At 64.4% G+C, this 55,678-nt stretch carries 56 protein-coding genes (2 of these 56 only partly in view); 32 read left to right on the top strand and 24 right to left on the bottom strand.

All coding sequences use genetic code 11. From position 1 onward, the window contains the following. Together polX and FDY95_RS12900 are read left to right on the top strand one after the other, a co-directional pair. Positions 1–953 carry the 3' portion of a DNA polymerase/3'-5' exonuclease PolX gene (polX, locus tag FDY95_RS12895; RefSeq protein WP_138078179.1) on the top strand. The gene continues 817 nt to the left of window position 1, outside the view, so 953 of the gene's 1,770 nt are visible here — the last part of the coding sequence; the start codon falls outside the window, past its left edge; the stop codon is at positions 951–953. 198 nt (positions 954–1,151) lie between these two features. Continuing rightward, positions 1,152–2,222 (top strand): glycosyltransferase family 9 protein, encoded by a 1,071-nt coding sequence (locus FDY95_RS12900; protein WP_138078180.1) that lies wholly within the window; start codon positions 1,152–1,154, stop codon positions 2,220–2,222. Positions 2,223–2,233: 11 nt separating this feature from the next. Here FDY95_RS12900 and FDY95_RS12905 read toward each other — a convergent pair whose 3' ends face one another. Continuing rightward, complete coding sequence (locus tag FDY95_RS12905) at positions 2,234–2,533, bottom strand: DUF2695 domain-containing protein (RefSeq protein ID WP_138078181.1); 300 nt, start codon at positions 2,531–2,533, stop codon at positions 2,234–2,236. Between the two features lie 153 nt (positions 2,534–2,686). On the opposite strand from FDY95_RS12905, the gene FDY95_RS12910 reads away from it, so the two are divergent. Together FDY95_RS12910 and FDY95_RS12915 are read left to right on the top strand one after the other, a co-directional pair. Beyond that, on the top strand, positions 2,687–3,160 hold the full coding sequence (locus tag FDY95_RS12910) for an OsmC family protein (RefSeq protein ID WP_138078182.1): 474 nt from the start codon (positions 2,687–2,689) through the stop codon (positions 3,158–3,160). Positions 3,161–3,180: 20 nt separating this feature from the next. After that, positions 3,181–3,450 carry a UBP-type zinc finger domain-containing protein gene (locus FDY95_RS12915; protein ID WP_138078183.1) on the top strand — a complete coding sequence of 90 codons (270 nt, stop codon included), beginning with the start codon at positions 3,181–3,183 and terminating at the stop codon, positions 3,448–3,450. A gap of 256 nt (positions 3,451–3,706) precedes the next feature. Here FDY95_RS12915 and serS read toward each other — a convergent pair whose 3' ends face one another. Continuing rightward, complete coding sequence (gene serS / locus FDY95_RS12920) at positions 3,707–4,984, bottom strand: serine--tRNA ligase (RefSeq protein WP_138078184.1); 1,278 nt, start codon at positions 4,982–4,984, stop codon at positions 3,707–3,709. A gap of 523 nt (positions 4,985–5,507) precedes the next feature. Between serS and rho the strand changes: the two genes are divergently transcribed. Further along, positions 5,508–7,769 (top strand): transcription termination factor Rho, encoded by a 2,262-nt coding sequence (gene rho, locus FDY95_RS12925; RefSeq protein WP_138078185.1) that lies wholly within the window; start codon positions 5,508–5,510, stop codon positions 7,767–7,769. Positions 7,770–7,851: 82 nt separating this feature from the next. Here the strand turns inward: rho and FDY95_RS12930 are convergent, their stop codons facing one another. Further along, on the bottom strand, positions 7,852–9,183 hold the full coding sequence (locus FDY95_RS12930) for a T9SS type A sorting domain-containing protein (RefSeq protein ID WP_138078186.1): 1,332 nt from the start codon (positions 9,181–9,183) through the stop codon (positions 7,852–7,854). 240 nt (positions 9,184–9,423) lie between these two features. Between FDY95_RS12930 and FDY95_RS12935 the strand changes: the two genes are divergently transcribed. Next, positions 9,424–10,095, top strand: coding sequence for a DsbA family protein (locus FDY95_RS12935; RefSeq protein ID WP_138078187.1), 672 nt, complete (start codon positions 9,424–9,426; stop codon positions 10,093–10,095). A 33-nt stretch (positions 10,096–10,128) separates the two neighbouring features. Here the strand turns inward: FDY95_RS12935 and FDY95_RS12940 are convergent, their stop codons facing one another. The 3 genes from FDY95_RS12940 to FDY95_RS12950 form a co-directional block, all read right to left on the bottom strand. Further along, positions 10,129–10,779 (bottom strand): hypothetical protein, encoded by a 651-nt coding sequence (locus tag FDY95_RS12940; RefSeq protein WP_138078188.1) that lies wholly within the window; start codon positions 10,777–10,779, stop codon positions 10,129–10,131. Positions 10,780–10,833: 54 nt separating this feature from the next. Continuing rightward, complete coding sequence (locus tag FDY95_RS12945; RefSeq protein WP_246074024.1) at positions 10,834–11,748, bottom strand: UbiA family prenyltransferase; 915 nt, start codon at positions 11,746–11,748, stop codon at positions 10,834–10,836. 187 nt (positions 11,749–11,935) lie between these two features. Beyond that, positions 11,936–12,730, bottom strand: a complete 795-nt coding sequence (locus FDY95_RS12950; protein WP_138078190.1) for a class I SAM-dependent methyltransferase — start codon at positions 12,728–12,730, stop codon at positions 11,936–11,938. Positions 12,731–12,894: 164 nt separating this feature from the next. On the opposite strand from FDY95_RS12950, the gene FDY95_RS12955 reads away from it, so the two are divergent. The 14 genes from FDY95_RS12955 (at position 12,895) to FDY95_RS13020 (ending at position 23,708) form a co-directional block, all read left to right on the top strand. Continuing rightward, positions 12,895–13,614: a hypothetical protein gene (locus FDY95_RS12955; RefSeq protein ID WP_138078191.1), complete on the top strand. Its 720-nt coding sequence runs from the start codon at positions 12,895–12,897 to the stop codon at positions 13,612–13,614. Between the two features lie 92 nt (positions 13,615–13,706). Next, positions 13,707–14,006 (top strand): winged helix-turn-helix domain-containing protein, encoded by a 300-nt coding sequence (locus FDY95_RS12960; RefSeq protein WP_126693283.1) that lies wholly within the window; start codon positions 13,707–13,709, stop codon positions 14,004–14,006. 42 nt (positions 14,007–14,048) lie between these two features. After that, positions 14,049–14,435, top strand: coding sequence for a hypothetical protein (locus FDY95_RS12965; RefSeq protein ID WP_138078192.1), 387 nt, complete (start codon positions 14,049–14,051; stop codon positions 14,433–14,435). A 78-nt stretch (positions 14,436–14,513) separates the two neighbouring features. After that, entirely contained in the window at positions 14,514–16,184 is a 1,671-nt protein-coding gene (locus FDY95_RS12970) for a DUF4153 domain-containing protein (protein ID WP_138078193.1), read from the top strand. A 12-nt stretch (positions 16,185–16,196) separates the two neighbouring features. Next, a complete protein-coding gene (locus tag FDY95_RS12975) occupies positions 16,197–16,526 on the top strand; it encodes a hypothetical protein (RefSeq protein WP_138078194.1) in 330 nt (109 codons plus the stop codon). 11 nt (positions 16,527–16,537) lie between these two features. Continuing rightward, complete coding sequence (locus FDY95_RS12980; protein WP_138078195.1) at positions 16,538–16,981, top strand: hypothetical protein; 444 nt, start codon at positions 16,538–16,540, stop codon at positions 16,979–16,981. Between the two features lie 85 nt (positions 16,982–17,066). Further along, on the top strand, positions 17,067–17,486 hold the full coding sequence (locus tag FDY95_RS12985; protein WP_138078196.1) for a hypothetical protein: 420 nt from the start codon (positions 17,067–17,069) through the stop codon (positions 17,484–17,486). Positions 17,487–17,517: 31 nt separating this feature from the next. Beyond that, a complete protein-coding gene (locus FDY95_RS12990; RefSeq protein ID WP_138078197.1) occupies positions 17,518–18,294 on the top strand; it encodes a hypothetical protein in 777 nt (258 codons plus the stop codon). A 13-nt stretch (positions 18,295–18,307) separates the two neighbouring features. Continuing rightward, entirely contained in the window at positions 18,308–18,727 is a 420-nt protein-coding gene (locus tag FDY95_RS12995; protein WP_138078198.1) for a hypothetical protein, read from the top strand. Further along, positions 18,714–19,070, top strand: coding sequence for a hypothetical protein (locus FDY95_RS13000; RefSeq protein ID WP_138078199.1), 357 nt, complete (start codon positions 18,714–18,716; stop codon positions 19,068–19,070). The genes FDY95_RS12995 and FDY95_RS13000 overlap by 14 nt, the downstream gene beginning before the upstream one ends. A 48-nt stretch (positions 19,071–19,118) precedes the next feature. Continuing rightward, positions 19,119–19,658 (top strand): hypothetical protein, encoded by a 540-nt coding sequence (locus FDY95_RS13005; RefSeq protein ID WP_246074025.1) that lies wholly within the window; start codon positions 19,119–19,121, stop codon positions 19,656–19,658. Then, positions 19,658–20,206: a hypothetical protein gene (locus tag FDY95_RS26595; protein WP_212744899.1), complete on the top strand. Its 549-nt coding sequence runs from the start codon at positions 19,658–19,660 to the stop codon at positions 20,204–20,206. Before FDY95_RS13005 ends, FDY95_RS26595 begins: the two co-directional genes overlap by 1 nt. Before the next feature lie 300 nt (positions 20,207–20,506). Then, positions 20,507–21,211, top strand: a complete 705-nt coding sequence (locus tag FDY95_RS13015; RefSeq protein WP_138078200.1) for a metallophosphoesterase — start codon at positions 20,507–20,509, stop codon at positions 21,209–21,211. 100 nt (positions 21,212–21,311) lie between these two features. Then, positions 21,312–23,708 carry a transglycosylase domain-containing protein gene (locus FDY95_RS13020; RefSeq protein WP_138078201.1) on the top strand — a complete coding sequence of 799 codons (2,397 nt, stop codon included), beginning with the start codon at positions 21,312–21,314 and terminating at the stop codon, positions 23,706–23,708. Between the two features lie 98 nt (positions 23,709–23,806). Here the strand turns inward: FDY95_RS13020 and FDY95_RS13025 are convergent, their stop codons facing one another. From FDY95_RS13025 to FDY95_RS13035, 3 genes are all read right to left on the bottom strand, one after another. Next, positions 23,807–24,736, bottom strand: coding sequence for a TIGR01777 family oxidoreductase (locus FDY95_RS13025; protein WP_138078202.1), 930 nt, complete (start codon positions 24,734–24,736; stop codon positions 23,807–23,809). A gap of 94 nt (positions 24,737–24,830) precedes the next feature. After that, positions 24,831–25,496, bottom strand: coding sequence for a GTP cyclohydrolase I FolE (gene folE, locus FDY95_RS13030; RefSeq protein WP_138078203.1), 666 nt, complete (start codon positions 25,494–25,496; stop codon positions 24,831–24,833). Further along, positions 25,489–25,896 carry a 6-pyruvoyl trahydropterin synthase family protein gene (locus FDY95_RS13035; protein WP_138078204.1) on the bottom strand — a complete coding sequence of 136 codons (408 nt, stop codon included), beginning with the start codon at positions 25,894–25,896 and terminating at the stop codon, positions 25,489–25,491. Before FDY95_RS13035 ends, folE begins: the two co-directional genes overlap by 8 nt. 266 nt (positions 25,897–26,162) lie before the next feature. Between FDY95_RS13035 and FDY95_RS13040 the strand changes: the two genes are divergently transcribed. Then, positions 26,163–26,867, top strand: a complete 705-nt coding sequence (locus FDY95_RS13040; RefSeq protein ID WP_133257039.1) for a hypothetical protein — start codon at positions 26,163–26,165, stop codon at positions 26,865–26,867. Positions 26,868–26,943: 76 nt separating this feature from the next. Here the strand turns inward: FDY95_RS13040 and FDY95_RS13045 are convergent, their stop codons facing one another. Both FDY95_RS13045 and FDY95_RS26330 read right to left on the bottom strand, forming a co-directional pair. Then, the gene (locus FDY95_RS13045; protein ID WP_171025666.1) at positions 26,944–27,528 is read right to left on the bottom strand and encodes an inorganic diphosphatase; all 585 of its coding nucleotides are present in this window, start codon (positions 27,526–27,528) and stop codon (positions 26,944–26,946) included. Between the two features lie 22 nt (positions 27,529–27,550). After that, positions 27,551–30,544 (bottom strand): M1 family metallopeptidase, encoded by a 2,994-nt coding sequence (locus tag FDY95_RS26330; protein ID WP_171025667.1) that lies wholly within the window; start codon positions 30,542–30,544, stop codon positions 27,551–27,553. 136 nt (positions 30,545–30,680) lie between these two features. Here FDY95_RS26330 and FDY95_RS13050 point away from each other — a divergent pair, with 136 nt between their 5' ends. Beyond that, a complete protein-coding gene (locus FDY95_RS13050; RefSeq protein WP_138078206.1) occupies positions 30,681–31,085 on the top strand; it encodes a hypothetical protein in 405 nt (134 codons plus the stop codon). 81 nt (positions 31,086–31,166) lie between these two features. On the opposite strand, the gene rplS is transcribed toward FDY95_RS13050, so the two are convergent. From rplS to FDY95_RS13090, 8 genes are all read right to left on the bottom strand, one after another. Next, positions 31,167–31,523, bottom strand: a complete 357-nt coding sequence (gene rplS / locus FDY95_RS13055; RefSeq protein WP_138078207.1) for a 50S ribosomal protein L19 — start codon at positions 31,521–31,523, stop codon at positions 31,167–31,169. A 92-nt stretch (positions 31,524–31,615) separates the two neighbouring features. Beyond that, positions 31,616–32,353, bottom strand: coding sequence for a tRNA (guanosine(37)-N1)-methyltransferase TrmD (trmD, locus tag FDY95_RS13060; RefSeq protein WP_138078208.1), 738 nt, complete (start codon positions 32,351–32,353; stop codon positions 31,616–31,618). A gap of 88 nt (positions 32,354–32,441) precedes the next feature. Beyond that, entirely contained in the window at positions 32,442–33,038 is a 597-nt protein-coding gene (gene rimM / locus FDY95_RS13065) for a ribosome maturation factor RimM (protein WP_138078209.1), read from the bottom strand. Positions 33,039–33,177: 139 nt separating this feature from the next. Beyond that, the gene (locus FDY95_RS13070; protein ID WP_138078210.1) at positions 33,178–33,720 is read right to left on the bottom strand and encodes a 30S ribosomal protein S16; all 543 of its coding nucleotides are present in this window, start codon (positions 33,718–33,720) and stop codon (positions 33,178–33,180) included. Between the two features lie 386 nt (positions 33,721–34,106). Beyond that, positions 34,107–34,874 (bottom strand): acyl-CoA desaturase, encoded by a 768-nt coding sequence (locus FDY95_RS13075; RefSeq protein WP_138078211.1) that lies wholly within the window; start codon positions 34,872–34,874, stop codon positions 34,107–34,109. Between the two features lie 200 nt (positions 34,875–35,074). Beyond that, on the bottom strand, positions 35,075–35,791 hold the full coding sequence (locus tag FDY95_RS13080; protein ID WP_138078212.1) for an RluA family pseudouridine synthase: 717 nt from the start codon (positions 35,789–35,791) through the stop codon (positions 35,075–35,077). Positions 35,792–36,052: 261 nt separating this feature from the next. Beyond that, positions 36,053–36,868, bottom strand: coding sequence for a 3-methyl-2-oxobutanoate hydroxymethyltransferase (gene panB, locus FDY95_RS13085; protein ID WP_138078213.1), 816 nt, complete (start codon positions 36,866–36,868; stop codon positions 36,053–36,055). A gap of 176 nt (positions 36,869–37,044) precedes the next feature. Continuing rightward, positions 37,045–39,792: a putative LPS assembly protein LptD gene (locus tag FDY95_RS13090; RefSeq protein ID WP_138078214.1), complete on the bottom strand. Its 2,748-nt coding sequence runs from the start codon at positions 39,790–39,792 to the stop codon at positions 37,045–37,047. Positions 39,793–40,033: 241 nt separating this feature from the next. On the opposite strand from FDY95_RS13090, the gene FDY95_RS13095 reads away from it, so the two are divergent. The 5 genes from FDY95_RS13095 to FDY95_RS13115 all read left to right on the top strand — a co-directional run bounded on the left by FDY95_RS13095 (position 40,034) and on the right by FDY95_RS13115 (position 45,729). Beyond that, on the top strand, positions 40,034–40,804 hold the full coding sequence (locus FDY95_RS13095; protein ID WP_246074035.1) for an N-acetylmuramoyl-L-alanine amidase family protein: 771 nt from the start codon (positions 40,034–40,036) through the stop codon (positions 40,802–40,804). Positions 40,805–40,893: 89 nt separating this feature from the next. Then, complete coding sequence (locus FDY95_RS13100; RefSeq protein WP_171025668.1) at positions 40,894–41,925, top strand: MlaD family protein; 1,032 nt, start codon at positions 40,894–40,896, stop codon at positions 41,923–41,925. Between the two features lie 206 nt (positions 41,926–42,131). Beyond that, complete coding sequence (locus FDY95_RS13105) at positions 42,132–43,787, top strand: acyl-CoA carboxylase subunit beta (RefSeq protein ID WP_138078216.1); 1,656 nt, start codon at positions 42,132–42,134, stop codon at positions 43,785–43,787. 51 nt (positions 43,788–43,838) lie between these two features. Next, positions 43,839–44,354, top strand: coding sequence for a hypothetical protein (locus tag FDY95_RS13110; RefSeq protein WP_138078217.1), 516 nt, complete (start codon positions 43,839–43,841; stop codon positions 44,352–44,354). Between the two features lie 175 nt (positions 44,355–44,529). After that, a complete protein-coding gene (locus FDY95_RS13115) occupies positions 44,530–45,729 on the top strand; it encodes a hypothetical protein (RefSeq protein WP_138078218.1) in 1,200 nt (399 codons plus the stop codon). Between the two features lie 470 nt (positions 45,730–46,199). Here the strand turns inward: FDY95_RS13115 and FDY95_RS13120 are convergent, their stop codons facing one another. The 3 genes from FDY95_RS13120 to FDY95_RS13130 all read right to left on the bottom strand — a co-directional run bounded on the left by FDY95_RS13120 (position 46,200) and on the right by FDY95_RS13130 (position 48,587). Continuing rightward, complete coding sequence (locus tag FDY95_RS13120; RefSeq protein WP_138078219.1) at positions 46,200–46,475, bottom strand: tetratricopeptide repeat protein; 276 nt, start codon at positions 46,473–46,475, stop codon at positions 46,200–46,202. Between the two features lie 299 nt (positions 46,476–46,774). Continuing rightward, the gene (locus FDY95_RS13125) at positions 46,775–47,833 is read right to left on the bottom strand and encodes a UDP-glucose--hexose-1-phosphate uridylyltransferase (protein ID WP_138078220.1); all 1,059 of its coding nucleotides are present in this window, start codon (positions 47,831–47,833) and stop codon (positions 46,775–46,777) included. A 253-nt stretch (positions 47,834–48,086) separates the two neighbouring features. Further along, positions 48,087–48,587, bottom strand: a complete 501-nt coding sequence (locus FDY95_RS13130) for a helix-turn-helix domain-containing protein (protein WP_138078221.1) — start codon at positions 48,585–48,587, stop codon at positions 48,087–48,089. Positions 48,588–49,042: 455 nt separating this feature from the next. Here FDY95_RS13130 and FDY95_RS13135 point away from each other — a divergent pair, with 455 nt between their 5' ends. The 4 genes from FDY95_RS13135 (at position 49,043) to FDY95_RS13150 (ending at position 53,595) form a co-directional block, all read left to right on the top strand. Continuing rightward, complete coding sequence (locus tag FDY95_RS13135; protein ID WP_138078222.1) at positions 49,043–50,077, top strand: LacI family DNA-binding transcriptional regulator; 1,035 nt, start codon at positions 49,043–49,045, stop codon at positions 50,075–50,077. Between the two features lie 49 nt (positions 50,078–50,126). Further along, positions 50,127–50,495, top strand: coding sequence for a low molecular weight protein tyrosine phosphatase family protein (locus FDY95_RS13140; protein ID WP_246074026.1), 369 nt, complete (start codon positions 50,127–50,129; stop codon positions 50,493–50,495). 148 nt (positions 50,496–50,643) lie between these two features. After that, a complete protein-coding gene (gene poxB / locus FDY95_RS13145) occupies positions 50,644–52,371 on the top strand; it encodes a ubiquinone-dependent pyruvate dehydrogenase (RefSeq protein ID WP_138078223.1) in 1,728 nt (575 codons plus the stop codon). Between the two features lie 336 nt (positions 52,372–52,707). After that, on the top strand, positions 52,708–53,595 hold the full coding sequence (locus tag FDY95_RS13150) for a transglutaminase-like domain-containing protein (protein ID WP_138078224.1): 888 nt from the start codon (positions 52,708–52,710) through the stop codon (positions 53,593–53,595). A 109-nt stretch (positions 53,596–53,704) separates the two neighbouring features. On the opposite strand, the gene FDY95_RS13155 is transcribed toward FDY95_RS13150, so the two are convergent. Then, positions 53,705–54,316 carry a redoxin domain-containing protein gene (locus tag FDY95_RS13155; protein WP_138078225.1) on the bottom strand — a complete coding sequence of 204 codons (612 nt, stop codon included), beginning with the start codon at positions 54,314–54,316 and terminating at the stop codon, positions 53,705–53,707. 15 nt (positions 54,317–54,331) lie between these two features. After that, positions 54,332–55,003, bottom strand: a complete 672-nt coding sequence (locus FDY95_RS13160; protein ID WP_138078226.1) for a 4'-phosphopantetheinyl transferase family protein — start codon at positions 55,001–55,003, stop codon at positions 54,332–54,334. Between the two features lie 126 nt (positions 55,004–55,129). On the opposite strand from FDY95_RS13160, the gene FDY95_RS13165 reads away from it, so the two are divergent. Then, positions 55,130–55,678, top strand: partial view of a WD40 repeat domain-containing protein gene (locus tag FDY95_RS13165; protein WP_138078227.1) — the 5' portion only. Its footprint extends 399 nt past the window's final position; 549 of the gene's 948 nt are visible here — the first part of the coding sequence; its start codon is at positions 55,130–55,132; its stop codon lies off the right edge, out of view.

The raw sequence follows: 55,678 nt of genomic DNA on the forward strand, positions 1-55,678 counted from the left end.
CGCCGGCGCCCACGCTGCGGCGGCTGGTGAAAAGCACCCGTTTTTTCACCGAGCAGGCCATCTACGAAACCGCCGGCCTGCAGTACGTGGAGCCCGAAATGCGCGAGGGCCAGGGCGAAATCGAGGAAGCGGCGGCCCACAAGCTGCCCGCCCTGCTCACCGACGCCGACCTGCGCGGCTCCCTGCACAACCACAGCACCTACTCCGACGGCGCCCATTCCCTGCGCCAGATGGCCGAGTTTCTGCGCGACAACGGCTACCAGTACCTCGGCATCTGCGACCATTCGCGGGCCGCGCACTACGCCGGTGGCCTGAGCATCGAGCGGGTGCGCGAGCAGCACCGCGAAATCGAGCAGCTCAATAAGGAGCTGGGCCCGTTCCGCATCTTCAAGGGCATTGAGTCCGACATCCTGGCCGACGGCTCGCTGGACTACCCCGACGAAGTGCTGGCCGAATTCGACTTCATCGTGGCCTCGGTGCACTCGGGGCTGAAAATGGACCAGGAGCGCGCCACCGAGCGGCTACTGCGGGCCATTCAGAACCCCTTTTGCACCATGCTGGGCCACCCCACCGGCCGCCTGCTCCTGCGCCGCGAAGGCTACCCCCTCGACTACGAAGCCGTCATCGATGCCTGCGCCGAGCACGGCGTGGCCATCGAAATCAACGCCAACCCCTGGCGCCTCGACCTCGACTGGCACTGGGTGCGCCGCTGCCTGGAAAAGGGCGTGCGCATGAGCATCAACCCCGACGCCCACCACACCGACGGCTACGCCGACATGCGCTACGGCGTGCTGCAGGGCCGCAAAGGCGGCCTGACGGCGGCCATGACCCTGAACGCGCTGCCCGTGGACGAGCTGGCTGAGTACTTCCGCCAGCGCCGCGAAAAAGCCGTGAAATTCGGCAGCCCGGCCCCGGCCAAGAAACCGGTGGACTACGGCCCGCTGTTCGGCTAACAGATATAGCAGACGGAGGAGGAAGGCCGTCACGACAATGCGACCAAAGCAGCCGGTCATGTCGAGCTTGTCGAGACATCTCGCTCGATAGTATTCTGCTCGTTGAACTGAGTTTACTGTACGGCATCAGCACGCGAGATGTCTCGACAAGCTCGACATGACGTTCTTCTTGCCTCGTCGCCCGACCTTTATTTCCGCATGAAAATCCTCGTCCTGCGCTTCTCTTCCATCGGCGACATCGTGCTGACCACGCCCGTGGTGCGGGCCTTGAAGCAGCAGGTGCCCGGCGCCGTGGTGCACTACTGCACCAAGCCCGGCTACCGCGGGCTGCTCGAGGCCAACCCCTACGTGGACCGGGTGCACACGCTCAGCGGCACCCTCAGCGAGCTAGTGAAGGAGCTGCGGGCCGAGCGGTTCGATTTCATCGTCGACCTGCACCACAACCTGCGCACCCTGCTTATCAAGCTGCGGCTGGGCGTGCCCGGCGCCTCGTTCGACAAGCTGAACTGGCGCAAGTGGCTGATGGTAAACTGGAAGTGGGACGTGCTGCCGCGCGTGCACATCGTGCAGCGCTACCTGCAGGCCGCCGCCCCTTTGGGCGTGCGCGACGATGGCCGCGGCCTCGACTACTTCATCCCGCCCGGACAGGAGGTGGACGTGGCCGCCGGGCTGCCGCCGGCGTTTCAGCGCGGCTACGTGGCCTTTGCCATCGGGGCGCAGCACGCCACCAAGCGCCTGCCGGTGGAGCGCATTATTGAGCTGTGCGCGCAGCTGCGGCGGCCCGTGGTGCTGCTCGGCGGCCCCGAGGACGAAAGCACCGGCCACGTGGTGGAGCTGCACTTCGAGCACGCCCCGGCCACGACCGAGCCGGCGGGCATCACGCCGGAAGGGTTGTCGCCCCGGGCGCACTACTTCGACAAGAACGCCCTGCCGGCTACCCAAACGCAGATTTACAACGCCTGCGGGCGGTTTTCGCTGCACCAGTCGGCTTCGCTGGTGCGGCAGGCCCAGTTGGTCATCAGCCACGACACCGGGCTGATGCACATTGCGGCGGCCTTCCGCAAGGAAATCTTCAGCGTGTGGGGCAATACCATTCCGGAGTTTGGCATGTACCCTTACCGCACCGAGTTCCGGGTGCTGGAGGTGCCGGGGCTGGACTGCCGGCCCTGCTCGAAAATCGGCTACGACAAGTGCCCGCAGGGGCACTTCCGCTGCATGCGCGACATCCGTTTCGACCTGGACCTGCCGCCCTGGCGCGACGCGCGCTAGGGCAGGAGGGGCTACAGAATGGTGGCGTAGCGGGCCTCCACGCGCGCCAGCACGGCGCAGTCGCAGGTGCCGTCGTGCTGACCCAGAAACTGCCGCAGCGGCTCGAAGCGCAGCCCCTGTGCCGCGGCAAAGCAGCGGGTGTGGCCCAGGGAATGGTCGCAGCCCTGCATGGCCAGGCGCGGGGCCAGGTAGCCAAACAACTCGGCCAGCTGCTCGGTGGTCAAGGGCAGATTGGTCAACAGGGCAGCGCGCTGCTGCAACAGGAACGGGGCAGGCTGCGGGCGGCGGGCCGGATCGGTAACGGTAAGCATAGGCAGGCGAAGTTGGTGTGGTATCAAGATAGGCAACATAGGCGTAACAGCCCAGCTTGGCCGGGGCTGGCCGCAGAACTTTCGGCCGGGATACCGCCGTAGCTGGGCAATTGCTACCTTTTGGGCGTCAACTTTTTCTGACTGTCGCCGCCCATGGAAACCCCTAACCCCACTGCCGAGCCGCACACCGTCGTGGTGCGCGTCGGCGCCGAAGCCCTGCTGGCCGACGTGCAGGCCGGCCGCCACACCTTCGTCCTCGACGAGCCCGAAAACGTGGGCGGGCAGGACCGCGGCCCCACGCCCTACGATTTGCTGCTCTCGGCCCTGGGCGCCTGCACCGCCATTACCCTGCGCCTCTACGCCACCCAGAAAAAGTGGCCGCTCCAGGGCATCGAAGTGCGCCTGCGCCACCGCCGCGTGCACGTAGTCGATTGCGAAGCCTGCGAATCCGGCGACGCCCGCATGGACGAAATCCACAAGGAGCTGCGCCTGATTGGGGAACTGAGCGAGGAGCAGCGCCAGCGTCTGGAGCAGATTTCGCAGAAGTGCCCGGTGCAGAAAACCCTGCTGGCCGGGGTGCGCATCAATACCACCCTGCTGCCCGCCGAATCCACTTTTTCCGCCTGATTTCCAGCCCAGCCAATGTTATGGAACCCAAACTCTGCGCCCACCTCGCCGCCCTCGACCACGTTACGCCCGCCAGCACCCACGCCTGCGCCGAGTGCCTGGCCCTGGGCGACACCTGGGTACACCTGCGCGTGTGTCAGCAGTGCGGCCACGTCGGCTGCTGCGACGACTCCAAGAACAAGCACGCCACCAAGCACTACCACGCCACCCAGCACCCCGTCGTGGCCTCCGCCGAGCCCGGGGAGCGGTGGCTCTGGTGCTTCGTCGACCAGTCGTTTGCGGAGTATTGAGCGGTATAGCACCAGTCATGCTGAGCGCAGTCGAAGCATCTCTACCGCTTCGTTGAGCTCGATTCAGGTCGTCATTCCAAGCGAAGTCGAGGAATATCGCGTGCTGATGGCAGGTAGTGACTTTACTATCTGGCGAAGCGGTAGAGATGCTTCGACTCCGCTCAGCATGACGTTCTGATATGGTCGTTCTACAAACCATCAACAAAAAAAGGCCCGCCGGATAGTCCGGCGGGCCTTTTTAGTCTATGCGGGATGATTACCCCAGCTGCTGGAATCCGCAGTAGCGGTGCAGCACTTCCGGCAGCTTGATGGTGCCATCGGCCTGCTGGTTGTTTTCCAGCAGCGCGGCCACGATGCGCGGCAGGGCCAGGGCCGAGCCGTTGAGCGTGTGCAGCAGCTGGGTTTTGTTGTTTTCGTCGCGGTAGCGCAGCTTCAGGCGGTTGGCCTGGTAGGTCTCGAAGTTCGAGGCCGAGCTGACTTCCAGCCAGCGCTGCTGGGCGGCCGACCACACTTCCAGATCGAAGGTCAGGGCCGAGGTGAAGCCCATGTCGCCGCCGCAGAGGCGCAGCACGCGGTAGGGGAGGTTTAGCTGTTGCAGCAGGCCCTCGATGTGGGCCACCATGCCGTCGAGGGCCGCGTAGCTGTCCTCGGGCCGGGCAATCTGCACGATTTCCACCTTGTCGAACTGGTGCAGGCGGTTCAGGCCCCGCACGTGGGCACCCCAGCTGCCGGCTTCGCGGCGGAAGCAGGGCGTGTAGCCGGTGTTGCGGATGGGCAGGCGTTCGGCCGGGATGATTTCGTCGCGGTAGAGGTTGGTGATGGGCACCTCGGCGGTCGGAATCAGGTACAGGTCGTCGGCGGTGGCGTGGTACATCTGGCCCTCCTTGTCGGGCAGCTGGCCGGTGCCGTAGCCCGAGGCCTCGTTGATGAGGATGGGCGGCTGAATTTCGGTGTAGCCCGCGTCAAGGGCCTGCTCCAGGAAGAAGTTGATGAGCGCGCGCTGCAGGCGGGCGCCCTGGCCCTTGTACACGGGGAAGCCCGCGCCGGTAATCTTGTTGCCTAGCTCAAAATCGATGATATCGAGCTTCTTGATCAGCTCCCAGTGCGGCTGGGCGTCGGCGGGCAGCTCGGGCTTCGCGCCCCATTCGCGCACCACCTCGTTTTCCTCCGGCGTACGGCCGTTGGGCACGCTCTCGTGCGGCACGTTGGGGATGCGGTAGAGGGCGTCCTGCAGGTCTTTTTCCACCTGCGTCAGCTCCTCGGCGGCGGCTTTGGTCTGGCCTTTCAGCTCGGCGGTGCGGGCTTTCAGGGTTTCGGCGCCGGCTTTGTCGCCGCTTTTCATCAGCCCCCCGATCTGCTGAGCGAGCTTGTTGGCTTCGGCCTGGGCCGAGTCGTGCTCGGTTTGCAGTTGGCGGCGGCGCTGGTCGAGGCCCAGGATGCGCTGCACCTCGGCGTCGGCGTTGGGAAAATTCCTTTTCGCTAAGCCGGCCAGCACGCGGTCGGTTTGCTCCTTCAGAACGGAAACTTGCAGCATAACGCAGTCAAAACACAATGAGTCGGCGGCAAAAGTAGCGGTTTTCGCTTGGGTCGGCCCGCAGTGGCTGCGCATCGCCGAATAGCGTTATTTCACTCGGAAAGCTTGGTTTAGGTCGTTTGGCTGCCTCCGCAGGCCATTCCACTGCCGACGGATGGCAGCTCGTTCGGCCTTGTTAATCAGCCTGCTAAGCCCGGCTGAACTTTACCCGGCGGCCCGGAGTTGAATTTCTGCCAGTCGCTCAGAAAAATCCTGCATCCTGTTGGGGCATTTGGGCGTATTGCGTAACATTGCAGAAGCAAGCCGGCGCCAGCTGCCGGGCCGCTCCTGTCTGGGAGCCGCGCCCCGAACCCGCTTTGCTGTTGTTCCGGCGCCCGCAAACTCCCGCTGTTTCCTGCCACATCTGCCCGCGCGTTGGCGCTGCTGTTCCGTTGGGTTGTGTGCCGTGGCAATTCGTGTCAGCTAGTTCCGCGGCCGTTGCCGGGCTTCTCCACCCCGATTTTCCCTCTCCCCGTACCGTTATATGTACACTATTGACGAGCTCAAGGACCGGTTGTTGTCCGAGCTGAAGGAAATTGCCGAATCCCTGAACGTGGGCAATTTCCGCCGCCTGAGCAAACAGGACCTGATTTATAAGATTCTGGATCAACAGGCCGTAACGCCCCTCGACAAACTGCCCGCCAAACTGGCCACCGACGGCGAGCCGGCCTCCGCTGCTACCGCCGCCCCGCCCGCCGCCGCTCCGGCAGCCCCCGCCCGCCCCGAGCGCCGCGGCCGCAACGGCGTGCAATCGGCCGCCAAAGCCTCGGCCGCCGAAGTAGCCGCCCCCGAAGTGCCCGCCGCCGCAGAACCTGCGCCCGCAGCAGCGCCGGTAGAAGCCGTGGCCCCGGCCGAAGCGGCTGCTCCCGCCGCCAATGGCCGCGCTCCGCGTGGTGCCCAGCGCCCCGCCCGTGGCGGCCGCAGCGCCGCACCCGCTGAAGCCTCGGTGGCTCCGGCGGCACCCGTTGCCCCCGCCGAAGTGCCTGCTGCTGAAGCGCCCGCCGCTCCTGTTGCCCCGGAAGCCCCCGCTGCCCGCCCCGCCGAAGAAGCCCCCCGCGAAAACCGCCCCGTGCGCTTCGTGGTGCCGCAGCCCGGCCGCGAGCCGCGCGAAATCCGTCCGGCCGACTACCGCCGCGACGCCCCGCGTACCGACCGCAACCGCGCCCCCGAGGCTGCCCCGGTAGCGCCCCAGGTGCCGCCCGCTGCCGTCCGGCCGGCTGGGCCGGAGCAGCCCCAGGCTCCGCGCATTATCATTCCGCAGCCGCCCCGCACCGAGGAGCGGGAGCCGCGTGACCTGCGCCGCGACGAACCCCGCCGCCGCGACGAGCCGCGCCGCGACGAAGTGCGCCGTGAGGAGCCTCGTCGGGAGGAAGGGCGTCGGGAAGAGCCCCGCCGGGAGGAAATCCGTCGTGACGAAGTGCGGCCGGAAGAGCCGCGCCGCGAGGACGGTGGCCGCCGGGAAGAGCCGCGTCGGGAAGAAGGCCGCCGCGACGAGCTGCGCCGCGACGAAAACCGCCGCGAAGACCGGTTCAACCGCGAAGGCCGCCAGCCGCAGCTGCGGCAGGGTGAGCAAGTCCCGGGCCAGCCGCAACCGCAGCGCCAGCCGCAGCCGCCCCGCCTCGAATCCCTGGAAATTGCTATTACCAGCGAAGGCGCCCTGGAAATGATGCCCGACGGGGGCTACGGCTTCCTCCGCTCGCCCTACTACAACTACCTCGCCTCGCCCGACGACGTGTACGTGTCGCCGCAGCAGGTGAAGCAGTACTCCCTCAAGGCCGGCGACACGGTGAAGTGCCAGGTGCGCCCGCCCAAGGAAGGCGAAAAGTACTACGTGCTGCTGTCGGTGGAAAGCATCAACGGCCGCTCGGTGGAAGACGTGCGGGACCGGATTTCCTTCTCGCACCTCACCCCGCTCTTCGCCGATGAGCGCCTGAAGCTGACCACCACGCCCTCGCAGCTCAGCACCCGTATTCTGGACCTGTTTGCCCCCATCGGCAAGGGCCAGCGCGGCCTGATCGTGGCCCAGCCCAAGACGGGTAAGACGGTGCTGCTGCAGGAAATTGCCAACTCCATCGCCGAAAACCACCCCGAGGTGTACCTGATGATTCTGCTCATCGACGAACGCCCCGAGGAAGTAACCGAGATGCAGCGCACGGTGAAAGCCGAAGTGCTCAGCTCGACCTTCGACGAAACGGCCGACCGCCACGTGAAAATTGCCGGCATGGCGCTGGACAAGGCCAAGCGCCTCGTGGAGTGCGGCCACGACGTGGTCATCCTGCTCGACTCCATCACCCGCCTGGCCCGCGCCTACAACACGGTGCAGCCCTCGTCGAGCCGCATCCTCTCGGGCGGTATCGACGCCGGGGCGCTCCAGAAGCCCAAGCGCTTCTTCGGCGCGGCCCGCAACGTGGAGAATGGCGGCTCGCTCACCATCATTGCCACCGCGCTGATTGACACCGGCTCGAAGATGGACGAGGTTATCTTCGAAGAGTTCAAGGGCACCGGCAACATGGAGCTGCAGCTCGACCGGAAGCTGGCCAACAAGCGCATCTTCCCGGCCATCGACGTGCCGGCTTCGGGCACGCGCCGCGAAGACCTGCTGATGGGCAAGGACGAGCTGAACCGCGTGTGGGTACTGCGCAAGTTCATGTCGGATATGTCGGCCACCGAGGCCATGGAGTTCCTCAAGGACCGCATGAAGGGCACCAAGGACAACCTGGAGTTCCTCGTGTCGATGAACGGCTAAGCCCCCGGGTAATGCCTACCAAAAAGCCCGCTTCCGGTACCGGAAGCGGGCTTTTTTCGTGGTTGTAGAAGCTGGTCTTCGCTTACTGCTGCATCAGGCGCTGCGTGAGCTTGCCGGCGGGCGTGGCGAGGCGGTACACGTACACCCCGGCGGGCATGGCCGGCAGGGCGACGAGGCTGTTAGCGGTGCTCAGCTGCTGGCTGAAGACGACGCGGCCCACCATATCGAGCACCTGCAGTTGCCCGCCGACACTCTGCGGCGCCACCACCCGCACCTGCTGCGGCGTGCTGGTTGCCTGCAGCCAATCGGTGCCGCTCAGGGCCAGCGGCTGCACCGGAATAATGGCCGAAATGGCCACCGTACCGTCGTAATCCACCTGCTTGAGACGGTAATAAGCCAGCTGCGCAAGCGGGGCGTCATCGGTGATGGAGTAGGAGCGGAGGGAAGTGGAGTTGCCGGCGCCGTTGACTTCCTGCAAGCGGACGAACTCCGCGCCGTCGGCCGCGCGCTCCACGATAAAGGTCGCGTTGTTCTTTTCCGAGGCCGTAAGCCAAGTCAGGGCCAGGACCCGGCCGTTTTGCCGCCAGGCGCTGTAGAAGCTGTGCAGCGTGATGGGCAGCACCCGGCTGACGCAGTTCGGGTCGTTGCTGGTGCCCGAGGCCGCGGGGCCGGTGGGGGTGGTGCAGCCAGCCGCCGCGAGACCTTGCACGCAGACGGTGAGCGTGGGGTTGCCCGAGCCGTCGGTGGTGAAATACGAGTTGACGGTGTTGTTGCTGCCGTAAATGTTGCCCTGCACGCGCAGCCCATTGCCCGCCGACATACCGCTGCCGCTGATCTGCGTGCCGCCCGACGAGCCTGTCAGATCCAGGTTGCCCTGCACGTTGAGGCGCCCGTTAATGGTCAGGTCCGTATTGTTGCTCAGCGCGGCATTACATTCCGTATTGACAATGCCGTTGGTCTGGATAATGGCATCCACCTTGTTGATGACCAGGCTATTGACCGAAACGATGCCGCCGCCGGCTACATCCAGGCCGATGTCAGACTGCTGGTTGCTTTGAATAGTGAGGGTATAGTTTTGCCCGGTTGGCTCGGATAACGAGCCGGCATCGGCCACGCCCAGGGCCGTGCGGCCCACGATGAGCTTGCCCGAAGTGCCGCCCGAAGTGCTGCCCACCGCCAAGTTACCCGTCAGCGTAACGTCGTGAATGACGTAGAGGTAAAAGTCGGTGCCTGAGGTGGGGGTGGTAGCACAGCTGCCTGGGCCGCTCACCTTTCGGATGTTGGCCGCCGATATCGGCCCATTGGCGGTGGTTTCGTACACGCATTGCTGACTGGTCTGCGCGACGGCCGGAGCTAGGCTTACTCCCACGCCCAGTGCGGCGCCGACGAAAGAGGGCAGTAAAAGCTTTTTCATGTTGCAAAGGATTGGTTGTAGAAAGGGCAGGGCCGTTCCCGGCGTCGGCTGCACAATAGCAGGAGACGGGATACTGTGTAACAATAATATTACTTTATTATTATAAAATATACCTTTATCATTATTTCATTTCAAATAAGCGGGTTGATACCGATGACGGCAGCCAATAGCGGGCAGACTCAAAAGCCGTATGCAACGAACTTCTAAGCCAACAATGCGGCTGCAACTGTACCTTCGGGCATGACTCCCGTTGATTCGCTTCCCTTGCAGCTGCTGTATATTTTCGACCCGCTGTGCGGCTGGTGCTACGGTACCAGCCCGGTGGTTCAGCGCCTGGCCGACGAGTTTGCCGGCCGCGTATCGGTCACGGTGCTCAGCGGCGGCATGATTACCGGCGACGAAACCGGCCCGATCCGGCAGATGTGGCCCTACATTCAGCAGGCCTCGCAGCAGGTGGCTCAAGTTACGGGCGTTGAGTTTGGCGAAGCGTTTCGGCAACTGGGCGCAGCGGGCGAGTACCACCTTGACTCGGAGCCGCCGAGCCGGGCGCTGATGGTGTTCAAGCAACTCGACCCGCTGGAGCGCGAAGCCGCCTTTGCCCACGCCCTGCAGCGTGCGCACTTCGTCGATGGCCAGGATTTGAACGACCCCAGCACGTATGCCGGACTGGCCAAGGAATTCAGCCTGGACCCCGCCGAGTTTCTGCGCTGGTGGCACAACGACGCCAGCCGGCAGGCTACCCAGCACGAATTCGGGGTGGTGCAGCGCCTCGGCGTGCAGGGCTACCCGACACTCGTACTGGCCCACGGCAGCCAGGGCTACGTGCTGGCGCGCGGCTACCAGCCCTACGAGCAGATGAAGGAAGGACTGGAGCAGCTATTGCAGATGATTTCAGCCGAAGCGACCCAGTAGCAAACTGGCGAGCTACTGCGCGCAAGTGGGCGGCTAGCTACCGAAGCTGCCCACGCGCACCACCTGCTTTTTCAGCGGCGACCAGGCAATGCGGCGCCGGTCTTCCTTGCCCACCAGGTACTGAAAGCCCACGGTGCCGCTGCGGCGGCGCAAATCGTCCCAGGTGGCGCGGTCGGCGGTGCCGGGCTGGTAGGTGGCGCGCGGGTCGATGGCGGGCGTGTGGAAGTTTTTGGCGGCGAAGAACTCGTCCATGCGGCGGCGCACGTAGGCTTCCCGCTCCTGGCGGGTGGCGCTAGGCTTGGTCATTTCATACACCATGGCGGCTTCCAGATCGGCCGAGCTGAGGGCCTCGCGGAAAATCACCGTGCCATCGGCGGCGGTGATGGTGAAAGTGGCTTCGCTGCTGAGCAGGGAGTCGCCGCGCAGCACCAGCTGGAAAAGGTCGGGCGCGGAGGGCGAGGAAAACAGGTGGCGCGTGCGCACCGTCTTTAGGGTATCCGACTGCGCATCGGCCACGGAGGCGGCGGTGGTGTCCATAGGCTCCGGCGCGGGCGCGTCCGATACCGTGGTGGTGTCGGGGCCGGCGGCCGTAGGGGCACCGATGGAGCGGTCGGAGGAGGGCGTGGAGCAGGCAGCCAGCGCGGCCAGGGTCAGCAGGGCAGGGGAGAAGCGGCGGATCAGCATAAGGCGGTTTTACGCGCTTGGGCGGCGGGGTGTTGGCCCGCTGCTGCTGATTGCCTACACCGGCAGGCCGCGCTGCTGCAGGATAAACATCAGAATAAAGGCCGCGCTCAGGCATAGGGATGATACCTGGTTCATGCGCATGGTATGGCGGAAGTCAGCTGCGGCCGGGTCGTGCCAGGCCTGCCAGGCCCAGCGCGCGAACAGCCCGACGACCGGCAGCGTGGCCACCGCGAAAACGGCCAGAAACGGCAGCTCGCCCCGGCGCAGGTAGGCGTAGCCGAGCACCAGCGCCCCGGTGAGCAGGCCCAGCCCGGCAAACACGAAGGTGCCGCGCACGCCCAGAAGCAGGCTCAACGTCTGGTCGCCGCGCTGCCGGTCTTCTTGGTGCTGATACACTTGCGTGAGCGGGTAAGAGCCACACAGAAACAAACTGCTGACGGTGGCCAGCAGCAGGTTGTCGGCCGAGCCGATTTCGGCCCGCGTGGCGCCCGCGCCCACCTGCGTCATCAAAAAGGTAAACGCGCCCTGAAACACGACCACCACCAGCGTGCTGACGAGCGGGTACTTCTTGAGCCGGATCCGGTCGTAGCTGTAGGCTTTCGACACGAGCAGATACACCATCAGCAGCCCGGCAAAGGCCGGCGAAATCAGCAGGGCGCCGAGCACGGCCAGCCCGTCGAAGAGCACCACTAGGCGCCACAGCTCCGGCGTGACCTGCGGGGGCCGCTCCAGCCCGCCGATGCTGCCCTCGTCACGGTCGAACCAGGAGTTGTAGCCGTTGGAGGCGGGGTAGGCCAGCAGGTGCAGCACCACAAACACGGCCACCGCCCGCCCCGAGGAAAACGGCCCGCGCAGGGCGCTCAGCGCAAACCAGTACACCGGCATCAGGTACACCGAAAAGGGGATGCGCAGCAGCGGCAGCGCCTTTTTATAATTGGCAATGATCAACTGAGAAGAAGGCGTAGCCAATGAGCAATGAGGAATGAAGGGTGAATGGATTCAGCTTAGCGGCAAGTTGACGAAGCCGCCGACGTGGCCACGCTTGTCGGGGCAAGAAACCGATTCGGACCCGCTTTGCCGGTGATTGAGCCAGAATGATTGAATGAGCGTTTCAGAACGGCGGTTTAACCACTCAATCATTCGCTCCGTCAATTACTCAGTCATTGGCAGTTGGCCAGCCGACGAGGTAGGTGACTTCCGGGCCCCAGGCGTGGCGTACGCGGCCGGCCTGCCAGTGGTAGCGGCCCTCCGGGTCGGCGCGGCCGGCCAAGGCCAGCAGCTGCTCGGGCGGGTACATGCGCAGAATGCTCACCATGCCGTCCCAGATTGTAAACAGCGGAATCAGCGGGACGAGGTAGGTGAAAAACAAGCGGCTCAGGCTGAACGGCCGCACGAAGGGCATGATGCACAGCAGCGCCACCGGCATGACGGTGCAGGCCAGCAGCAGTTCCAGCCAGTGCTTGCCCGCGCCCTCGAACACGCCCACGCCGGTGCCCGCCCGCACCGCGTCGCGCAGCAGCGCTTCGGCGGGCGCGGGCCGGAAGTGGTGAAAGGCCGAAAACACCGCCCGAAAGCCCGGCAGCGCGGCCGGCACCTGCAGGGCATTCACCGCGGCGGGCTCGTAGCCAATAGCGCCGCCGGTTTGCTGCTCGATGTGGCGCCAGGCGGCGGGCTGGGGGTAAAGGTCGGTGAGGGTGATGCGGGCCTGGGTCAGACCTTCGGCGTGCAGGGCCTGCAGCACGTCCTCGGTGCCGCCGCCGCCACCCGCGCACAGCTCCAGCACCTGCGTCTGGCCGGTGCGGCGCAGGCCCTCGGCCAGCAGCGGCGCAATGGGCCGGTAGGTGTGCAGGTGCGTTATCATGAAGCGCAGGTAGTCCATCATGCCGGCGCGCACGGGCGCCGGAAACCACGGCTGGTCTTCAAACTCGAACAGGTGCAGGCGCAGCTTCATGGCGGGTGGGAGTGGGAGGGGCGGGCAAGCTACAATTTCGCCGGATTAGCGGCCGAATTCAAGGCATTGCGAACCGGCGGCGCAGCCGCGTCAAAAGTTTTTTCGCCGGCAGCTTGTATTATAGCGCTATTCTGTGAAGCTTTGCAATACAAAGTGCTCTGTATATGAAGCCAGCCGTCGACCCCTTAGCCCAGCTTGCCGAAATCCGCACCATCATGGAGCGCTCCTCGCGGTTCATTTCCCTGAGCGGCTTGTCGGGGGTAGGGGCGGGGGTGGTGGCCCTGGCCGGGGCCGCCTTCGGGCACTGGTACCTGCACACGCAGTTCCGCAGCGACGACGTGGCCGCCAACCCGTATGCTGCCACGCCCTACGGCAGCACATTTGGGGATTCGTCGGGCTTCGTGCGGCTGATGGAAGGCTCGGCCGAGGCCCGCATGGCGACGCTGCCGTTTCTGCTGGGGCTGGCGCTGGGCATCATCGTGCTGGCGGGGCTGGTGGCGGTGTATTTCACCCGGCGCCGCTCGCGCAGCGCGGGCCGCTCCCTGTGGGACCCGGTGGTGCGCCGCCTGTTCTGGAGCATGGCCGTGCCACTGGTGGCGGGCGGGCTGTTCTGCCTGCGGCTGTACGTGCACGGCGCGGCCGGGCTGGTGGTGCCCGCCATGCTGATTTTCTACGGTCTGGCCCTGCTCAACGCCAGCAAGTATACCCTCGACGAAATCAAGCTGCTCGGCATCACCGAAATCGGGGTGGGGCTTGTGGCCATGCTGTTTCCCGACTGGGCCTTTGCCTTCTTCGCCGTCGGTTTCGGGCTCTGCCACATCGGCTACGGGCTGCTGATGTACAACCGCTACGAGCGGCAGCGCCGCGCCGATCCGGTGGCGTAAGCGCGCCGCGGTGCTACCTTCGCCGCCACGTCCGCGTTTCCCGTTTCCTCTTTTAGATTCAGCGCGCCGCCCGCCGGCCGCGTTCCAGCTCCGTGAAGCACGCCATCCATCAGCTTAACAAGGCCTTCGACCACCGCGTGCGGTTGGGCGTGATGGCCGTGCTCATGGCCAACGAGGAGGTGAGCTTTGGCGACCTGAAGGAAACCCTGGACCTCACGGACGGCAACCTCGCCAGCCACGCCGCCGCGCTGGAAAAAGCCGGCTACGTGCAGGTCAACAAGCAATTCATCGGCAAGAAGCCCAATACCACCTTCACCGCCACCAAGGAAGGCCGCCAGGCTTTCCAGGACCACCTCGATACCCTGGAAAAGCTGCTCCGCCGCGACGGGTAAATTTTTTTGCAGATAAACTTTGAACCACAAAGTTCTTTTGGAATGAGTATTCTGCGCTACGAGACATCACCCGCCTGCTTCCGCCAGCGTACCACGCTGTCCGCGACTACGGCCTTGAGTCGGCTCATTGGCGTTCTGAGCGGGACTACCATTTGCTGGATGATATGGCTAGTGGTCATCGGTAGCACATCCAGTTCCAGACTGGCGACGCTGCTCATGGGTGGGCTGGTGGTGCTGCCGGTAGCAGGAGCAGTGTTGCTGCTAGGGCTCGTCAGCTGGCCTTTAGCTCTCCGACTGCGCTATTGCTTCAGCATTAAATCATTCGTGGTGTTGCTGTTAAGTGCTTTAGGACAAGCATTATTGGGGTTGTATGCACTGGCGGTCTGGCAGATGCTGACTGAGCCGACTGCTGGGGATTTTCATTTCTAAAGCGAGCTTAAGCCCAAGAAGCACGTCTCCACCTCTCTCTTTTTGTTGATAAGCTTTGAAATACAAAGTTCTTTTGATATGAACGCACTCCCCCTTTTCACCCCCACTAACACCGCCCGGGCCGAAGCCGCACCCTACGCCGGACCGGTGTGGCGCCCGGTGCGCCTGGTACTCACCGCTACCCAGAAATGGCTGCTGCCGCTGGGCGTGCTGGCCTTCGACGTGCTGTTCTGGCAGCAGGGCCTGGGGCTGAACCTGGCCATCTACACCCTGCTGGCCGTGCTGGCCCTGCTGGCCGGGCAGCCCCGCGCCGCCTGGCGCTCCGGCTACTTCCGCCTCGTGCTGCTGGGCGCGCTGGTGAGCTGCGGGGCGGTAGCCTGGTACGGCTCGGCCACGGCGGCGCTGGCCTGCACGGGCTCCTTGCTGATGCTCTGGGGCTACGCCAACCAGCCCCCGCTCAAGCAGGCGGCGCTGGCTCTGCTCACCGGCCTGGGCGCCGCGGCGCAGGTGGTGACGGGCCTGCCCGCGCTGCTGCTGCGCGCCCTGCCCAGCCGCGACACCAAGGCGGGCCGCGCCGGCTGGTACGTGCGCCTGCTGCTGGTGCCGGTGCTCATCCTGGGCGTGTTCCATATGCTGTTCGTGCTGGCCAACCCGCGCTACAGCCAGCTGGTCGGGCGGGCCTGGCAGGCGCTGGGCGAGTGGCTGGGCCGGTTTTTTGAGCTGCTCTCGCTGGGGCACCTGCTGTTTCTGGTGCTGGGGCTGATGGTGACGGCCGCCGCCCTGCTGCGGGTGCCGCTGCCGGGCCTGGCGCAGTGGGAGGCCCGCTTCGGCGAGCTGGTGCGCCGCCGCCGCGACGGGGTGGCGTCCTTCAGCGTGCCGCGCCCCGATTTCCGGCGCCGCGACTTCCGCACGGCCGATCTGCGCAAGGAGTATCTGGCCGCGCTGGCCGTATTCGGACTGGTGAACCTGCTGCTGCTGGCCGTCAACGCCATTGACATCAGCTGGATCTGGATTGACTTCCGGCCCGAGCCGGGCTTCGACCTGGCGCAGTTCGTGCACGAGGGCACCTACGTACTCATCTTCAGCATTCTGCTGGCCATGGGCATCGTGCTCTGGTTTTTCCGCCGCAACCTGAACTTCTACCAGCCCGGCCTGCCCGTGCTGCGCTGGGGCGCCACGGTGTGGGTGCTGCAAAACGCGGTGCTGGCCGTGTCGGTGGGCGTGCGCAACTACCACTACATCTCGCGCATGGGCCTGGCCTACAAGCGCATCGGGGTGTGCTTTTTCCTGCTGCTGACCTTGTTCGGGCTCCTGACCATCCTGCTCAAGATCTGGCAGCGCCGCTCGGCCTTCGCGCTGGTGCGCCTCAACAGCGTGGCCGCCTACCTGGTGCTGCTGGCGCTGGCCGTGGGCAACTGGGAAGTCTGGATCGTGCGCTACAACCTCACGGTGGGCTTCCCGCAGGTCGACTACGGCTTCCTGCTCGACATGCCCGGCCGGGTGCTGCCCGCACTGGTGAAGCACCGCGCCATCCTGAACCGCACCAAGCACATCACCCGCGACGCCGGCGGCTTCTACAGCCTCTACGAGGAGGTGAGCCCGGCCGTGGCCCAGCGCATGCTCGACGAGCGGGTGCGCCGCTGGCAGCAGCGCTACCAGGCCCAGGCCAGCTGGCAGGACTGGAACTACATGGACTGGCGGGCTCATCAGCAGCTGCCGGCCGCAGACAAAGCCCCATCCACGCACTAAACCGCTACGCCCATGAATTCTCAACCTACTTTCCCGACGGCGCACCGCCCTTGGCTGCGGCGCAGCCTGGGCCTGCTGCTCAGTGCAGGCCTGATCGGGCTGATGCTCCGCTTCGTCGATGACTTCCCCGAAGACATGCAGCGCACGGTCTTCTTCCTGGGCCTGTTTGCGGCCAACGCCCTGCTGTACCTGCTGGTCACGCGCCGGGGCGGTGCCACGCCCGGCGCCGGCCAGGCCGCGCAGACGCTGCTGGTGGCGCTGGCCGTGCTGATTCACGTGCTCAGCGGGCTGGTGGTGCTGCTCGTCAGCGTGTTCATCTGGCTGGGTATCAACCCGCATTAAGCCGGCGCATCATGGCTGATATTCTGTCAACCACCCCGCCCGCTTCGCTGCCGCAGTGGCTGCGCGGCAGCCTAGCCCGCGCGGGCCTCGGCCTGGGGCTCATCGGCTTCATCTGGTACCTCAGCAGTCTGGCCCTGGAGCTGGAGTCGGGCGACCATGCGGTGTTTGGGTTCCTGTTGCTGCTGCTAGTGCTGGCTCACGCGGCCACGACGCGGCTGCTGGTCCGGCAGGTCGGCGCCTTCCTGGAGCTGGACGACGAAGCCCCCGACAGTCCCTGGCTGCTCCGGCTGGCTGCCTCGGCGTGGTGGGTGCTGCTCCTGCTGCTCAGCGGCGCCCTGATTTTGAGCGACGTGGCTTTGCTGCTGTTTGCGCTGGCGTGGCTGTTTCCGGAGCCCAACTACGGCCCCTCCTGGACCATGCTGATGGTGGACGTCGGTAGTGGCGCTTTGGTCTGAGGCCGAATGCCTGCCCACGTGTTGCCGGCCGCCGGTTGCTCCGCCGCATTTCATCTGCTGCATACCGCCGTCACCACCTTAACTTATGACTCGTCCCGCCTTGACCAACAAACCGACCGCGCTGCGGCAGTGGCTACTGCGGAGCCTGCTTTGGACGGCGCTGGGCCTCGGTCTAATCGTGGGAGCTTGGAAGGTCTGGGACCCGTTTTTGGCTGACAGCAGCCAGGCCGTCGGATTGCGCTGGTTTGGGCTGCTGCTGACGCACCTCGGCACGACGATGCTGCTGGGGCAGCAGGCCAACTCCTTACTCCCGCTGTACGATGAAGCGGCGCCGCACAGCCCCTGGCACCTGAAGCTGGCTACGCAGATCTGGGGCGTGCTGCTGCAGCTGCTGACCTGGGCCGGACTGCTGATTGTCTTCGCCCTGCTGCTGGGCTGCCTGCTGGTAGCCACCAGCCACCAAGGTCACCAGCCCTGGCTTTTCTCCCTGATTTCCACCACCTGATTTCCCGCCGCCTAGCCGCGGCCCTACTGCCATGACCTTTGCCAACTGGACTGCCTATTTCCGCACCAATCACGCCCACCTCGCCGACCTGAGCTGGGACGACTCCTACCGCCTCACCCAGCGCGAAAAGCGCGCCGCCGGCCGCTCGCTGCAGCACTTCCAGCGCTTTGAAACCGGGGAGGGCCAGCACCTGCGCCGCCGGGCCGAGGACCTGCACGACCCGGACTACGCGGCCGCCATCGGCGGGCTCATCAGCGAGGAAACCGACCACTCCATTGCGCTGGGGCAGTTTCTGGATGCGCAGGGTTTGCCGCGCCTGGGCCGCAGCTGGGTCAACGACGCTTTCCGCTGGCTGCGCCGCTGGGGCGGCCTCGAAACCACCGTGCGGGTGCTGCTCACGGCCGAAGTGGTGGGCACGGTGTACTTCCGCGCCCTCTACCACGCCACCTACTCCGGCCTGCTGCAGCAGCTGTGCCTGCGCATCATCCGCGACGAGCAGATGCACGTCAATTTCCAGGCCTACACCCTCACGCAGCTGCGCCCGCGCCGCAACGCCTTCAGCTGGGGGCTGCGGCAGCTGCTGCACGGCGGCCTCACGGCGGGTACTGCCCTGGTGGTGTGGCTGTGCTTCAACCGCACCCTCTGGGCCGGCGGCATGGGTCCGGTGGGCTTTTTCGCCGCCGTGGCCGAGGAGTGGGACCGGGCCTGCAGCCTGCTGCGCCAGCCGGGCCGCATCGAAATCCGTGACCCGCAGCCGGCCACCCGCCGCGGCACTACCGGGTCGACCCACTTAGCTGTCAGCTTCTGAGCCGCCCGTCTCCATGAACCACTCTGCCCCTTCTCAAGCGGTAGTGCCGCCCCTGGCCTCAGCGGAGCCGGCCCGCGTACTGGCCCTGGCCCAGCAGGTCAAGGATACCGTCACCATCGTGTGCATGAATCTGATGCTGCTGGTGCCCATTGCCTGGCCCGGCCTGGTGCTCTACGGGCTGCGCTGGCGTCTGACGCGGCGCGGCGCCCGGCCGAGCCGGGTGCTCTGGAGCCTCACGCTGATTCACGAGCTGCTCTGCTTCTGGCTGTTTGCCGACATCAAGCCCGACTCCGATATGGCTGGAATGGGCCTGTTTGCCATCAGCTACGTGCTGGGTACGCTGCTCTCCATCGGCGCGCTGCTGACGCTAATGAGCCTGGCGGCGCCCGCGCCGGCCGCTTACTCCACACCGCCCGCTGATGCTGCTGACTGAGCTGATGAACCTGGCCTGGCTGGCCGTGCGCCTGGCCCCGCGGCTGCTGTGGTGGCTGCTGGCGGGCCTGCTGCTGGCCGCGCTGAACCAGATTTTTCGGACCGAGCTGTGGCCGAATACGCCCGGGGCCGAGCCGTTTTTCAAGCTGGTGGCGCTGTGCTGCGGGCTGCCGCTGCCCTGGCTGCTGGCCCGCACCGCGCAGCGACTTGGCCGGCAGCTGCGCGGCTGGTTCTGGCGCCTGTTCTGGCGGCTGGCCGCCGTGGCGGGCTACGTCGGGGCGTTTATCATCTCCGTCGTGGGCCTGATCGGGCTAGCCTACCAGCTGCTGCGGGTATTTAGCTAAGCCTCCGGCTTTGGTGCATCACTGCTATTCTCACTTTTTACCAGCCTTATGCCTGCATCCTCGCCCGCTTCCACCGCCGCCCGGCCCGTGAGTGGCCTGCGTAATTACTTGTCCCTAGTGCTGCTGTTTGTGCCGGCGGTGGCATTTGGGGCGTTGCTGCTGCTCACGCCCGGGCTGGCCCAGCGGCTGCACCTGCAGGCCGCGTTTCCGTTCGTGCCCTGGCAGTTTTGGGTGGTGCTGCTGGCCGGGGCCGGGGCCACCTACGGCGGCGTGGCCGACTGGCGCTACCACCGCAACCCGCTGCACCTGAAGCTGCCCGCCAAGGAGCGCGACGCCGAGGCCCTGGCTCTGGGCGCGGGCGGCGTACCCATGTTCGGGCTGATGTGGCTGGCCATGCTCAGCGCGCAGCCCGCCCGCTACCTCGTGCCCATCGTGGTGGTGCTCATCTACACCGTGGTGGCCATCTGCTACGACGAGTTCGTGTTTCACCGCAAGCGCTGCGGCCCCGAGGAAACACGCTACCACCGCCTGCTGGTGTTCGGCAACGGCCTGGCCTGGCTGGCCTGGTTTCACTTCATCTACGGCTGATGCGGGCCCTGCGCTACCTGTGCCGCGCCCATCAAGAGCTGGCCCGGCAGCCCCTGCCGCCCGCCGGGAGCTGGCGCCAGCCCTTCGACCCCGGGGCCCGCTGGATGCACCAGCAGCTCCGGCGCCTGCGCCCCTCCGGCTGCTTGCCGCCCTTCGACGTCTACATCCGCTACGACCGGTACGGCTGGCTGAAATACGGCCTATGCCTGCTGGCTGCTGCCCTGGTGGCCGCGCCGCTGCTGGCGGCGGGGCACGGGGCCTGGCTGCCGCTGGCGGGGCTGGCGTTTTACCTGGCCGAAATCCACCTGCTGTTCGTCTTCCCGCTGCTGCTCGACGGCCACCCGCGGCCCCTGCGCCGGAGCGCCGCGCTGCTGCACCGCCGGGTAGGAGTGGGGCCGGCCCTGCTGACGGTGCTGCCCATTGCGGCCCACATGCTGCTGGGGCTGCTGCGCCCGCGCCGCCCGCTGCTGCATTGGTACGCCGGCTGCCTGGCGGTGCTCTACTGGTACGAAGACGTGCGGAAGCCAACCCACGCCGCGCGGCCGTAGTGGTGCGCAGCCAAGCGCGTAGCCCACCTTGCTGCTCCATGTCCAGTTGTCTGCCCGGCTAGTGGGAAGTTGTCAAGAATAGTAGATTATGAGTCCTTATTCTTGACAATGTTTGTCAAGAATAAGGACTCATAATCTACTATTCTTGACAGCCTTTGGAAAGAATTATACCTCGTCAACCGGAATTCTTACCAAGGATTAATCGGGCCACGCCGCACAAGCCCATTTACCAGTGATAGGCTGTTCCTGCCCCCGAATGGGTGCCTCGTCGGGTGAGCCCACGCCAATACCAAGTTCCCTATGCCCTCTTCCGACCTGCTGGTGCGCCGCGAGCAATACCGCACCAACGCCCCGCACGAGCCCCTGCGCCTGCTCTACCTCTCCGACCTTCACTTCACCGCCCGCAGCGACGCCGCTGCCGCCCGCATCAGCGCCCTGGCCGCCGCCGAGGCCCCGCAGCTCATCCTGCTCGGCGGCGACTACGCCGACACGCCCGGCGGCCGGCGCCCCCTGGCCCGCCTCGTAACGGACCTGGCCCGGCTGGCGCCCACCCTGGCCGTGGCCGGCAACCACGACCAGTGGCTGGGCCTGGCCGCCATTCGCGAGTCCATAACCGGCGCGGGCGCCCACTGGATTGAGGGCCGGCGCCACCAGCACCGCACGGCAGGCGGCCTGCTGCTGCACATCGACGGCAACGTGCGCCCCGAGCCCGCGGCCCTCAGCCAGCAGGCCGGGCAGCTGCGGCTGCTGTGCGCCCACCGCCCGCCCGATCTTCGCCGCCTGCACCCGCACTACGACCTGATCCTGGCCGGGCACCTGCACGGCGGGCAGCTGGTGCTCTGGCAGCGCGGTGCCCAGCTGTACCCCGGCCGCCTGTTTTACCGCTGGAACGGCCTGCGCTACGCCCGCGGCGGCTGCCGCATGCTCGTCAGCCGCGGCCTGGGCGACACCCTGCCGCTGCGCCTGGGCTGCCCCCGCGAGCTGCTGAGCGTGGCGCTGGGTTGAGGGCCCGTGCCGCTGGTCTGCCGCGCACCCGGCCGGTAAGCGGTATATTTGCACTTCCCCCGGTGCGTGCGCGTTGTGGCAGCCCGGTTCCTTCTGCCCGATGCCTTCGAAAGACGCTCCGAATACCGCCGCCCGCCCGCCCAAGGCCCCGCGCCCGAAACGCTCCTGGCCCAACCGCCTCTCGCGCCTGGCCTGGGCCACGTTTGCGCTGCTGGCCGGGTTTTTCTTTCTGCTGCCCATTCTCGTCGGCAGCAATTTCCTGTTCTTGTTCGGCAAGTCGCCGAGCCTGGAGGAGTTGGAAAACCCCAAGGTGGAGCAACCCTCGGAGGTGTATACCGCCGACGGCGTGCAGCTGGGCCGCTACTACCGCGAAAACCGCTACCCCGTGCCGCTCGACAGCATGTCGCCCTGGCTGGTGAAGGCGCTGGTGGCCACCGAGGACATCCGCTTTCAGGAGCACGCCGGCATCGACCCCGAGGCCCTGGGCGGCTCGGTGGTGGCGGCCCTGCGCGGGCAGAAGCGCGGCGGCTCCACCATCACCCAGCAGCTGGCCAAAAACCTCTACAAAACCCGCCGCGAGGAGCAGGGCGCCCTGGGCCGGGTGCCGGGCGTGGGCACCGTGGTGGCCAAGCTCAAGGAGTGGCTGACCGCCGTGGAACTGGAGCGCCGCTACACCAAGGACGAAATCCTGCGCATGTACCTGAACACCGTGGATTACGGCTCGCAGGCCTACGGCATCAAGGTGGCCGCCAAAACCTTCTTCAGCACCACGCCCGATAGCCTGACGCCCGAGCAAGCCGCCGTGCTGGTGGGCGGGCTGAACAACCCCACGGCCTTCAACCCCAAGTTTCACCCCGAAGCCGCCACCCGCCGCCGCAACCTGGTGCTGACGCGCATGGCCCAGGCCGGGGTGCTGCCCGCGGCCCAGGCGAAGGCCCTGCAGGCCCAGCCCATCGTGCTGCGCTACCAGGTGGAAAAGCACGTCGACGGGCCCGAAAACTACTTCCGCTCGGCCATCAGCCAGTTCGTGAACCAGTGGTGCGAGCAGAACGGCTACGACATGTACCGCGACGGGCTGCGCATCTACACCACCCTCGACTCGCGTATGCAGGAGCACGCCGAAGAGGCCGTGCAGAAGCGCATGAAAGCCTTGCAGCGCACCTTCGACAACTTCTGGCGCAACCGCAACTCCCAGCCTTGGGTGGATGAGCAGGGCAAGGAAATTCCGAACTTCATCGAAACGCAGATCAAGCGCACCGAGCTCTATAAGCGTCTCGCCGAGAAGTACAAGGGCCACCCCGACCAGCTGGAAGCCGCCTTGCGCACCAAGCGGCCGATGAAGGTATTCACCTGGAAGGGCGACGGCGACACCACGCTGGTCATGTCCCCGCTCGACTCGCTGGCCTACTATAAACACTTCCTGCAGGCGGGCATGATGTCGATGGACCCGTATACCGGCCACATCAAGGCCTGGGTGGGCGGGCTGAACTACCGCTTCTTCCAGTACGACCACGTGCGGCAGGGCAAGCGGCAGGCCGGCTCCACCTTCAAGCCCTTCGTGTACCTGACCGCCCTCGACAAAGGCTACGCGCCCTGTGACCGGATTCGGGACCAGCGCGTGACCATCAAATACGTGGAAAACGGCAAGCCCATGGAGTGGCAGCCCGACAACGTGACCCGCGAGTACACCGGCTCGAACATGACCCTGCGCCACGCCATGGCCCGCTCGGTCAACTCCGTCACGGCTCAGCTGACCGAGCGCGTGGGCTGGGACGAAGTGGCCAAATACGCCCACAAAGTGGGCATCCGCAGCAAGCTGCTGCCGGTGCCCAGCATCGGCCTGGGCTCGGCCGGCGACGTGAGCGTGTACGAAATGGTCAACGCCTACAGCACCTTCGTCAACGGTGGCTTCCGGCCCGAGCCGCTCATCGTCACCCGCATCGAGGACCGCAACGGCAACGTCATCAAGCAATTTGATCCGCAGCAGAAACCCGCCATTTCGGCCGAAACGGCCTGGTTGATGCTCTATATGCTGCGCGGCGGCATGGAGGAGCCCGGCGGCACCTCGCAGGGCCTGTGGGAGTACGACCTGTGGAAGAACGACAACCAGATCGGCGGCAAAACCGGCACCACCTCGAACTACTCCGACGGCTGGTATATGGGCGTGACCAAGGACCTGGTGACGGGCGTGTGGGTCGGCGGCGAGGACCGCAGCATCCACTTCTTCCGCTCCGAGCAGGGCGAAGGCGGGCGCATGGCCCTGCCCATCTTCGGCTCGTACATGGAAAAGGTGTACAAAGACCCCGAGCTGGGTATCACACCGGGCCACTTCGCCAAGTACCCCGGCAAAATCAACCGCAAGTACATCTGTTACAGCGAAGACGACCGGCCCCGCCGCAAGAAGATTGAAATCGACTCCATTGCCACCGACGACCTGCTGGAGCGCATCAACAGCGGCGCGGCGCCCATTCCGGATAGCCTGAAGGTGCCGCAGTAAGCCCCGAAACGGAATCAACAGAAAAGGCCGCCCGTGGGCGGCCTTTTGCATTTCTCATGCCTCAGTTGCAGCGTTGTTGTCCGATGGACTAGACGTAATTACTCTTCTTCTTTCTGATAAAACGAGGCCAGCGCCCCGCGCAGCTCCGGGTATTCGAACTGAAAGCCCTGCTGCTCGATTTTCTGCGCACTTACCCGCTGCGAGGCCAGCACGATTTCGCTCATTTCGCCCATCACCAGTTTCAGGCCGAACTCCGGCACCTTGGGCAGCACCAGTGGACGGTGCAGGGCCTCGGCCAGCGTTTCTGTGAATTCGCGGTTGGTCACCGGGTTCGGCGACACGGCGTTGTAGGTGCCCTGCCATTCCGGCTCCTCCATCATCTGAATCAGCAGGCGGCAGAGGTCGTCGATGTGAATCCAGGACATGTACTGCCGCCCCGAGCCGAGCACCACGCCCGCGCCCAGCCTCACCGGCCGGGCAATGGTGGGCAGGGCGCCGCCCTCGTCGCTGAGGACCACGCCGATGCGGGCCACCACGGTGCGCACACCCAGCTCCTGCACCTGCTGTGCCGCCCGTTCCCACTGCGTAGCCACTTCGGCCAGGAAGTCGTCGGCGGGGGCGGGCGGGGCGTCCTCGGTCAGCAGGCGGGCGTCGGCGTCGCCGTATACCCCGATGGCCGAGGCCGAAATAAAGGCCTTCACGTGGTGCTCCTTCTCGCGCAGCTCGCGGGCCAGCAGGTTGGTGCCGCCCACGCGGCTGGCCATGATGTCCTGCTTCCGCTCGTCGGTCCACTTGCCTTCCGACACGCTCGCCCCGGCCAGGTTCACCACGAAGTCGGCGTAGCCGATGGCGGCTTCGTCGATCTGCCCGGTGGTGGGGTCCCAGCGGAACGAGCAGTAGTGCCCGTGGGAAGTCTGCCGGCTGAGGTGCGCTACCTCGTAGCCCGCGTCGATGAGCATTTCCGACAGCCGCATGCCAATCAGGCCGCGGCCACCCGAAATCAATACTTTGCGCAGGGAAGGTTTCATGGAGAGGGTGCTACGTCGTCGGCCCGGGGTGGGAAAAGGCCGAAACGGGCCGCAAATGTACTGCCCAAACGCAAATCGGAAGAGGGTCAGTTCGTTATTTGCCGATCAGGCGCAGAAACTCCCGCCGCAGGCTCTCGTCCTGCCCGAAACGCCCGCCGTACTCGGCCGTGAGGGTCGAGCTACTCGTGTCGTTCACGCCGCGGCTCATCACGCACAGGTGGTCAGCCTCGATGAGCACGGCCACGTCGTCGGTCTGCAGGCTCTGCTTCAGCTCCTCGGCAATCTGCCGGGTGAGGCGCTCCTGCACCTGCGGGCGCCGGGCGTAGTACTGCACCACGCGGTTGAGCTTGCTGAGGCCCACCACGTGCTGCCCCGGCAGGTAGGCCACGTGGGCCTTGCCGATGATGGGCACGAAATGATGCTCGCAACAGCTGAAGAGCGTGATGTCGCGCTCCACCAGCATCTGGTTGTACTCGTAGCGGTTGTCGAAGAGGCGCACCTCGGGGCGCTGCGCCGGGTCGAGGCCGCGAAACCACTCGTGCACGAACATCTTGGCCACGCGCCGGGGCGTACCGGCCAGGCTGTCGTCGGTCAGGTCGAGGCCGAGCAGGTCCATGATGTGGCGGAAATGCTCGCTGATGCCGGCAATTTTCTCCTCTTCGCTCAAGGCAAAAGCGTCGGGGCGAAGCGGCGTGCGCAGGGAAAGGGCTAGGTGAGCGTCGGTCTGTGGGGCCGCGCCGGGGTCGGGCTGGTTAGCCATGGTATTCTACAAAATTGCGGTCCGTTTCGTGGAGCGTGACCGATAGGGCCAGGTGCTCCGCCAGGTGCGGCCGCAGGCGACGCCAGCAGACGGCGGCAATGTGCTCGGCCGTGGGGTTTAGCTGGCGGAAATCCTCGGTGTCCAGATTCAGGTTCCGGTGGTCAAAGGTATCCAGAATCTCGCGCTTGATGAGGCGGCTCAAGTGCTTCAGGTCGTATACGTAGCCGGTTGCGGGGTCGGGCTCCCCGGTCAGGCGCACCGTCAGCACGTAGTTGTGGCCGTGGTAGTTGGGGTTGCTGCAGGGCCCGAAAACGGCCGCATTCTGCTCGTCCGACCACGCCGGATTGTACAGGCGGTGCGCGGCGTTGAAGTACTCGGTCCGGCCGATGGTTACTTTCATGGGCCCCATAACCGGCGGAAGATAAACTTTGTTTCGAGTTTTGCAACCTCTTCAATTACAGTACTTTGGGAAGGATGGATTTTTTAGATATTGTATTTAATAAATATGTGCAATGATTTATCTAACAAAAGTGCTGTATTCCAAAAAAAATCACGGCCGGCCGGGTGGTGCTTTGTTAGCAGGTGGTTAAATTTGGTGAGTTGTTAACCAAGCCTACCACCGGTTGACCTCTTTCCCAACGTTTCTTCCAACTCATTTCACTTCTTATGAAATCAGGCGTACTCCTTTCTCTGTTGCTGTTCGTCCTGACGACTGCCGGGTTTGCGCAACGTTCGCCCGTTGACGAAACGGAAATGGCCGTTAAAGGCATTCCGCGCAAAGGTCAGCGCGTCACCATCCAGCTCGACAGCAAGCGCGTCGAAGACTCGTGGGTGAAAATGATCAACGAGAAAATCGGCAAAGTGAAGGCCGACAAAGGCGTGTACTCCATGGACGGCGTCGTGGTGGAGTCCATTTCCAAGACCCCGATCCGCATCATCTCGAAAGTTGATGCCGTGCCGACCGGTACCACCGTGTGGTGGTCGATTGACCTGGGCAACGCTTACCTGAGCAAAGACGCCACGCCCCAGCAGTGGAAGTCGGCCGAAGCCTACCTGAAGGACTTCGCCCGCGGCCTGTACCGCGAAGACATTGCTCTGCAGGTGCAGGAAGCCGAAAAGGCCCTGATCAACTCGCAGAACAACCACATGGCCGTTATTGCCAAGCAGGACGCCATCAAGAAGGACATCGAGAAGAACAAGACCAAGAAAGTTGAAATTCAGCAGCAGCTGGCCGAAAACGCCGCTGACCTCGTGAAGCTCAACAACATGGTGGACGCCAACCTGAAAGAGCAGGAGGCCGCCCGCGCCGACATTGTGAACATGCGCGTGCAGCTGGAGTCGGTAAAAGACCGCATGAACAAAATCGAGTAGTCGACCCCGACGCTCGTACTAAAAACGGCCCCGCCAGCAATGGCGGGGCCGTTTTGCGTTTGGTGTAGTTTGCCAGCTAGTCGGATTTCTGCTGCACCTGCCGGATCTGCTGCTCGGCGGCCCGCTCGTCGCGCCAGCCCACGACGCGCACCTCGCCGTGCTCGGCCGAGCGCAGCAGCCACAGGCGCAGTACTTCCTGGGCGGCCGGGTACTGCTGCCGCAGCTCGCGCCAGCTGGTGACGGGCAGAATGCGCTGGCTGGGCCGGGCGGGCACCGCCAGCACTACCGGCTCCAGCTCACCGGCGCGGTCGAGGGTGACGAGGCCGACGGGCAGCACCTCCAGCACCGTGCCGGCGGGCAGGCTTTCGGCTAATACCAGGGCCGGCAGCGGCTGCCCGGCCGGGTGCCGGGGCGAGGCCGGCAGCTTGGTAGAAGGCACGAAGCCGGCGTTGGCGGGGTAGGGCAGGAAGCTGATCAGCCGGTCGACGCCGGCGCGCTGCTCCGGTTTGAAGTCGTTGGTAGCCGCGTCGTAGTGGAGCACGCGGTTGGTGCCGGCGGGCGTTTCCACCACCACTTGCAGCAGGTGCCGCTCGTCGGAGTAGGTGGGCAGCTCGTTAAAACGCGACTGGCAGCCGACCACGAGGCCGGCTGCCAGCAACAAAATGCTTCCTATAAGACCGTGCTTAGCGCAGGGTCTGGTCGAGCAGGCGGAAGGGGCTGACTTTTTGCAGGTCGAGCACAAAGCGGATGCGGTGGCTGAAGTCCTTGAAGTTGTCGGGCAGCCCGTCGGTGTACTGCGAGCCGGCCACCGGCAAGTATAGGCGGAATACGTTGTTGAACAACGGCACACCCAGCCCGGCGTCGTAAAATAGGCGCTGGTTGCGGCCGTCGGGCAGCAATTGCCGGCGGTTGACGGCCCCAAAATCGGCAAAAACGGTGAACGAGGTGACGGGCAGCTCGGCTTCCAGGTTCAGCGTCGTCATCCACTTGTCGGCCGCCACGGGCAGGTAGGCCTTGAAGGCTCCGTCGCGGTCATCGAACTGGTGGCGTTGGGCGGTGTAGGCGTCCGAAATCTGCTGGCGGTCCAGGAAAGCCGTTTGGCGGCGGTAATCGAAGCTGCCGCTCAGGCCCATGAAATAGCGCTGGGCTTCGACGGAGGTCTGCTGGAAGAAGTAACCGCCGAACAGGCGGGCCCGCACGCTCTTGTTCTGCTTATAGTAGTGCTGGTAGCGCAGGGCGAGGCGCCCGAGCACCGGCGAGTCGTAGTTGGTGCCGGCGTTGCGCGGGCTGAAGGTGTTCAGCTCGGCCTCGGCGCCGTACTGGTTCACGGCGTTGCCGCCGTCCAGGTCGTAGCGCAGCGTCGGAATGATGTTGTTGCTGAGCTCGTCCTTCGAGCGCACGATGGTGTAGGCCAGCTGCACGGTTTGCTGCGGGCCAGCGGGACGGTTGCGGCGCAGCTCCAGCGTTACGCTGGGCTCCAGCTTGGTGTAGCGCTCAAAGCGCGTGGCCAGGAAGCTGGTCGTCACGCGCTGCAGCAGGCGGCCGCTAGGTAGCGCGTTCAGGTTGAGCTGGCCCACGCCCTTCAGTTCGCCGCGGTTGAAGCTGAACATGGGCATGGCCAAGTAGCTCAGCTTGTTCAGCACCAGCGGGTTGTTGTAGAACGCTGCCCCGAGCATGAACTTGTCGTAGGTGTTGGCCCCGATAACCGGCAGCCAGTTGAAAGACGCATGGTCCCACCGCTCCATGCTCAGCAACGGGCGCAGGCGAATCGGCTCCAAAGTCGGGAAGGCGCCGCTGAGGCGGCGCCGGTCGTCGCGGCGGTTGAGCTGGGGCGTGAGGTACTCGGCATCCACGACCACGGCGGCCACGTCGGGCGTGCGGCGGAAGTTGAGCTGGGCCACGTCCGTGTCCTCGGTGTCGGATTTTTCTTCGGCTTCGCGGCCGCCAAATACCGGCGTCCAGAGCGTTTCCAGCACCTTGCCCGCGGCGTCTACGGTCGATACCGGCACGGCCCAGGGCGAGTTGGATTCGTTGCGCACCAGCACTTTCACCTGCTGGTCGGTGCTCATGATGTCGGCTACCGTGGCGTTGTAGCGGGCGGTGGTGCTCATCATCGGCTGGAAAAACCAGTCCAGCTTCTGCCCGGTGGCTTCCTCAAACGCAGCCTGGAAATCGGTCGGGCCGGGGTGGCGGAACTTCCACCGGTCGTAGTACAGGCGCATGCCCTGGTCGAATTTCTCCTGGCCCAGGTAGGCGGCAAGGTAGCGCAGCAGCCCGGCGGTTTTGCCGTAGACCACGGCCCCGTAGTTGTAGTTGACGTACTTAGCCGCCGGCACGCCCGCCACGGCCTGGTCGTAGCCGCGGCTGGCCGGCGCCTGCCACTGCAGCTGCGACACGGCGTAGGACGGCACGCCCTGCAAATCGAAGCCCTTGGCCACTTTCGGCGTGCTGGCCACTTTGGCAATCGGGTCGGTCAGCTCGGCGCCCGAGGCTTCCGACACGCGGTTTTCCATGTAGCTGTTCACGCCCTCGTCCAGCCACGGAAACTCCCGCTCGTTGGAGCCCAGGATGCCGTAAAACCAGTTGTGGCCGACTTCGTGGATGGTGGCAAACGGGTCCGTCACGGTCACCATCGGGTACTCCATGCCCGAGCCCGCGCTCAGCGCCCCGTCCACGGCGGTGGCGGCGGAGTAGGGGTATTCGCCCACCCAGCGCGAGTAGCCCTGCAGGGCGTAGCGGATGTCGTTGCGGTGCTTCAGCCAGTCGGCGGCGTTGCGGTTGGTAAACAGCAGCCAGGTCGTCACCACGCGCTCCGAGCCGGGGAGCTTCACGGTGTCCTTGAGCACGTTGAAGCGCTTGTCGGCAAACCAGGCGAAGTCGTGCACGCGGTCCTGGGTGTAGCGCAGGGTCTTAGTCGTCGCCGACGACGTCGGGAAGCTCACATCCGAGCCGAAGCCGTCGGCCGACTTCTGGGCCGTGGTAGCGGCCAACTGGTCGAGGCGGGCCCGCTCGTCGGGGTTTTGCAGCTCGCCGGTGGCGCCCACCACGTAGTTGTCGGGCAGGGTGATGCGCACGTCGAAGGAGCCGAATTCGGAGTAGAACTCGCCCTGGTCGAGGTAGGGCATCTGGTGCCAGCCGCTGCGGTCGTACACGGCCGGCTTGGGGTACCACTGGCTGATCTGGTAGCTCTGGCCCACGTGACCCATGCGCGAGAAGGAGTCGGGCAGCTTCACCCGGAAGGGCGTCGTGATGGTCACGCGCTGGCCCGGCGGCAGCGGCTGCGGCAGCGTGAGCTTGGCAATGTCGGGGTTGTTGGGGTCATAGTCCAGCTTCACCACCTGCCCTTCCACGCGGAAGTCCAGCTGATCGATGGAGCCGCGCTGGCTGGGCTTGGCAAACTCAAACTTGCGCTTGCCCTGCTCGCGCTGCTGGCGGGCAAAGGCCGAGGAATTGTCCTTGTAGGCGTTGGGCCAGAGGTGAATCCAGATAAAGGGCAGCGCGTCGGGCGAGTTGTTGACGTACTGAAACTCCTCGCGCCCCGTCAGCACGTGCTGCTGGTCGTCGAGGGTTACGTCGATGGAGTAGTTGACTTCCTGCTGCCAGTAAGGGCGGTTGTTCTGGGCTAAGGCCGCCAGCGGCAGCATGGCCAGCGCGAGGCTGGGTAAGAGTTTGTGCATAGGAAAAAGTGCGGAATGCGTGGCGAAAGTACGGGATGCAGGCGGATGGCGTTGGCCGGATTGCGCATAACCCCACCGGGGCTTCCCCCGTTAGCCTATCAGTGGTCTTATTCTCTCCCCTAACTTCTTAATTCTGATGCAGAAAGACGATTCACAACACCAGGTGCACCTCGATGCCACCACCGATTTTCTCGGAAGCGACCTGCAGGAAGCCGCTACCAAAGCCGGCCTCGACAACCGGTTCCAGCGTTGGATTGAGGAGCTGAAAGAGCTGCACATTCTGGAGCTGCACCCCGTCGTAACCGATCTGCAGGCGCTGAAAGCCCATTTCGGCAGCGGTACCCTCGATCATAAGTTGGTCGGGCAGTTGCTGCACCGCCTGGGCGACAACACGGCCTTGGTCGTACACTTCGCCGATGACAGCGTGCAGCCGCGGCTGCTGAACCTGAGCAAGGCCCTGCTGGAAGCGGCGCGGCAGGTGGCCGGCGGGCGCACGGCGGCGGAAGACGACCTGCGGGCAGACTCCGCCTTGCGCAAGTAGAGCGTTTGAGCTGAGCGCAAAACAACAGCGGGGCCTCTACCAGATGGTAGAGGCCCCGCTGTTTGTTGGGAGCAAGGTGCCTTAGGCGCGCTTCTCTTTGATACGAGCAGCTTTGCCCGACAGACCGCGCAGGTAGAACAGGCGGGCACGACGTACTTTGCCGCGGCGCACCAGCTCGATCTTGTCGATGTTGGGCGAGATGATCGGGAAGATACGCTCGGTGCCGATCTGGTTCGACACTTTACGCACGGTGAAGGTTTCACCGTTGTGGCCTGCGTTCCGGCGCTGGAGAACTACGCCCTGGAACTGCTGAATGCGCTCCTTGTTGCCTTCGCGGATTTTTACGTGTACGTTGATCGTATCACCGGCAGCGAAGTCCGGGAAGCTGGCGCGGCGCTCTTTGGCTTCCTGGTTGATGAGGTCGAGAAGTTGGCTCATGACAGCAAAAAAATCTAAAAAAGGCGGCGCCGCCGCCCGAGTGGTTTCAGTAAGGAGGCGCAAATATAGTGAGTTTCGCCCGGGTTACAACCCTAAGCGTTAGGTTTTTTCCGGCGACGCGGCTTGCGCGGTTCCTCAAACGCCTCCTGAGGCATATCCGCCAGCAAATCGGGGCGGCGCTGCTGGGTGCGCTGCAGCGCCTGCTCGTGCTGCCAGTCCTCCACCTTGGGCGTATTGCCCGACATGAGGATGGCCGGCACCTCGCGCCCGCGCCACTCGGCCGGCCGGGTGTACACCGGCGGGGCCAGCAGATTGTCCTGAAATGAGTCGCTCAGGGCCGATTCCTCGTTGCCGAGCACGCCCGGCAGCAGCCGCACCACGGCATCGACCACCACGGCCGCGCCCAGCTCCCCGCCGCTGAGCACGAAGTCGCCCACGCTGATTTCGTCGGTCACGTACTCTTCGCGGATGCGCTCATCCACGCCCTTGTAGTGCCCGCAGAGCAGGATGACGTTCCGGAGCAACGACAGCCGGTTGGCCGCCGCCTGCCGGAACGTGGGTCCGTCGGGGGTGAGGTATATGATGGCGTCGTACTCGCGCTCTGCCCGCAGCCCGTCGATGCAGGCGGCAATGGGCTCGGGGCGCAGCACCATGCCCGCCCCGCCGCCGAAGGCGTAGTCGTCGATCTGCCCATGCTTGTTGATGGCGAACTGGCGCAAATCGTGCAGGTGAATGTCGGCCAAGCCTTTCTCTTGGGCCCGCTTCACGATGGAGTGCGCGAAGGGGCTGACGAGCAGTTCGGGCTGGCAGGTGATGATGTCGAAGCGCATGGTTGGGCGCAGGCTGGAAGTGAGCGAAGCGGTGGAGCGGTTCGCAGTGTCAAGAAAGCGGCTACCGACGCTGAAGCGTCGGCGTAGGCTATGCTTCGTCGGCTTTGTCGGCCCCGGTATCCTCGGCGTCGTCCTCGTCGGGGGCCGTGGGGTTGAGGTAGATGTCGAGCAGGCCGGCGGGCAGGGTTACGTGCAGCTCCTTGGTGTCCTCGTCGGCGTGCTGCACCAGCTCGTCGACCACCGGAATCAGCACTTCCTGGCCCTGGTAGCGCATGGCCAGCAGCACCTGCTCGGGCAGCTCGTAGAAGGTCTCCACGGTGCCCAGCTGGCCCAGGTTGGCGTCGACCACGGTGTAGCCAACGACTTCATGGAAGTAGAACTGGTCGTCTGCCAGCTCGGGCAGATCTTCCAGCGGGCGAAACAGCTTCAGGCCGCGAAACAGCTCGGCGTCCTCAATGCGCTCCACCGTCTTGAGCTTGAGCAGCACGCGGGTGCCGTTCTGAGGCGTGAGGCGCTCCACTTCGAAGCGGTGCAGCTTGCCCGAGCCGGCGGGGCGCTCCACGAATACCTCTTCCACGTCGAGGTAGTCGGCCACGTCGTCCACGTCCAGTTCGGCCACCATCTGGCCGCGCAGGCCGTGGGTTTTCACCACGTAGCCCAGCTCGTAGCTTTCGTCAAGAGTCATGTTGACAGGGTATGAGGGTATGAGTTTGGGGATTAAAAAGTTTAGGAGTTTTTGAGTTTGAGAGTTTAAGAACTCCCGCAGGAACTCTTAAACTCTCAAACTCAAAAACTCCTAAACTGAGAATCCTCCTAACCTAAAATTAGGCGTTTTCCTCGGTGCTTTCGGCCGGAGCTTCGGCAGCCTCGGGAGCTTCTTCGGCAGCCGGAGCGTTGGCGGCGTTAGCGGCGGCCTGCTTTTGACGCAGAGCCTCGGCGCGGGCTTCGCGCACTTTGGTTTCGGCGGCCAGCTGCTGCTTACGAGCCTCGTCTTTGGCGGCGCCCACGTCGGTGCGCTTGCCTTCAATCTTGGCATTCTTCTCCTCGGTCCACTGCTGGAAGCGCTGGTCGGCTACGTCCTGGCCGATGGCTCCCTTGATAACGCCGAGCTGCAGGTGCTTGCGGTAGAGCACGCCGCGGTACGACAGCATGGCGCGCACGGTGTCGGTGGGCTGGGCGCCCTTCATCAGCCAATCGAAAGCCTTGTCGGCGTCGAAGTTGATGGAGGCGGGGTTGGTCAGCGGGTTGTAGGTACCGAGCTTCTCGATGAAGCGGCCGTCACGCGGAGCGCGCGAATCAGCTACTACGATGTCGTACATAGCGGCCTTTTTGCGGCCGCGGCGGGCGAGGCGGATTTTAACTGCCATAAACCGTGTCGGTTAGGTGACGCAACTCGTGCGTCGGATGAAAAAAAGATTTGGGCTGCAAAGGTAGGGAAAAGAAGCAGCAGTTTGATTCTGAGTTTAAAGATTTGTCAGTGAGGGTAACCAGCCCGTCATCCTGAGCAGAGCGAAGGACCTTCTTCGCACCTTGCACCAGCCATAAAGCGCAGCTACCAACTCCCTGTCGTCCGGGCTGTGGTGACGTCAATGCCAGTTGGTAAAAAGCGTTAGCACTTCGTCGGTAGCGGCGGCGCGGGGTGCGAGGAAGGTCCTTCGCTCTGCTCAGGATGACGTGCCTTTTTTCGCTCTCATACTCAACAAAAAAGCCGCCTCGGTTACCCGAAGCGGCTTCTGAATCTTCTTCGCCTGAATTAGGCCGCCATCGATACCGGCTGCTTGGCCGATTTCTCGCGCTTGATCTTGATGATGCTCAGCTTGTCCAGCGTCCAGATGACGGGGTAGGTGGGGTCCAGCTCCCACCACTTCACGCCGAAGTTGACGCGCATGGGCAGCTTGTGGTGGTTGTTCTGAAACAGCTCGCCGCCGGTGAGGAAGTCGAAGAACAGCGAGTTGCGCGACTTGTCGTTGTTGTCGAAGTTCTGGTAGCCGTACTTATGGCCGCTCCAGTTCACGATGGCCCCGTGCACCGGGCCCATCAGGAAGTGGAAGGGCAGCAGCAGGTAGAGATACCACATGCTGGCCGGTACCAGGGCCACGTACACGCCCACGTAGGCCGTGCCCCAGGCCACGCGCGAAACCCAATGGTCGCCGATGCGCTCCAGGACGCCCCAGGTGGGGTAGTCGCCCTCGAAGCGCTTGGCCAGCTCGTACTCGTTGTTAAGCACCGAGTTGTAGATGTTTTTCGTCTTCCACATCATCGTGAAGGCATTCGACGAGTAGTGGGGGCTGTGCGGGTCGTGCTCGGTATCGGAGTAGGCGTGGTGCATGCGGTGCAGCAGCGCGTAGGCCCGGGGCGAGAGGTACGAGGAGCCCTGCGCCAGGTAGGTCAGCAGGAAGAAGAACCGTTCCCAGAAGCGGTTCATAGTGTACATCTTGTGGGCCGCGTAGCGGTGCAGGTAGAACGTCTGCACGAACAGCGACAGGTACCAGTGCCCGACGAAAAACAGCAGAATCGGCATGAGGCGGGGTGAAGAAAATGAGGTTAAAGCCTTGACGCGTAAACGCGTACAAGCTCGTTTGGTTCGAAGAGCTGCCGCAAACGTAGCGCCCGGCCGCAGCCCGGCCAACGACTTTCGTCAGCGCCCATCCGGGGCGTCTGTGAAAGGGTGAACCGGGGAGTATGGTTCAGTTTGGGAGAATATAAAAACGCACCAGTGCACTAGCTCACCATTTCGCCGCTGCGGATCGGGTCCCACACTTCCGCGTCGGGCAGCGGGGCCACGATGTCCATTTCCTGCTGCGTGACGGGGTGCTTGAACTGCAGCCGGCGGGCGTGCAGGGCGATACTCAAATCGGGCAAGGGGGCCATGGCGCCGTACTTCACGTCGCCGGTGATAGGCGTGCCCAGGCCGGTGCTCAGCTGCACCCGGATCTGGTGCGGGCGTCCGGTGATGGGGTTGACTTCGAGCAGGTAGCGGTGCCCCACCTTGCCCAGCACTTTGTAGTTCAGCTCGGCGCGCTGGCCCTGCTGGTGCTTCTGGGCGTAGGCCTTGGTCACGTTGCGCATGGGGTCCTTCACCAGCCAGTGCACCAGCGTGCCCTCGGGCTCCTGCGGGGCCTTGCCCACCAGCGCCCAATAGGTTTTGTGCATGTGGTTGTCGCGGAACATTTCGTTCAGCCGGCTCAGGGCCTTGCTGGTTTTGGCCAGCACCACGATGCCCGACACGGGCCGGTCGATGCGGTGGCACACGCCGATGAAGGCGTTGCCGGGCTTTTTGTACTTCAGCCGCAGGTACTCGGCGGCTTTCACCGACAGCGGTTCGTCGCGGGTTTCGTCGGCCTGCACCAGGGTGCCGGCGGTTTTGTTGACGATGAGCAGGTGGTTGTCTTCGAACAGAATTTCTTTCTGCTCCGACCAGATGGCGGGTCTGTTCACTACTGGAATCCGGAAAAGGTAAACGACGTCGGCGGGGCAGGCCCGGAATAAGTCAACTCACACTCACAAACGCACGCTCCACCAAGGGAGCCGGTTGCCGCGCCGACCAACGGTAACTGCAAATAAACGACAGAGTTCGGATATGCATTGCACGGCCGGCTCGACGTCGGTCGTCAGTGGGCTGCCAAACAGCCATATAACAACCGCGCCACGACCTGGTTGGGCCGTGGCGCGGAATTTTTTGCCGGTGTTGGGGTGGGTTTAATAGGCTTCCTTCTCGTTCGGGAAGTCGCGGTTCTTCACGTCGTCGATGTACTGCGTCACGGCCTGGTGCATCAGGTCACCCAGTTCGGCGTAGCGGCGCAAAAAGCGCGGCTTGAACTCCTGGGTGATGCCCAGCATGTCGTGCACCACCAGCACCTGCCCGTCGACCTCCGGCCCGGCCCCGATGCCGATAACCGGAATCGAGAGCTGCTCGGCCACCTGCTTGGCCAGGGCCGAGGGAATCTTTTCGAGCACCAGGGCAAAACAGCCGATTTCCTCCAGCAGCTTGGCGTCCTCGATGAGCTTCTGGGCTTCGGCTTCTTCCTTGGCCCGCACGGTGTAGGTGCCAAACTTGTAGATGCTCTGCGGGGTGAGGCCCAGGTGGCCCATCACCGGAATGCCGGCCGTCAGGATGCGGATGATCGAGTCCTTGATTTCGGCGCCGCCCTCCAGCTTCACGCCGTGCCCGCCCGATTCCTTCATGATGCGGATGGCCGAGCGCAGCGCCTCCGAGGAATTGCCCTGGTAGGAGCCAAACGGCATGTCGACCACCACGAAGGACCGCGTGACGGCCCGCACCACCGAGGCGGCGTGGTAAATCATCTGGTCCAGGGTGATGGGCAGCGTGGTTTCGTGCCCGGCCATCACGTTAGAGGCCGAGTCGCCGACGAGCAGCACGTCGATGCCCGCCCCGTCGAGGATTTTGGCCATGGAGTAATCGTAGGCCGTGAGCATCGAGATTTTCTCGCCGCGCTGCTTCATGGCCAGCAGCTGGTGCGTGGTCACGCGCTTGATTTCCTTGTGCTGCGACATGGAATGGGGTCTGGTAGACGTGGGAACTGGAGCGCCTCGCGGGGATACAAAAGCAGAGCAGCTTTGCGCCGCCCCCGGAGGACGGCCGCAAAGCTGCCGATTTTCTTTAAACCAGCGCCGCTACAACCGCCGCGGCCCGTGCTTGTTCGAGGCCAACGCGGCGGTAACAGCCCGGCTTAGCGGTTCAGGAAGGTGCGGTTGCGGTTCAGCTTCAGGTCCTGCAGCAGCGCCGATTTGGCCCCGATGGTCACGTTGAAGCCCTGAATCTGCCCGGTCGGAATCCAGGAGCCGGTGATTTGCCAGCAGTGCAGGTCGCGGAAGAAGTTGATGGACGTCAGCGTGACCTTGCGCGACACGAAGTCGTAGCCCGAAGTGTAGCTCAGGCGCATCTTGTCGGTGAGCTTGATTTCCCCGCTCACGTTCATCGATACGGTGGGCCAGGAGCGGTTGCGCGTCACGCCGGTGCGAGCCAGGCGCGGGCCAGGGTCGGAGTAGAGGGCGCCGAGCGAGGCATTCAGCGTCCACGGAATCGAGAAATCGAGGTAGTCGACGTAGGAATCAGGCTGGTTGGGGTTGCCCAGCACCGGGTCGTTGACTGGGGCTGTGCGCTGGGGGCGGTTCACGGACTGGCCCGGGCGGCGGTTGCTGTCGAACTGGTAGCTCAGCTGTGCCGAAGCCTGATCCAGCCGGGCCAGGCGCGGGTTGGCTTGGTTGAAGAGGTACTTGTCGATGAGCGTGCCCGAAGAGTCGCGCTGGTAGAAGCTGAATGTGCCGGCCACCAGTACGCTCAGCTTCTGGGCCACCTGCGTGCGCAGGCTGGCGCTGAGCGGGGCCAGCTTAAACGACTGCGCGATGAAGTTGTAGCTGGAGGAGAGGTCGAACCCGTCGATGAGGCTGACTTTCTTGGTGGGCTGGGTGCCGGTAGTGTCCTTGTTGTTGCGCACCTTCATTTCCACCTGGTTCTGGAGGCTGAAGCCGAGCTGACCCGCCGGCCCGCCGCCCGGCCCGGTGCCCCCAAAGCCGGCGAAGCGCGAAAACTGCGTGGCCGTAAACGGCAGGCCCGAGCTGTTGCGCAGGCTCAGCGGCAGCACGCTGTTGGTCGGGTCCGCCGGGTTATAAGGCTGCTGGTAGAAGTTGGGGTTGGCCAGGTAGTTGGGCGAGCCGCTGAACGAGATGCTCGGCGCCAGGCGGTGCCGAATGGCCTGAATGGCCTTGTCTTTCCCAAAGTTGTACGTGCCGTACAGGTTGGTCGAGAGGCTGGCGCTGGCCGAGGCCGTGCCCACGCGGTACAGGCCGCGCGTAGTGTCCACGCGCACGGCCTGCGCCTCGGAGACGTAGCGGTACGTCAGGCGCTGCAGGTACCAGGATTCGTTGTACGACACGCCCGGTGCCAGCGAGAAGTGGCGCAGGAGGGTGTAGTTGCCCAGCGAGATGCCGAAGTTGTGCCGCATAGACGCCTGGAAGTTGCGCAGCAGCGGCCGCAGGTTCGACAGCTGGATCGGCACGGTCTGCGCGCTGCTGGTGCCGCCCAGCAGCGGCAGGCCCGAGGCCAGGGTGCGGCTCGGCAGCGTGTTGGTAAATTGGTTCTGCCCGATAAAGTCGTATTGCAGCGCAAACTGCTCGTACCACCGCTCGCGCGTGGGCAGCCCAAACAGGCGGTAGATGTTCTGACGCTGCACGCCCACTGTCACGTCGGGCAGCGTCAGGTTCACGGCGCGCGTAATGGTGTTGATGCCCTGCGTCAAACCCAGCGAATAGTTAATGGGCAGGTTGCGCAGCTGCTTGGAATAGCTGACCGACGAGCTAAACTGGGGTGTGAGGTAATTGCGCACGTCCAGCGAATTCTGCTGGTTGAACTCGGGGCTGCCCGTTTGTACGTGCGCCGAGAAACGCCCGCCGCCGGGCCGCGGCGTGGGCGAGTGGTTCCAGTCCAGCCAGAACGTCCGCGGCTTGAAGTTTCGGCGCACGTTGGTGCTGGCGCTGGCGTCCGGTGAGCCCAGGATCAGGCCCGCCGGGCGGCGCGAATAGCTGAAGTTCACTCGGCCGTCGTAGCTGTAGCGCTTGCGGTAGCTCATATCGGCATTGCCGGCCCAGCCCCCGAAGGAGTCGGCGTTGCCCGAATACACGCTGCCCGTCACGCGCAGGCCGATGTGCTCGTTGACCACGAAATAGTAGCCGCCGTTGGTCAGGTAGAAGCCCCGGTCCAGGGCCTGCCCGAAGGTCGGAATGATCAAACCCGAGGCGCGCGACTTGCCCGGGGTGGGGAAGTAGCCGAACAAAAAGCCCAGCGGCGTCGGTATGTCGCCGATGACGAGGTTGAAGGGCCCGGTCACCACCTGCTTGCGCGGCACCACCTTCATCTTCGAGGCGTTGATGAAGAAGTGCGGGTGCTCCAAGTTGCAGGTGGTGTAGCGTCCGTGCAGGCCGTAGATTTCGTTCAGCTCGTTTTTCTTCACCACCTCGGCGTGGATGTAGCCCTCGCCCTGCTGGGTAATGGCCTCCGAAATCTTGCCCTTGCGCGACTTGAAGTTGTAGGCAATGCGCCCGGCTTGGTAGGTTTCGGGCCCGTCCTTGAACACGGGCTTGTCGCGCACCTTGCCGGTGGTGTCGGCCCGGCCCTCGGCCGTGAGCAGGTTCTGGCTGTAGTCGACGGTGATGATGCCCGCTTTCAGGTCCATCGTGCCGTAGTTCACGCTGGCCTTGTTGTAGAGCACCGCCCGCTTTTCCTGCACGTTGAAGCGAATCGAGTCCTTGGCTTGGTACTTCACCGTCGTTTCGATGTCGCCCTTGGGCTTCACGCCCACGCGCAATGAGTCGGCGCCGGTGCGGGCCGTATCGGGGCGGGCGGCAATGGTGGGCGCGGGCTGCCCGGCGGGGCGGGGCTGCGCCGGCGGCGCGGTCGGGCGCTGCTGGGCCTGCGCCACGCTCGTCAATAGGCAATAACTAATCAGCAGGACGAGCGTACGCCAAGGGCGAAGCACCCGTCTGCTGCGGCATAGCGTTTGAATATGCGCCGCGGAAAGAGTCACGAAGGGCAGATTTGCTTTATTTTGTGGCTAAGAGTGCAAAAATAGCGGGTAGCCGCCCCATCTAACGAACACCGTGCGGAATATTGTCCTTCTCGCGGCGGCGCTGCTGGCGCTGGGCCTCGGCCCGGCCGCGAGCGTGGCGCAGCAGCCCGATTCGAGCGCCGACGCCCACGGGCGCCCTGTGGCCGCCCATTACCGTCTGCGCACCGTGGTGCTCGACGCCGGCCACGGCGGCAAAGACAAGGGCTGTGCCGGGCCCGACGGTGCCCGCGAAGCCGCAGTGGCGCTGAAAATCGTGCTGGAGCTGGGCCACCTCATCGAGGAGAACATGCCCGACGTGAAGGTGGTGTACACCCGCAGGACCGACGACTTCGTGGAGCTGGCCGACCGCGCCGGCGTGGCCAACAAAGCCAACGCCGACCTCTTCATCTCGGTGCACTGCAACGCCGGCCCCTCGGCCGCCCGCGGCACCGAGGTGTGGACCATGGGCCCGCACAAGACCGAAGCCAACCTGGCCGTGGCCAAGCGCGAAAACGCGGTAATCCTGCAGGAAGACAATTACAAGGAGCGCTACAGCGGCTTCGACCCCCGCTCGCCGCAGTCGCACATCCTCTTCTCGCTTTACCAAAGCGCCCACATCGACAACTCCCTGCGCTTCGCCGCCAAGGTCGACCACGAGTTCCGCACCTCGGTGAAGCGGCCCTCGCGCGGGGTGAAGCAGGCCGGCTTTCTGGTGCTCTGGAAATCCACCATGCCCTCGGCCCTGATTGAAGTGGGCTTTCTGACCAATCCAGGCGAGGAGCAGTACTTGAACGATAAGGCCGGACAGTCGTATATGGCTGCGGGTATTTACCGCGCCTTCCGCCAATACAAGCAGGACCTGGAGGCCAGCAGCGCCGCCGACTAACTGCGCGCCGCGCCGTTCGCCTATCTTGCCCCGCCAGCCGTCGGCGGCCCTCTATATTTCTCTTTCCTCTTCTCTCTCCGCCTTCCCCCGTGTCCAAAGAAGCCAAAGTTGCCCTGCTGGCCGTTGTCGCCCTGGTGGCGTTGTTTGTTGGCTTTCGATTCCTGAAAGGCAGCAATGTGTTTTCCTCTGACCGCACCTTTTACACCGTTTACGACAACGTCGACGGATTGAACGACGGCGCGGCCGTACTGCTCAACGGCGTGGCCGTGGGCCAGGTCAAGAAGCGTGAGCTGATGCCCGAACAGGGCAACCGAGTGCGCGTGTCCATTGAAGTCCGCAAGGACGTGGAGGTCGGCGACTCCACGCTGGCCAGCCTCAGCGGCTCGCTGCTGGGTTCCAAGTCGGTGACGCTGATTCAGGGCCGCAATACCAAAATTTTCACTGGCGGCGAAGAGCTGCGCAGCTACCACGCCGCCAGCCTTACCGATGCCTTCCAGGCCAAGGCCCTGCCCGTGCTCGGCACCGTCGATTCCACGCTCATCCGCGTGAACCAGTTCCTGAGCAAGGAAGCCCGCCTGAGCCTGCAGCAGACCCTGCTCAACTCGCAGGCCACCACCGAGGCGCTGCGCAACATGCTGGTGATGAACCAGCGCAACATCAACCAGATTACCACCAACATGGCCGCGCTCAGCTCCTCGCTGGCCGTGACGGAGCGCAAGTTCGACCAGGTAGCCACCAACCTCGCCCTCATCACCGACACGCTCAAGCGCGCCCCGCTGGCCAAAACCGTCCGCGACCTGAACACCACCGTGGCCCAGACGCAGTCGGCTATCCGGGGCCTCAACCAGCAGCTGACGTCGACCAAAGGCTCGCTGGGCAAGCTGCTCAACGACGACTCGCTTTACACCAACCTGAACGCCACCTCGGCCTCGGCCAACGCCCTGCTGGTGGACCTGAAAGCCAATCCTAAGCGCTACGTGCACTTCTCGGTGTTCGGGGGCGGCGACAAGGAAAAGAAGAAAACCGAGTCGGAAGTGAAGCCCGATGGAACCCGCAAGCGCGAAACCAAAACCGTGACGCAGCAAACGACTACGCCGGTAGACACGGCCGTGCGGCCCTAAATCGTCCTTGCTTTACATGTAAAGCCCGCGTTGAGAGACGCGGGCTTTTTTTTGTAGCGTGCCGTAGCGCGAACTACAAGATCCACGCTACGACGCACGCGGCGCCGTGTCTGCCTAACGACTGTTAGGCTGCTGCGCGAAATCAATTACCTTTGGAATCGGCCCGCGCAGGCGGGCATTTCGTCTCCCCAACGCTTCCCATTCCCGTGAACCAGCCCGCCACGCCCTCCCGCCAGGACCTCGAATTCAACAAAAACGAAGACCAGCTCAAGCAACTCAACTTCCAGCTGCAGAAGCGCCTGGAAAAGGTGCGGCTCGGCGGGGGCGAAAAGCGCATTGCCGCTCATAAGGCCAAGGGGAAGCTCACGGCCCGGGAGCGGATTGACTACCTCATCGACAAAGGATCCAACACCGTCGAAATCGGCGCGTTTGCCGGTGAGGGCATGTACAAGGAAGAGGGCGGCTGCCCCAGCGGCGGCGTGGTGGTGGTTATCGGCTACGTGCAGGGCCGGCAGTGCGTCATCGTGGCCAACGACGCCACGGTGAAGGCCGGGGCCTGGTTCCCGATTACGGCCAAGAAAAACCTGCGCGCCCAGGAAATCAGCATCGAAAACAAGCTGCCGATTATCTACCTGGTCGACTCGGCGGGCGTGTACCTGCCCATGCAGGACGAAATCTTCCCCGACAAGGAGCACTTCGGCCGCATCTTCCGCAACAACGCGGTGATGTCGTCGATGGGCATCGTGCAGCTGGCGGCCATCATGGGCCCGTGCGTGGCCGGCGGGGCCTACCTGCCGATTATGTCCGACGAGGCCATGATTGTGGACGGCACCGGCTCGGTGTTCCTGGCCGGCTCGTACCTGGTGAAGTCGGCCATCGGCGAATCCATCGACAACGAGACGCTGGGCGGGGCTACCACGCACTCGGAAATTTCGGGGGTGACGGACTACAAGTTCCAGAACGACGAAGAGTGTCTGGACCACATCCGCAACATCTTCGACAAGCTCGGCGGCCACGCCACGGCCGGCTTCTCGCGCAAAACGCCCCAGGCCCCGGCCCAGGACGAGCGGGAAATCTACGGGCTGCTGCCGTCGGACCGCGTGAAGCCCTACGACATGATGGACATTATCAACCGCCTGGTGGATAACTCCGAATTTGAGCCCTACAAGGACCTCTACGGGCAGACGCTCATCTGCGGGCTGGCGCGTATCGACGGCTGGGCGGTGGGCATCGTGGCCAACCAGCGCAAAATCGTGAAGACCAAGAAGGGCGCCATGCAGATGGGCGGGGTCATCTACTCCGACTCGGCCGACAAGGCGGCACGCTTTATCATGAACTGCAACCAGAAGCGCATTCCGCTGGTGTTTTTGCACGACGTGTCGGGCTTCATGGTCGGCTCGCAGTCGGAGCACGGCGGCATCATCAAGGACGGGGCGAAGATGGTCAACGCCATGTCCAACTCCGTGGTGCCCAAGTTCTCGGTCATCATCGGCAACTCCTACGGGGCCGGCAACTACGCCATGTGCGGCAAAGCCTACGACCCGCGCCTGATCGTGGCCTGGCCCACGGCTCAGCTGGCGGTGATGAGCGGGGCCGCGGCGGCCAATACGCTGCTGCAGATTCAGGTGGCCGCCGCCGAGGGCAAGGGCGAAAAGCTCACCGAGGAGGCCAAAAAGGAAATGTTCGACAAGATCAAGGCCCGCTACGACGAGCAGCTCTCACCCTACTACGCGGCGGCCCGCCTCTGGGTCGACGCCATCATCGACCCGCTGGAGACGCGCAAGCTGATTTCGGAAGGCATCAGCATGGCCAACCACGCCCCGATTGAGAAGGCGTACAATGTGGGCGTAATCCAGGTGTGAAGCAGATTTCCGGCCGCTTGAGGACCTGAAAGACCGGTGTGGAAAAACGTGTTGGAAACGGCCGCTAAGGCCTTCTGGACGTGGGTGCGCGGGCCCGTTGGGAACGGCCTGCCGCCCATCGTCCATCCCCGGTACGCCAAGAACAATCCCGGCAGTTGGGTTGACGCGTCGGCCGACTGGCGCATTACGGAGCGCAGTAGCCTGGCCACGCCGCTAACTTCCGGTGCGCTGCAGCGCTGGCAGGAGCATAATTTCAGTTATGCACGGCTGCGAGTAGACGAATACCAGCGCCTCTACCTGGACCTGCGCTTCGACTGGCCCGCGGATACCTACTACGGGCAGGAAGAACTGCAGGCTACCGAAGCGGAAGCGGCGGCGGGCGAAGGCGTATATCTGGCGGAACTCCGGCGGTATGCAGACGATACGGCCGAGCTGGTGGTGAAGCAGACGCCGGGCTTTGCCGGCAGTTTGAGCCTGGTGCTGGCAGGCGTAACGGCGGAAGAGTGGCAGCGCCTGCAACGCCACGCCTCGGCGCGGTACAACTGGGTGCCCAAGGCCCACGGGTGAATAGCCGATACCGGTTACGGCAAAAAGACCTGCCGTAACCGTCGATTCAATTGGACAACTCAGATGCCCGCAGCGCGGCAAGCCGAACCATTCGAAACTTCGTACATGGCCAGCAACTGCCGCCGCCATGCAACTCAAGGAATTCAAAAAAATAGTCAAAGACTATGTCTGCCCGATGCTGTCCGGGGCAGAAATAACCGACAACGTCGTCGAGGCTGACAAAACCCATGAGCTGGCCGCCTTGCAGCGCAACGGGCAGCTCATGCACCTGAGCCCCTCGAAGCAGGCCACCTACAAGCTGGAGCTGCGCCGCAACCAGGCCTTCAACCGGGTCGATTCGGAGCTGATAAAATCGGTTTTGCGGGAAATCGTGTCGATTTACGACAGCAGCATTGCGCTGTACCGCAACCGGGTAATCAGCTACGCCATTGAGGTGGGCCTGTGCCGGTTTTTATCGGCGGCGCACAGCAAGGTGCTGGTCGACGTGCTGCAGGCCTTCGATGAGTGGTCGGTGCGCACCTACGAGGGGCGCAAGCCCACGTTCAGCATCGTCGTCGAGTTCGACAACAAGCAGACCATCGACGAGCAGCACCCGCCCATCAAGTCCATTCTGCGGGAGGATTTTTCGGCCCTGCTTTCCAACAGTGCCGAAAGTGCGCTGGTTATTTCGGCCTACGGGGCGCTGCACTGCTACGCCACCCTCCCGATTACCAGCTACGACAACATCTATTCTCCGCTGCGCTTTGTTTCCTTCGCCAACCACGCCACGGAACACAAAATCTGCCTGACGCTGACCAACAACGGGGACATTCTGATCTTCAAGGACCAGAAACTCTCCTTCGCCAAGCGCAACGGCAAGTGGTCGTACTACAACCACGAGTCCATCATGAAAAAGCTGGGGGGTGGGGCCGTGGAATTGAGAAAAGCGCTTTACGCTACTATTCTCGACGTATCCTTTGCGCGTACCGGCGGCTGCATTGCGGCCATAGCCCTTTCCAACGTCAAGCGCCTCATCGTGGACGACGGGCTGAGCCCGACCAGCACCATCAAGCGGGCGGACATTCTGAAACGCCCCACGTCGATCAAATCCAACGCGCTCAGCCGGCTGATTCAGGAACGCAAATTCCAGGACATTGACCGCGTCAGCCGGAAAGAGCTGGTCGGTATCGACGGGGCGACCATCGTAGACAACAGCGGCAACGTCATTGCGGCCGGCGCCATCATCAAGATTGACGGCGGCAGTACGGGCGGGGGCCGGCTGGCCGCCACCAAAACCCTGGCGCCCTACGGCATTGCCGTGAAAGTATCGGCCGATGGCATGGTGAAAGCCTTTACGAGCGAGCGGGGCACCAGCCAGCTGGCTTTCGAGATATAGCAGAGCAGCCGCGACCAAACGCGAAAACGCCCCGGCCACCCAGCCGGGGCGTTTGCCCTTATTAGCTCAGTACCACCCACCCAAAGCGTAGCACCTTACTCGCCGACAAAGGTCTAGCGCCAGTATGAAGTAGAGGTTGCCGCCGGGTTAAGCTTTGGCACACGTGGCCAGGAGCCGGCCACTCGGCCCGAAGCGTCGGCAGTAGCGCCTGAAGAACCTGCGGCTGATCCGAAAAGAGCTTCGAGGACGCCGGTAGAAGCTTCGGTAATGCCCGAAGGCGCATCAATAGCTAGTGGATGGACCTTCGGTTGCTGCGGAACGAGCTTCGGGCGTTGCTGGCGGAGCTTCGGGCACTATGCGCGGAGCTTCGGTTGCAGTCGGCAGCGCTTCGGTTGCTGTCGGCGGGGCTTCGGATGGTATGGATGATGCTTCGAGAGCTGTTGGCAGAGTTTCGGGGGCTGTGGCCGAGGCTACTGCTGCAGGTACTCGGCCGCCGCGCGGTTCTTCGGGTTCAGCGCCAGCGCATGGGTGTAGTGCTGGGTGGCCAGCTTCCGGTTGCCGAGGGCGGCGTAGGTTTCGGCCAGGCTGTCGTAGGTGTTGGCGCTGGCGGGGTAGAGGAGCACGTTGAGCTGAAACACGGCCAGCGCGTCATTCAGCTGGCCCTGCTCCACCAGGGAATAGCCCCCGTTCAGCAGTAGCAGGAGCATACCGCACCATTGGCGGAAACGGCGGGAGGAGGTGAACATGGCTAGGCGGTGGAAGGGGATGAAGCCCGGTGGCGGGCGGTGGTTGTAGCGCGGCAGATGGTGGCGCCCTGGGAAGAGTTGTCCGGCCCGGGGTGGATGACGAGCAGAAAGCCGCAAGGGCAGCCCGCTCAGCGTATTAAAAAGCAAACGCCCCGGCTCCCACACGGGCCGGGGCGTTTTCAGCTTAGCCAGGCACTGCCTACCCAACGCGTAGTGCCTCACTGGCCGGCAAAGCTCCGCCAGTCATGTGACCTGGGCGTTGCCGGGCGGTTACGTAATCGAAAAGGCCGGCTTTGGCCCTACGACGGTTCTCCCGTCTGCTTGTAATGCACCTCCGGCAGCTCGTGCAGGCGCTGGGCGGCGTATTCGGGCGTGATGTCGCGCTGGGGGTTGGCCAGCATTTCGTAGCCGACCATGAACTTGCGCACCGTGGCCGAGCGCAGCAGCGGCGGGAAGAAGTGCATGTGCAGGTGCCATTCCGGGTGCTCCTGGCCGTCGGTGGGGCGCTGGTGTAGGCCGGCCGAGTAGGGGAAGGAGGTCAGGAACAGGTTATCGTAGCGGATGGTCAGGCGCCGAATGATGTCGGCAAAAGCGTCTTTTTCCGCATCGGTGAGCTGGGTAATGTCCTGCACCGCGCGGCGCGGCAGCACCAGCGTTTCGAAGGGCCAGGCCGCCCAGAAGGGCACCAGCGCCACCCAGTGCGCATTTTCGATGACCACGCGCGTTTGCTCCCGCAGCTCGATTTCCAGGTAATCGGTGAGCAGGGTACGGCCGTGCTGCTGGTAGTAGGCCAGCTGCTGCACCGTTTCCTTGGCCGGGTCACCGGGCACGGTGCGCTGCGCCCAGATCTGTCCGTGCGGGTGCGGGTTCGAGCAGCCCATGACCGCGCCCTTGTTCTCGAAAATCTGCACATAGTTGATGTCCTCGCGGACACCCAATTCGGCAAACTGCGCGGCCCACACGTCCACCACCCCGCGAATGTCGGCTGTGCTCATTTCGGGCAGGGTCAGGTCGTGCCGGGGCGAGAAGCAGATGACGCGGGCCAGGCCCGATTCGGCTTCGGCCCGCAGCAGCCCGCCCACTTCCACCGCGCCGTGGGGCGCGTCGGGCGTGAGGGCCGCGAAGTCGTTGTCGAATACGAAGGTGCCGGTGTAGGGCGGGTTCACGATGCCGCCGGCGCGGGTGTTGCCGGGGCAGAGGTAGCAGCCCGGGTCGTAGGCGGGGCGCTGCGAGCGGTCGGGGGCTTCCTGCTGGCCCTGCCAGGGCCGCAGCGCCCGGTGCGGCGACACGAGCAGCCATTCGCCGGTGAGGGGGTTGAAACGCCGGTGCGGTTGCTGGGCAAGGTCGAAGGAGGCCATAAGAGGAGCGTGCGGTGATAAAAATGCCGCCGGAAAGGTCGGCAAAGGCCGCCAATACTATACCGCTCCGGCGGCCGCAGGTTGCTGCCATTCGTGGCGGGCCGAGCTGACTGGCCGGGTTCTGTTCCCCGACCCGCGCCCGGTGCCGGTTGCGCAGAGGCGGAATAGCCTGGTGTCATTGGTCCCCACTGCGCAAAAAAACAGCGCCGACGGGGTACCATCGGCGCTGCCAGAAAAATGCTTGGTTGAGCTGTTAGGACGCCTGCATCAGCTGCAGGGCGCCCTCGGTGGTCGTCATAGCCGATTCGCGGGGCAGGGTGGAGGCGCTCATCTGCTTGAGGGCCTTCTGCACGGTGATGGTGCAGATGCGCTCGGTGTAGCCCATTTCGACCACGCGCTGGGCCAGCAGCGGCAGCGTCCAGCGACGGTGGCTGGCCGGGGCCGGGCCGCGCATCAGCCGACGCAGCAAGGATTCCAGCTTGGGCGTGAGCTTGGTGGGCGCCCCGCAGCGCGGCACGGCGTGCAGGTAGTCATTGAAACCCTGCTGGCTGAAGGCCCGACGCATGCTGTACACGCGGTCGATGCTCAGATTCAGCTGCTCGCCCGACTCCTGGGCCGGCATGTCCAGCAGCCAGTGCTGCAGCACCTGCGCGCGGTTGCGCTGCTGCCGCGAGATGGTTTCGGAGCTGACGAAGTCTTCCAGGTAAGCCCGCTGCTTGCGGGTGAGTTGCAGGGAGTGGCGTTGACGACCCATTGAAACGATTGTGGCTGCGGGGGACGAGGGAATGTTTTCAGTGGCGCTTCGAAAGTATTAAGTTCTGTTTTCATGCGCAAACGATTGCGCATGAAAAATTTTGATGCCGCCTTCCAAATAGCAGCTGCTGGTTAAAAATTAATTTGACTTATTCTTTTATATTGGTCTGTTATACAGACTATTGAAAGAATATTTTTTGACTTGGTGGATGTATACTAAGCTGAATCATAAATTCTTGTGACCGGTGCCCAGCGGGGTGATGCCGCTCAAATACGCCCACATTCTGTATTTTCCGAGCAATCGATTCCGCATTTTGGGCGGCTAACAGTAGCTTTGGTATTCTGCAATGCCTAGCTCCCACACTCTAGTCTGGCACTGATTCCTGCAGTTTTTCGTCTTTAGTAGCACCGGCCGGCCTTCGCGCTGCTCTATGCTGCCACTTTGCCTTCAGTCCCTTGAATCTCTCCCGCGCTTCCATTGCTGAGCTGGCTACCAAGCTAAACCTGTCGCCCTCAACTATTTCGCGGGCGCTCAGCGGGCAGGGGCGCATCAGCGAAGAAACCCGGCAGCGGGTGCGGCAGCTGGCGCAGGAGCTAAACTACCAGCCCAACCACCTGGCCGCCGCGCTGCGCAAAGGCCGCAGCAACACGCTCGGCGTCATCGTGCCCCACATCGACGGCGACTTTTTTGCCCGCGTGCTCAAGGGCATCGAGCACGGGGCCACGCAGGCGGGCTTCAACGTGATGGTGTGCCAGTCCAACGAAAACGCGGGGCACGAGAAAAAAAACCTCGACACCCTGCTCACAGCGCAGGTCGAAGGCATTCTGGTGTCGCTGTCCTTGACGACCAAGGACGTGCAGCACTTCGAAGACGTGCGCCGCCGCGACCTGCCGCTGGTGTTCTTCGACCGGGTGCCGGAGCTGCCGCAGGTCAGCGCGGTGGTGCTCGACGATTACCAGGGCGCTTATCAGGCCGTGGAGCACCTGCTCGGGCAGGGCTGCCGGCGCATTGCCCACATCGGCGGGCCCCAGCACCTGAACATCTGCCGCAACCGCTACCGCGCCTACTGCGACGCCCTGCGCGCCCACGACCTGCCCTACGACCCGACATTGGTGCATTTCTGCGACCTGACTTTGCCCGAGGGCCGGCAGGCTATGGAAACGCTGCTTGAGCAGAACCCGCAGCTCGACGCCGTATTTGCCGCCAACGACCTGGCCGTGGCCGGGGCCATGCCGGTGCTGCGCGCCGCCGGCCTCCGCATTCCGCAGGACGTGGCCCTGGCCGGCTTCAGCAACGAGCTGTTCACCCTGCTCACCGAGCCCCACCTGACTACCGTGGACCAGCGCTGCGAGGAAATGGGCCGCACCGCCGTACGCCTGCTGCTCGATATGGTGGCCGAGCAGCCCCACCAGTACGCTCCCCGCCGCGTGGTGCTGCAGCCCGAGCTGGTCATCCGGGAATCGTCGCAGCAGGCCGGCGGGCGGGGCTGACGACTGCTGGCGCGGATAGCGGCTGCCGCTGTTCTTATTGCTATCGAAAATGAGTGCAGATAGTCTGATGCCCGAGCAACCGCTCAAGCTCCTGTTCGTGTGCACCGTCAACCACATGCGCAGCGCTACGGCCCACGAAATCTACCGTGACGACCCGCGCTTCGAGGTGCAGTCGGCCGGCACCTCCGGCCTGGCCCGGCAGGTGCTCACGCCCGAGTTGCTGGCCTGGGCCGACGCCGTGGTGGTGATGGAAAAGCACCACCGCCAGCACATCCGCAAGCATTTCCCGGAGGTGTACCGCCAGAAGCGCATCGTGTGCCTGTATTTGCCCGACGACTACCTCTACATGGAGCCGCAGCTGGTAACGGCCCTGCGTGAACGGGTCGAAGACGTGTACCGCCGCGGGCTGCTGCGCTGAGTCAGGGTTGGCGGCGCGGTGGCGTATTCTGCCGCCGGAGCCTATGAAATAACGCCGCGGTTACATTGGAGTCACCCCGCCGGTACGGCCTATGTTGTCTGCCGCGTCGGCTCGACCGTATAGCCTAGCTCCGCAACCAACCGCAGCTATGGCCAAAACCGTCTCCGAAATCATCGTCGACACCCTCATTGCCGCCGGCGTCACGCGCGTCTACGGCGTGGTGGGCGACTCGCTTAATGGCATTACCGACGTCATCCGCGCCCGGGAGGGCATCGAGTGGATTCACGTGCGCAACGAGGAAGCCGGCGCCTTCGCGGCCGGGGCCGAAGCCCACCTGACGGGCACGCTGGCCGTGTGCGCCGGCAGCTGCGGCCCCGGCAACACCCACCTCATCAACGGCCTCTACGACTGCCACCGCAGCCGCGTGCCGGTGCTGGCCTTGGCCGCCCAGATTCCCAGCCCCGAAATCGGCACCGGCTACTTCCAGGAAACGCACCCCGAAACCACTTTCAAGGAGTGCAGCCACTACTGCGAGCTACTGAGTCAGCCCACCCAGGCCGTGCGCATGACCGAGGCCGCCATTCAGCACGCGCTGGGCCAGCGCGGGGTGGCCGTGCTCGTCATTCCCGGCGACGTGAGCCACGAAACAGTGCCCGACGCGCCCGAGCCGCGCCTGCCCGTGCTCGGCCGCCGCGCCGTGCTGCGTCCCGCCGACCAGGACCTGCAGGAAGCCGCCGCCCTGCTGAACGGGGCCAAGAAGGTTACCATCATGGCCGGAGCGGGCTGCGCCGAAGCCCACGCCGAGCTGCTGCAGGCGGCCGAAAAACTCGGCGCGCCTGTCGTGCATGCCCTGCGCGGCAAGGAGTACGTGGAGCCCAACAACCCCTACGACGTGGGCCTATCGGGCCTGCTGGGCTTTCATTCCGGCTACGAGGCGCTGATGAGCTGCGAGGCCCTGCTTATGCTCGGCACCGACTTTCCCTACACCCAGTTTCTGCCCCAGGATGTGCGCACCGTACAGGTGGACGTGCGTCCCGAGCACATCGGCCGGCGCACCCGGGTGGAAGTCGGCTTGGTGGGCGACGTGGCCGAAACGCTGCGCGGGCTGCTGCCGCTGCTCGATGCCAAAACCGACCGCAGCCACCTGGAAACGGCCCTGCGCAACTACCGCGACTCCCGCCAGAGCCTCGACGAGCTGGCCACCGGCACGCCCGGCGACACCAGCCTGCACCCGCAGTACCTCACCCGCCTGCTCGACGAGCAAGCCGCCCCCGACGCCATTTTCACCTGCGACGTGGGCACGCCCACCGTGTGGGCCGCCCGCTACCTGCGCATGAACGGGCCGCGCCGCCTGATCGGCTCGTTCAATCACGGCAGCATGGCCAACGCCCTCTCGCAGGCCATTGGCGCGCAGCTTACCCGGCCCGGCCAGCAGGTCATTGCCCTCTGCGGCGACGGCGGCCTGGCCATGCTCCTGGGCGAGCTGCTGACGGTGCGCCAGCTGAAGCTGCCGGTGAAAATCATCGTGTACAACAACGCCAGCCTGGCCTTCGTGGAGCTGGAGATGAAAGCCGCCGGCTACCTCAGCTACGGCACCGAGCTCGACAACCCCAACTTCGCCGCCCTGGCCGAAGCCGCCGGCCTGCACGGCATCCGCGTGACGGACCCCGGCCACCTGCCCTCGGCCCTCGACGGCTTCCTCAGCCACCCCGGCCCCGCCCTGCTCGACGTGGTGGTGAAGCGCACCGAGCTGTCGATGCCGCCCACCATCGAGGCCGCGCAGGTGAAGGGCTTCAGCGTCTATGCCCTCAAAGCCATCATGAACGGCCGCGGCGACGAGCTGCTGGAGCTGGCCAAGACCAATCTGTTTCGGTAGGAGAAGGGGCATCGGTAGGCTAAAGAACGTCATCCTGAGCAACGCGAAGGACCTTCCTTGCACCCTGCACCAACCGAAAAGCACAGCCGTCAACGCCATAAAATGAGGCGCGGTAGCTACGCTTCTACGTCCATGCAAAAACGTCTGCTTGTTGTTAGTGGCGGCGGTGCAAGGTGGGAGGAATGTCCTTCGCTGCGCTCAGGATGACAGACGCCCCTTTTCGTTGCCGCGCAAACAAACCCGCCGCCCGGCCGTGGCGAAACCGCGCCGGTTGCGTTTATTTGTGCTTTACCGGGCGCCGAGTTGCTGCCGGAACCGGGACGGCCGGCCCTTTACATGACCAACAAAGAACTCAAAGCCCTCATCTCGCTGCTCGACGACGCCGAAATCCGGCCGCAGATCGAGGAGCGTATCCACGAGCTGGGCGAAAGCGTCATTCCCTTTCTGGAAGAAGCCTGGGAGGAAAGCCTCGACCCGGCGCAGCAGCAGCGCCTGGAAGAGCTGATTCATAACCTGCAGTTTTCGGGGCTGCAGGAACGTCTGCGCGTGTGGCGCGACTCGGGCGGCGAAAACCTGCTGGAGGGCATGTGGCTCATCAACAGCTACCAATATCCCGACGCCGACCTGCAGGCCCTGAACCGCGCCATCGAGCAGCTGCGCTACGAGGCCTGGACGCTGATGTCGGCCGAAATGGGGCCCATCGACCAGGTGCGGGCCCTGAACCACGTGCTGTTCAAAGTGCACCGCTTCGCGGCCAACACCCAGAACTTCCACGCTCCGGCCAACTCCATGCTGCACTTGGTGCTAGAAACGCGCCGCGGCAACCCGCTCACGCTCTGCGTGATTTACCTGCTGGTGGCCCAGCGCCTGAAGCTGCCGGTGTACGGCGTGAACCTGCCCAACCTCTTCATTCTCACCTACCGACCCGAAGAGGCGCACACCCAGCCCTTCTACATCAACTGCTACAACCGCGGCCTCATCCTCACCCGCACCGATATCGAGCACTATGTGGCCCAGCTGAACCTGCCGGCCAACGACATCTTCTTCGAGCCCTGCTCGCACCTCGACATCGTGCGCCGCGCCCTGCGCAACCTCGCCGTGAGCTTCGAGAAGATGCAGGAGCCCGAGAAAGCCGCCGAAGTAAGCATGCTGCTGGCCATCCTGACGGGCGAGGAAACCCCGGCGGCGGCCCCGAGCGAAGAGGGCGAGCCGGACGAGGAATAGCAGAAGTAGTGAATCCTGACACCAGAACGTCATTCCGAGCACAGCAAGGAATGACGTTCTGGTGTCAGCTAAAAACGAACAAGCAGGCTGCTCTGACCGCGGCCGCCGCCTAGTTTTTCTTGATGATGCAGCCTGCCAAGGCCGGTTTGTTGGCAATGGAGGCCTTTTGCCCGGCCAGCACGGCATCAATAGCGTTTTTCAGGTAGGCTTCCCGCACGTTGGTTTCCATCTGCGCATTGTCGTCGATGGCGCCGCGGTAGCGGATGGTGTAGCCGCCCGCCACGGGCTGCAGCACCACCGCCTCGCTGGTGCGGTTGATGCCCAGCAGCGTGGCCGTTTTCATGTCGTCGTCGGTGAGGAGGGCGGGCTCAGCGCCGGTGGTTTTGACCTTGATTTTGCCCACGTCGGTGCCCTCGGCGGGCTGGTCCATCAGGCGGATGGGGGCCGATACCAGCAGCAGCTCCACGCCCTGGCTGGCATAGGCGCTGGCAAGATCGGTGAGGCGGCTCTGGTAAACCCGCGAAAAGGCGCAGCCGGGGTTGGTAAAGACCACCACCACGGCTTTTTTGCCGCTGAGCGAGCTGAGCGTAAGGGCCGAGTTATCGGCGCGCTTCAGGGTGAAATCGGAAATGACGGCGGTCTGGGCGCGGGCCGAGGTGACAACCACGGTAGCGGTGAGCAGCAGCGCGGCGGCCAGCAGGGAAAGACGACGAAAGGACATATCGGGGGCTGAAAATCAGCGGGGAAGTTCGGGAGAAAAAGTCCAGGTGAGCACGCAGCCGGTGGTGAGCTGCTCGTAGCCGAGCCGGTGGCGCGAAGGAGCTTCGTCGGGGGGCAGCAGGTGGCCGGTGAGGGTTCCGGTTTCGGCCAGCGCGAATGGCTCCAGCTGAATGTGCTCCTTGAAAAGCAGGCGGCGGCGGCTGTGAAGCTTGTAAAGGGTTTCCTTGGCGCTCCAGTACAGGCTGTGTTTTACATCATCAAGACCCGCGTCGGTCAGCTCCTTGTCGGTGAGATACTTACGGGCGAGCTGCCGCGCTTTGGGCCGCACTTGTTCAACATCTATGCCAACCCGGCCGCGCTCGGTCAGCAAAGCCGCCACCCATTCGCCGGAATGGGAGAGGGACACGCCGAACCCCGGCTGCCCGGCGACGAACGGCTGCCCGGTGGCCGCGTCGTTGCGGATGAGGGCGGGCGCGTCGGTCAGCTCCCGGAGCAGGGTGTGGGCCAGGGTGCGGCCGGCCAGCCACTGCCGCGGGCGCTGCGGGTCGCGGCCGGCGGGGAGCAGGGCGGCGTAGTCGGCCGGGGCGGGCAGCTGCGCGAGCAGCGAATCGGCGGGTTCGGTGAGGTGCCAGATTCCCAGCAGGGTAGGAGTGGCGGCGGGCAGGGGAGTGAGGCTATGCAGCGGCACGGCAGGGGGGTAAGCGGGAGGTCGAAGGAAGCGAATTTCGGGGCAACGGCCTGCGGGCAGCCCGGCGGCCGTACTTTCGCGCTGCCGTTGGCCCGGGTGGCCCGGCGCTTTTGCCCCGAACTTTCCATGACCGTAGCGCCCCGCCCGCAAGTGCACAAGCTGGCCGCCCTCACCGGGCACCGCGACTGTGTATACGCCCTTAGCGGCCATTCCGCCGACGCGACCTTCTACTCGGCCGGGGCCGACGGGCTGGTGGTGGCCTGGAACGTGGACGCCCCCGAGCAGGACGGGCAGCTGGTGGCCCGGGTCGAAAACTCGGTGTACGCGTTGCACTACGAGGCCGCACGGCAGCTGCTCGTCATCGGGCACAACTACCAGGGCGTGCAGGTTATCGACCTGCGCGACAAATCCCTGCGCCATGCCACGGCCCTGCCGCCGCTGGCCATCTTCGATTTTGCCTACTCCGAGCCGCGGCAGCGCCTCTACGTGGCCCTCGGCGACGGCACGCTGGCCGTGCTACGCACCACCGACTTCAGCGTGGAACAGCTCGTGCGCGTGGCCGACAAAAGCCTGCGCTGCCTGAGCCTGTACGAAGAGCGCGGCGAGCTGGCCGTGGGCAGCTCCGACCACCGCCTGCGCGTGCTCGACGCCGATTCGCTGCGGGTGAAGCATACC

Origin of the sequence: Hymenobacter jeollabukensis, assembly GCF_005771675.1 — a bacterium.
Taxonomy (GTDB): Bacteria; Bacteroidota; Bacteroidia; order Cytophagales; family Hymenobacteraceae; genus Solirubrum; species Solirubrum jeollabukense.

Bases quoted from the DNA above. Each gene is read 5' to 3' on its own strand.
- rho (WP_138078185.1), top strand. From the start codon at position 5,508: ATGTACACTATTGACGAGCTCAAGGACCGGTTGTTGTCCGAGCTGAAG.
- rimM (WP_138078209.1), bottom strand. From the start codon at position 33,038: ATGACTCTTGACGAAAGCTACGAGCTGGGCTACGTGGTGAAAACCCAC.
- FDY95_RS13000 (WP_138078199.1), top strand. From the start codon at position 18,714: ATGCTGCTGACTGAGCTGATGAACCTGGCCTGGCTGGCCGTGCGCCTG.
- FDY95_RS13040 (WP_133257039.1), top strand. From the start codon at position 26,163: ATGAAATCAGGCGTACTCCTTTCTCTGTTGCTGTTCGTCCTGACGACT.
- FDY95_RS13025 (WP_138078202.1), bottom strand. From the start codon at position 24,736: ATGAAACCTTCCCTGCGCAAAGTATTGATTTCGGGTGGCCGCGGCCTG.
- FDY95_RS12955 (WP_138078191.1), top strand. From the start codon at position 12,895: ATGAAGCCAGCCGTCGACCCCTTAGCCCAGCTTGCCGAAATCCGCACC.
- trmD (WP_138078208.1), bottom strand. From the start codon at position 32,353: ATGCGCTTCGACATCATCACCTGCCAGCCCGAACTGCTCGTCAGCCCC.
- FDY95_RS12910 (WP_138078182.1), top strand. From the start codon at position 2,687: ATGGAAACCCCTAACCCCACTGCCGAGCCGCACACCGTCGTGGTGCGC.
- FDY95_RS26330 (WP_171025667.1), bottom strand. From the start codon at position 30,544: ATGCACAAACTCTTACCCAGCCTCGCGCTGGCCATGCTGCCGCTGGCG.
- FDY95_RS26595 (WP_212744899.1), top strand. From the start codon at position 19,658: ATGCGGGCCCTGCGCTACCTGTGCCGCGCCCATCAAGAGCTGGCCCGG.
- FDY95_RS12985 (WP_138078196.1), top strand. From the start codon at position 17,067: ATGACTCGTCCCGCCTTGACCAACAAACCGACCGCGCTGCGGCAGTGG.
- FDY95_RS12965 (WP_138078192.1), top strand. From the start codon at position 14,049: ATGAGTATTCTGCGCTACGAGACATCACCCGCCTGCTTCCGCCAGCGT.
- FDY95_RS13015 (WP_138078200.1), top strand. From the start codon at position 20,507: ATGCCCTCTTCCGACCTGCTGGTGCGCCGCGAGCAATACCGCACCAAC.
- FDY95_RS13140 (WP_246074026.1), top strand. From the start codon at position 50,127: ATGAGTGCAGATAGTCTGATGCCCGAGCAACCGCTCAAGCTCCTGTTC.
- FDY95_RS12970 (WP_138078193.1), top strand. From the start codon at position 14,514: ATGAACGCACTCCCCCTTTTCACCCCCACTAACACCGCCCGGGCCGAA.
- FDY95_RS13020 (WP_138078201.1), top strand. From the start codon at position 21,312: ATGCCTTCGAAAGACGCTCCGAATACCGCCGCCCGCCCGCCCAAGGCC.
- FDY95_RS13120 (WP_138078219.1), bottom strand. From the start codon at position 46,475: ATGTTCACCTCCTCCCGCCGTTTCCGCCAATGGTGCGGTATGCTCCTG.
- FDY95_RS12935 (WP_138078187.1), top strand. From the start codon at position 9,424: ATGACTCCCGTTGATTCGCTTCCCTTGCAGCTGCTGTATATTTTCGAC.
- FDY95_RS13070 (WP_138078210.1), bottom strand. From the start codon at position 33,720: ATGGCAGTTAAAATCCGCCTCGCCCGCCGCGGCCGCAAAAAGGCCGCT.
- FDY95_RS13125 (WP_138078220.1), bottom strand. From the start codon at position 47,833: ATGGCCTCCTTCGACCTTGCCCAGCAACCGCACCGGCGTTTCAACCCC.
- FDY95_RS13075 (WP_138078211.1), bottom strand. From the start codon at position 34,874: ATGCCGATTCTGCTGTTTTTCGTCGGGCACTGGTACCTGTCGCTGTTC.
- serS (WP_138078184.1), bottom strand. From the start codon at position 4,984: ATGCTGCAAGTTTCCGTTCTGAAGGAGCAAACCGACCGCGTGCTGGCC.
- FDY95_RS12950 (WP_138078190.1), bottom strand. From the start codon at position 12,730: ATGAAGCTGCGCCTGCACCTGTTCGAGTTTGAAGACCAGCCGTGGTTT.
- FDY95_RS12990 (WP_138078197.1), top strand. From the start codon at position 17,518: ATGACCTTTGCCAACTGGACTGCCTATTTCCGCACCAATCACGCCCAC.
- FDY95_RS12900 (WP_138078180.1), top strand. From the start codon at position 1,152: ATGAAAATCCTCGTCCTGCGCTTCTCTTCCATCGGCGACATCGTGCTG.
- FDY95_RS12940 (WP_138078188.1), bottom strand. From the start codon at position 10,779: ATGCTGATCCGCCGCTTCTCCCCTGCCCTGCTGACCCTGGCCGCGCTG.
- FDY95_RS13115 (WP_138078218.1), top strand. From the start codon at position 44,530: ATGCTGTCCGGGGCAGAAATAACCGACAACGTCGTCGAGGCTGACAAA.
- FDY95_RS12930 (WP_138078186.1), bottom strand. From the start codon at position 9,183: ATGAAAAAGCTTTTACTGCCCTCTTTCGTCGGCGCCGCACTGGGCGTG.
- FDY95_RS12980 (WP_138078195.1), top strand. From the start codon at position 16,538: ATGGCTGATATTCTGTCAACCACCCCGCCCGCTTCGCTGCCGCAGTGG.
- FDY95_RS12915 (WP_138078183.1), top strand. From the start codon at position 3,181: ATGGAACCCAAACTCTGCGCCCACCTCGCCGCCCTCGACCACGTTACG.
- FDY95_RS13155 (WP_138078225.1), bottom strand. From the start codon at position 54,316: ATGTCCTTTCGTCGTCTTTCCCTGCTGGCCGCCGCGCTGCTGCTCACC.
- FDY95_RS13130 (WP_138078221.1), bottom strand. From the start codon at position 48,587: ATGGGTCGTCAACGCCACTCCCTGCAACTCACCCGCAAGCAGCGGGCT.
- FDY95_RS12995 (WP_138078198.1), top strand. From the start codon at position 18,308: ATGAACCACTCTGCCCCTTCTCAAGCGGTAGTGCCGCCCCTGGCCTCA.
- folE (WP_138078203.1), bottom strand. From the start codon at position 25,496: ATGGCTAACCAGCCCGACCCCGGCGCGGCCCCACAGACCGACGCTCAC.
- rplS (WP_138078207.1), bottom strand. From the start codon at position 31,523: ATGAGCCAACTTCTCGACCTCATCAACCAGGAAGCCAAAGAGCGCCGC.
- poxB (WP_138078223.1), top strand. From the start codon at position 50,644: ATGGCCAAAACCGTCTCCGAAATCATCGTCGACACCCTCATTGCCGCC.
- FDY95_RS13035 (WP_138078204.1), bottom strand. From the start codon at position 25,896: ATGAAAGTAACCATCGGCCGGACCGAGTACTTCAACGCCGCGCACCGC.
- FDY95_RS12975 (WP_138078194.1), top strand. From the start codon at position 16,197: ATGAATTCTCAACCTACTTTCCCGACGGCGCACCGCCCTTGGCTGCGG.
- FDY95_RS13005 (WP_246074025.1), top strand. From the start codon at position 19,119: ATGCCTGCATCCTCGCCCGCTTCCACCGCCGCCCGGCCCGTGAGTGGC.
- FDY95_RS13150 (WP_138078224.1), top strand. From the start codon at position 52,708: ATGACCAACAAAGAACTCAAAGCCCTCATCTCGCTGCTCGACGACGCC.
- panB (WP_138078213.1), bottom strand. From the start codon at position 36,868: ATGTCGCAGCACAAGGAAATCAAGCGCGTGACCACGCACCAGCTGCTG.
- FDY95_RS12905 (WP_138078181.1), bottom strand. From the start codon at position 2,533: ATGCTTACCGTTACCGATCCGGCCCGCCGCCCGCAGCCTGCCCCGTTC.
- FDY95_RS13050 (WP_138078206.1), top strand. From the start codon at position 30,681: ATGCAGAAAGACGATTCACAACACCAGGTGCACCTCGATGCCACCACC.